The following is a 56059-nucleotide window of genomic DNA, read 5'->3' on the forward strand; positions in this document are numbered from 1 at the left end:
GGCGCAGCATTTCATATTTCTGATGCGTGAAGTCGTCCCAACGATCCTGGGCCTGAACATCAATTTCCGAGAGCTTCCATTGACGCAGTGGATCCGTTTTACGACGCTCGAATCGACGCGCTTGTTCCTCTTTCGTCACACTGAAATACAGTTTGATGAGGATAGTCCCCTGACGCACCAAGTCTTTTTCAAAACCGACCACGCCATGCATGAAGTTCTCATATTCCTCGGGCGTACAAAAACCAAAGACAGGCTCCACCATCGCGCGGTTATACCAGCTGCGATCAAATAAGACCTGCTCACCGCCAGTTGGAAACTGTTCAACATAGCGCTGGAAAAACCATTGCGAACGCTGTTGATCTGAAGGTTTACCTAAGGCCACCACCCGATAATTCTTTTCGTTCATGTAACGCGTCACACGCCGAATCGTGCCGCCTTTACCTGCTGCATCTCGGCCTTCGAATAAGATAATCATGCGCTGATTGGTCTCTTCGAGGTGCTTTTGCATACGAATCAGCTCAGCCTGGTAGGGCTTTAGGGCCTGTTCAGCACGACGCTTTAATACAGCCTGATCATCGGATTTCTTGAGCGCTTGAAGCTCGGCCTCCAAGGCTGCTTTTTCCTGCTGCCATTGATTCGATGGGTTTCTTTTCGTAACACGTTTGGCGGAGGTTTCTATTTTGCTTTCCTCTACCTTGTCGACTTTTTCAGTCACAGCTCGGCTCCCTAAAGGTGAACGATCTTAGGTTCTGTTTTCGCTGAGAAAGCCTGAGCTGTAAAGGAAAAAACCGTGCTCCTATGCCTTATATCAGGCTTATCGCAAGGCCGGGCTTTTTTTAAGCTGTCAACAACAGCTGTATGACACCAGCCAAAGCCAGAAACACGCCAAAGGGCAAAGGCTGCTCCTGACCCATGCGTCCCACCCAGCGCAGAGCCAAACCCACTACCACGCCGCTCAAAGCGGCGATTAGCAACAGTTGGGGAAGAACCTGCCAGCCCAGCCAAGCGCCCAGCATGGCGAGCATTTTGAAGTCTCCATGCCCCATGCCTGCCTTGCCAGTGAGACGCAAAAAAATGTGATAGACCGCCCAGAGGCTGAGATATCCGGCGACCGTTCCTACGACCGCGCTGGCAAGATCGGTGAATACTCCGAAGAGATTCACAACCAAACCCAACCAAAGCAGCGGCAAGGTGATCAGGTCAGGCAGCAAATAATAGCGGTAATCGATCAGCGCCAGCGTGACCAGCGTGGTCAACAAAATAACCGCAGCAAAAAAAGTAGGCGTAGCGCCCCACCAAGACAATAGAGCTAGGGTTAGTGCGATCGCCAAGCCTTCGGGCCATAGCTTGGGTAGGCGAATGGATTCCACCGCCTGCTCAGAACCGACCGCCTCAGGCTCGCCCATCAACGTTGTTAGACGAATCAGCGCCAAACGCAAACCCACACCGCTGAGCAAGCCCATCGATAAGCCAATCACCCAGAACTGCCATGAGGTCGGGCTCACGAACGCAGTCCTTTCTTCAAGCAAAGGGACTCAACGAATGGGCGTGATGGTCCGAGCATCAAACAGGAAACGTTCCTGACCTTCATCGACATAAATGGCCCTATCGGGCCAGCGCAGATCAGTGATGAAATAGCGGACACCGTGGGTAGACGCTCCGTAAGGACCACATTGCGGCTCGGGGACCTGACCATCCTCTGTGGGCGCAAATGCCTGAGGATCACAGGGCATGAACTGGTAAAACATCATGGTACGAGGCGCGGGTCGCAGAGCAATAGGTGTTAGCGCACAGTCGGTCGCATTATTGAGATAACCGGCTGCAACGAGGCGCGTAGGCAAACCAGCGAGCCCCAAAGGTTCGTGTAAAAAGAAGACCTGCACCACAATGTCTTGAGCAACGCCATCGTGCAGCATAAGGAATGCTTGCTGGGTTTCATCCCACTCTAACTCCCAGCGCCCGGTGTTGAGTTCACATACTTCGGACCACAAACCCAGCAGATCATTTTCCTGCCAAACCCAATGACACGCGGCGGCATCCGTTTGCCAATCAGGCTCTGGCGGGCCATCTTGAGAAACGGGTGTGAGTGAAGCGCAGCCGCTTAATAGCAAGCCCAACAGCACGATCAGCGCTTTCAATGCGCCCACCAGCCCTCCCATTTGAGAGTTTGACGCGCCGTCTCGTGCAAGTAACAGGCAAGAGTAGCCGGTCCACCGCCACTACCGCCAAACCATTGCGCTTGTTCATACAGGCAAGCTGCTTCGCGAAATGCCAGCCAAGAGTCATAGGTGGCTTGCAAAGTCTGTTGCAAAGAGAGAGCTGTGCCGCGCAAGTTCAGACCTTCCCCTTCCTGAGCTTTCGCCATAGCCAAACGGGCCACGTAGGCTGTCTCCAGCCGCTCATTCCAATACTCCAGCTCCGCATCCAGACATGCCATCATGCCGAGGGTCGAACCACCGCTGGGGGTCATCATACAAGCCTGCGCTGAACGGCCCACACACGCCAAAACAGCATGGTCACCCAAGTTGAGAGATTGGGCAGTGGCCTGAGCCACGCAATCTTCGGTATCTTGAGAAGAAAACGGCGGCTCTGCATCTGAGGCTGCGGCCAAGCACATACCGCTCATAGCGAGTAATGTGATGAGAAGTATCTTCATGGGCAAGGAAGCTAGCATACTTAGGTCAGCCAGACCATTGCGCCTATCCGGTGCGAGAATGGCGCGCCCGACTGGATTCGAACCAGTGACCCCTGCCTTCGGAGGGCAGTACTCTATCCAGCTGAGCTACGGGCGCTAAGGCGCGCAGTTTAACACGCGCTCAGCGCTGCCTCCAGCAAAGCAAAACCCCACAGACTGTGCTCATGACGCGCAGGGCAATGATCCGTTATGATCCTTCTCACAGTGAGACGATAACAGCGAGTGGCGAAACGGATGAATGCGGATTTGATTCAAGAAATGATTGCAGCAGGACTGCCGGATGCTGAAGTGGTGGTGACCGGCTCTGATGGCCATTTTCATGCTGAAATCATCAGCGAGTCCTTCGTCGGGCAAAGCCGAATCAAGCGTCACCAGATGGTCAATGCCACGGTGCAAGAACATATCGCCAGTGGTGCTTTGCACGCCCTATCGATGCGCACCCGAACCCCTGAGGAGGCAGCATGACCGCCACGCGGCGTCCAGAACGGGGGGAGAAGTTAAGAGCGGCAGAAAAAGTCGCGCGTATCCCGGTAAAGATTGCCCCAACCGAACAACCATTGCGCAAGCCCCACTGGATTCGGGCACGTACCCATGGCAGCCCTGAGGTACAGCGCCTCAAGCGCATCCTGCGTGAAAATCAGCTGCATACCGTCTGTGAAGAGGCGGCCTGCCCGAATCTGGGTGAGTGCTTTGGCCATGGCACAGCCACCTTCATGATCATGGGCGACATCTGTACTCGACGTTGCCCCTTTTGTGATGTCGCTCATGGGCGGCCTAACCCTCTGGATCCCCAAGAGCCGATTAATTTGGCGCGCACCATTGCTGCCATGGTCCTGAACTATGTGGTGATTACCTCAGTAGACCGAGATGATCTGCGCGATGGCGGAGCCCAACACTTTGTGGACTGCATCCGCGAAACCCGTGAGAAGAGCCCAGGGATTCGTATCGAGACCTTGGTACCGGACTTCCGCGGCCGCATGCAGGTAGCCTTGGATATTCTCGAACAGGCTCCCCCCGACGTGTTTAATCACAATTTGGAGACCGTTCCGCGGCTTTATCGCAAGGCCCGACCGGGAGCCGACTACGACTGGTCCTTGGATTTACTGCAGCAGTTCAAACAACGCCATCCTGGGGTACCCAGCAAATCTGGCATCATGCTGGGTCTGGGCGAAACCAATGACGAAGTGGTTGAAGTCTTGAAGGATTTGCGCGCCCATGATTGTGAAATGCTGACCTTGGGGCAGTATCTGCAACCGTCTCGGCATCATCTGCCAGTGGAACGTTTCGTTACTCCAGAAGAGTTTGACGAACTGGCTCGCATTGCTGAGGAACTAGGCTTCTCCCAAGTGGCCAGCGGGCCCATGGTGCGCTCGTCGTATCACGCCGATCAGCAAGCCGCCAAACTGGTCAGTTAACCGACTTTTTGGAGCAGCAAGAGGGCAAGCACCTTGGACGATGATGCGCTGCTGCGCTACAGCCGACAGATACTCCTGCCACAAGTGGGCATTGAGGGTCAGGAAAAGCTTGGTGCGAGCCACGCATTGATCCTGGGAGTGGGTGGACTGGGTAGCCCTACAGCGCTATATCTTGCTGCCGCCGGTGTGGGGCGCCTGACCCTAGTGGATTTTGATGCGGTGGAGCTGTCCAATCTGCAGCGACAAATCATTCATAGCACCGACCGCATCGGCCAGCCCAAGGTAGACTCGGGCGCTCAGGCCTTAAGGGCCATTAATCCGCTGATTGAGATACGCACGCTAGACCAACAGCTGGATCTAGCTCAGCTGCAAAATCACTTGGCGGATGTGGATATTGTGTTGGACTGCAGTGACAATTTTGCCACGCGCTTTATGGTCAATCGCGCGTGCTTTGCGACTGGCACGGCGCTGGCATCGGCCGCTGTGATTCGTTTTGAAGGACAGCTGAGTCTATTCGACCCGACGCAAGCCGACAGCCCCTGTTATCACTGCCTCTACGACGAGGGAGAGGCCGAAGCTGAGACCTGCTCCCAAACCGGCGTGCTGGCTAGCCTGCCCGGGGTCATGGGTAGCCTTCAGGCCACTGAAGCCTTGAAGTGGCTATTGGGCCTGCCGACGGTCTGTGGGCAACTGATGGTGTTGGATGCGCTGCGCATGGATTGGCGCAGCTTGCGGGTCAAAAAAGACCCGCATTGCCCGGTTTGCGCTAGCCCTGCAGTTTCTTCTTAAGCAGCTCGTTAACCTGAGCGGGATTGGCCTTACCAGCGGTCGCTTTCATGACCTGACCGACAAAAAAGCCAAACAGCTTGTCTTTACCGCTACGGTACTGCTCCAGCTGACTGGGATTGGCAGCGATCACTTCATCGATCATTTGTTCGATCGCGCCTGTATCCGTGATTTGTTTTAAACCACGCGCTTGGATAATGTCATCGGCACTGCCTTCGCCGGCCCACATGGCCTCGAATACTTCTTTGGCGATCTTGCCCGAAATGGTTTCATCATGGATGCGGCTTAAAAGCCCGCCCAAGCCAGTGGCCGACACTGGACTGGCGCCAATGTCCAAGCCGTCTTTGTTCAATGCCCCGGAGAACTCACCCATCACCCAGTTAGCCGCCAACTTGGCCTGGCCCGCCGCAGTTTTCACCACGACTTCGTAGTAATCGGCCATCTCACGGCTGGCGGTTAGCACCCCAGCATCGTAGGCGGATAAACCATAATGGGTCATGAATCGATGTTTTTTCTCATCGGGTAACTCCGGCAAGCTAGCGCGCACGGATTCTACGAAGCCCGAGTCGATATCCAAAGGCAGCAAATCTGGATCGGGGAAATAGCGATAATCATTGGCTTCTTCTTTAGAGCGCATCGAGCGCGTCTCGCCCTTGTCGGGATCATACAAACGGGTCTCTTGCACCACCGAACCGCCGCCTTCGATCACATCAATCTGGCGCTCGACTTCATACTCAATGGCTTTTTCGACAAAGCGAAAGGAATTGAGGTTTTTGATTTCGGTGCGCGTACCAAATTCAGTGGACCCCGCGCGCCGAATCGAGACATTGGCATCGCAGCGGAATGAACCCTCCTGCATATTGCCATCGCAAATCCCCAGATAACGCACCAGAGAATGCAGCTTTTTCATGTAAGCCACCGCTTCTTTGGCCGAGCGCAAATCCGGCTCAGAAACGATTTCTAACAAAGGCGTGCCGGCGCGATTCAAATCGATACCGCTCATGCCATGAAAATCTTCATGCAAGCTCTTACCGGCATCCTCTTCCAAATGCGCGCGGGTAATGCCAATACGCTTGGTCTGCCCATCTTCCAGCTCGATCTCGATCTCGCCACTGGAAACTACCGGCAACTCATACTGTGATATCTGGTAACCCTTGGGGAGGTCCGGATAAAAATAGTTCTTGCGGGCGAACACCGAGCGCGGCGCGATTTCGGCGCCTATGGCCAGGCCCAACTTAACCGCCATCTGCACCGCCTCACCATTGAGCACCGGCAACACCCCGGGCAACCCCAGATCCACGGCACAAGCCTGGGTATTGGGCGCTGCGCCGTAAGCGGTGGCAGCGGCAGAGAAAATCTTTGAGCGCGTGGCCAGCTGCGCATGGATCTCAAGGCCAATCACAGTTTCCCAGGTCATGGTGATCAAGCTCCAAAGCCCGCTGGCAGGCGCTGATGCCAGTCGGTTTGCTGTTGGTATTGGTGCGCCGCCCCTAACAGGCGCGACTCATCGAAATAGTTACCGATCAATTGCATACCCACCGGCAGCTCATCGACAAATCCAGCCGGCAACGACATCGCCGGCAGACCCGCCAGATTCACAGCGATAGTGTAGATATCCGAGAGATACATAGTGATCGGGTCATCGGTTTTCTCGCCGAGGCGAAACGCCGGGGTGGGCGTGGTCGGCGCGAAAATCAAATCCACAGACTCGAAAGCCCGGGCGAAATCATCAGCGATCAGGCGACGAATCTTTTGCGCCTTGAGGTAATAGGCATCGAAATAACCTGCGGATAACGCATAGGTCCCAATCATGATGCGACGTTTCACCTCTTCACCAAAGCCCTCGCCTCGGGAACGCGTGTACAAATCCATCAAGTCCTTGGGATCTTCGCAGCGATAGCCGTAACGCACGCCATCCAAGCGGGCCAGATTCGAGGAGCACTCAGCTGGAGCCACAACATAATACGCCGGCGCTGCCAGTCCCGAGTTCGGCAAATCCACTTCGGTAAACGTCACGCCCAAATCCCGATACACGGCCATGGCTGACTCCAAGGCAGCCGCCACCCCGGCATCCATACCCTCAGCAAAAAACTGCTTGGGCAAACCCATGCGCAGCCCTTTGAGCGAATTCCCCAGAGCACGTGTGAAATCCTCAGGGTCGCGTTGCAATGAAGTGGAGTCGCGTTGATCAAAACCACTCATGACATTGAGCAGCAACCCGCAATCCTCAGCGGTTTGCGCCATAGGGCCGCCCTGATCCAAGCTGGAAGCAAAGGCAATCATGCCCCAGCGCGACACGCGGCCATAGGTGGGTTTCAGCCCCGTGATGCCATTTAGCGCCGCAGGTTGGCGGATGGACCCACCAGTATCTGTGCCGGTGGCCGCTGGCGCCAGACGCGCTGCCACGGCAGCGGCAGATCCACCTGAGGAGCCGCCCGGGACACGCTCTACGTCCCAGGGGTTTTTCACCGAGCCATAAAAACTGGTCTCGTTGGATGAGCCCATGGCGAACTCATCCATATTGGTTTTGCCCAACATCGGGCAGCCTTCTGCCTTAAAGCGCTCAACCACGCCGGCATCGTAGGGCGAGATAAAATTATCGAGCATGCGCGAGGCGCAGGAGGAACGAACGCCCTGGGTGCAAAAGATGTCTTTCTGCGCGATCGGCACACCGGTGAGGCGACTGGCCTGGCCACGGCCACGACGCGCATCAGCCTCCTTAGCGGCCGTCATCGCCTCTTCAGCGGTCACCGTAATAAAGCTATTGAGCTGTGTGTCCAAACGCTCAATACGCTCGAGAAAATGTTCAGTCAGCTCAACACTGGAAACATCCCCAGCATTCAAAGCATCAGCCAATTGGGCAAGAGTTTTATCGTACATGCGGGCATCCAAAACGGGTCACTCAATGACCTTGGGAACCAGGTAAAGACCGGCCTCAACTGCCGGGGCATGGCGCTGAAAATCAACGCGTTGGTCTGTCTCTGTAACCTCATCGGGGCGCAAGCGCTGAGACATATCCAAGGGATGCGCCATGGGTTTGACGCCGGCGGTATCCACCGTATCCATTTGCTCCACGAAAGCCAAAATGGCGGAGAGATTCTCCGCGTAAGACTGCACATCGGCGTCTTTGATTTGCAGGCGCGCTAAATGCGCGATCTTCCTGACTTCATCAGCAGACAGGGACATTGAGCCTCCCAAGGAAAAATGACTGGCATAAGGTGCAGTAAGCTAACACACTTGAGAACTTGCCCAAAGCCCTTTGGCATTGGTAAAGTACCGGGTCATTTGGTTTTTTCCGCCCGTCTTGCAGAGCCCTTTTCCGATATGCTCAAACGCGCCCTTGGGGTTTTTTCTAACGATATCGCCATCGACCTAGGCACCGCCAATACGCTGATTTACATGCGTGGCAAAGGTATCGTGCTTAACGAACCCTCAGTGGTTGCCATCCGCCAAGATCGAGGCCCGGGCGGTCCGCGTACCGTGGAAGCCGTCGGCACAGCTGCTAAGCGCATGATCGGCCGCACACCAGAAAATATCCAGGCGATCCGCCCGATGAAAGATGGCGTGATTGCCGACTTCACCACCACAGAAAAGATGTTGCAGTACTTCATTCGCATGGTGCATCAGCACCGCTTCTTCCGGCCCAGTCCGCGCGTTTTGGTTTGCGTGCCCTGCGGCGCCACACAAGTGGAAAGACGCGCGATCCGTGAATCTGCTGCTGGCGCTGGCGCCCGTCGGGTCTATCTGGTGGAAGAACCCATGGCGGCTGCTGTAGGGTCTGGAATCCCTGTGGATGAAGCCCGTGGCTCGATGGTGTTGGATATCGGCGGGGGCACCTCAGAAGTGGCCGTGATGTCTTTAAACGGGATTGTTTATTCGGCATCCGTGCGCATCGGCGGTGACACCTTTGACGAGGCGATTTCTTCCTATGTACGCCGTAATTATGGGATTTTGATCGGCGAAGCCACTGCCGAGCGCATCAAACATGAAATTGGTTCTGCCTACCCCGGCAAAGAGCTCAAAGAAATCGAAGTTAAAGGCCGAAATTTGGCTGAAGGGATCCCCCGCGCCTTTACGCTCAACAGTAATGAAATTCTAGAAGCACTGCAGGAACCCTTGCATGGCATTGTCAGCGCAGTGCGCACCGCACTCGAGCAAACGCCACCGGAATTAGGCTCTGACGTCGCCGAGCGCGGTATCGTACTCACCGGTGGCGGCGCCCTACTGGGTGACCTAGACCGCCTGCTTATGGAAGAGACCGGCATCCCGGTGCTGGTGGCAGATGATCCGCTGACTTGCGTGGTGCGCGGTGGTGGGAAAATGCTTGAAATGTTGGATGAGCGTGGGGCTGAATTCCTGTCGCTTGAATAAGCACCTCAGGAGGACTGGCCATCAAACAGCCGCTGTTTAAACTGGGCACGCCTCCCGCGGTCAAGTTTTTGTTGCTTGCTGTTCTGTCTTTAACGCTGATGACGATGGACCATCGACATCAGCATGTGGAACAACTGCGCAGCCTCATCGCTATCGCGTTTTTTCCGGTGCAATACGCCGCTGACTCACCCTTGCGTATCTCGCACTGGACCAGTGAACAACTCGCCAGCCGACACCGCCTCATCACCCAGAACCGGGAACTACGAGCTGACATGACGCATCTGCGAGTGCGGCAGCTGAATATGGATGCCTTGGCTGCTGAGAATGAACGCTTGCGGCAACTGTTAGACTCCTCGGCCCGCCTTGAAGACCGTGTATTGATTGCACGTCTGATGGCAGTAGACCTCGACCCCTTCCGGCAGCAAGTCGTTTTGAACAAAGGGGCAGGGGATGATGTTTACCCCGGCCAGCCGCTAATTAACGCTGATGGCGTCGTTGGCCAAATTCTTGAGGTGCATCCCACTCATAGCGTGGCCTTACTGATCTCGGATCCCAGCCACGCTCTACCAGTCGAGATCAATCGCACGGGATTGCGCACTCTGGTTATCGGCACAGGACACCCAGAACGGCTAGAGCTGCGCTTTATTCCGGTAAGTGAAGACCTGGAAATTGGCGATATCGTCAGCACCTCTGGATTGGGAGGTCGCTTCCCAGCCGATTACCCTGTAGCCCGCATATCGCAGATTGAACGCCCCCTTGGTTCAGCGTTTGCACGAGTCGAAGCAGAGCCCTTGGCGCGCCTGGACCGCAGTCGTGAGGTCCTATTGCTGTGGCCAGGCGAGGCTCTTGAGCCGCCCATACCGGCCGCTACGGATGAGGACGCCTGATGGGTTTGCGTGCCATCTTGTTGGTGATTCCCGCCACTTTTGTTTTGGCGCTTATTCTCACCATCATTCCCCTGCCAGATTGGGCAGCACCTTGGCGTCCTGAATGGGTGGCCATGACCATGCTCTACTGGTCGATGGCCTTGCCGCGACGCTACAGCATTGGCACAGCTTGGCTGGCTGGACTGTTTTTGGATGTGGCTAAAGGCGCCTTGCTGGGCCAACATGCCATGGCTTTGGCCTTAATCACCCTGCTGGGCCTGCGCTTGCACCAACGCATTCGCCTGCATCCCCTGTGGCAACAGGCCATCAGCATTGGTGCTTTACTGGGCCTGTACCTCCTCGTCGTATTGTGGGTCTACGGCATTACCGGCCAACCGCCGGAAAGCTGGTTGTATTGGGCCCCTATTGCTTCCAGTATGCTGCTTTGGCCGCTGATATTTGTGACGCTCAGAGGCGTACGTCGCCGATGGTGCCTGGATCTTTGAATCAACCCGGGTTCACTGGCGCAGTCTCTCCAACTGTTCACGGAAATCATCACAGGGGTCAGTAATGCGTTGCCGGGTGGTGAATATCACGATGTCATAAAGTGCTTGTTGCAGCGCGCTGTAATCCATAGCTTCTGGCTTATCCGCATCCACCTCCACCAAGCCGATGCTTAAGACACTGGCCTGGGAGCTATGCGTCATTAAATACACAGGAACGCCCAAATCTTGGCGCACATGACCATTGCCGGCGATGAGAACCGCCGGCTGTCCCGATGCAGCCATGAGCTCGCGCGCCATGATCGCATCACGCACCCGCTGTGCCATAACCATGCCACCGGCGTGCTGTGGCGGTAGAAAGCCACAATGCGCATCGATGATTTGCTCGGTCAGCGCTTGCTCCCGATCGGAATTCCAAGACTCAGGCAGTTTCAATGCGGCGAGCTGCGCCTCACTTAACAGGGTCTCGGCGCCCTGACGGGCCACCTGCATGGCATCGGACATGGACAGATTGGCGGCGATTAGTGGCAGCTGATTATCTAAAGCCCATTGCACGGTGGCGCGAGAAAATGGCCAAGGCCAGCCACGGTCACTCATCCCCACCGCTTCTGCTACAGCATCGGCTTCAACAGGGCCGCGAGCCCGCAGCTCATCGATGACGGGCTGATCATCTAAGTCGAAGATCTCCATAGCTAGGGAAGCTCGCCTCTCATGATGGGCCAAACTGAGCAGAATAAGGCGATGCAAAGCTTGATGATCGCGGTTATCGTGAACCTCTCCCAACAGCAGATATTGCGTTTGGCTCAACTGCTCCTGCCAGAGCTCTACGTCCACCGGGCGCGCTGCAGCAGTTAACCAAACATGGCCCAGCAAAGGATGCTGCTGTCCGTGAGGCGCCTGCCAGCCGCCCTCAGGAGCCAGACGGAAATCGGCCAGCGTCGGCATCGTCATAAAAAATAGGCCGATCACGCAGCAAACCTGAGCGGACAAACGAAAATAGGGCATCATGCGCAAAGCCATTGAGAAGACCGGAGTTCATCATGCAGGAAGTGCAGTTTATTGACCAGTCAGCCGTCTTGGCTCAGATCTGTCAGGACTGGGCCAAGAAGCCTTGGCTGGCCCTGGACACTGAATTCATCCGCGAGAAGACCTATTATCCGCAGCTGTGCTTAGTGCAGATTGGCGATACCGATCAGGCGGTTTGTATCGATACTTTGGCCATTGAGGACTTGTCACCTCTTTGGGAACTGCTGGGCCAAACCCACATGCTCAAAGTGCTGCACTCTGCCAGCCAAGATCTTGAGATTTTCTGGCATCAAACCGGGCAGCTGCCATCGCCCCTATTTGATACCCAAATCGCCGCTTCGCTCATGGGTTTGGGTGATCAAATTTCCTATGCCAAATTGGTCGATAGCCTATTAAATGTCCAGCTCGATAAATCGCATACCCGTACAGATTGGGCCAAACGCCCACTGGATCAGGGCCAGTTGCGCTATGCCGCCGATGATGTGATTTATTTAGCCAGGGCCTACGAGCGTCTGCATGATCAGCTGGCTCGGGCTGGCCGCCTAGACTGGCTAAGTGAAGACTTCATTGCCCTAGCTCACGGCAAGAACTATGCCCCAGCGCCCGAGGCGGTTTGGCAACGCCTGAAAAACCTATCTCAATTAAGGAGCCGAGGTGAGTTGGCGATTGCTCAAATGCTGTCTGCTTGGCGTGAAAAAACCGCGATGCAAGCCAATCGTCCGCGGCGATGGATCCTGGCCGATGAAATCATCATCGACTGCGCCCGCCGCCCCCCAAAGAATAGCCAAGCGCTGGCGCAGATTCGCGGGCTGAAACCTGAACAAGTGGAACGCCATGGCGCAGCCATTTTAGCGGCGATTAGCGAGGCACAAGCCATGCCTGAACAGGCGCGCCCCAGACTGCCAGAACGGCGTCATTTGACGCCTGCGCAAGAATCCAAGGTGGATGTCGCCATGGCTTTACTGCGTCATCAGGCAGAGCACCATGGCATCAGTACAGCGGGCATTGCCAGTCGCAAAGACGTTGAGCAGTGGGTCTTGGGCGACGCTCAGTCGCGCCTCGGTCACGGCTGGCGCCACGCACTGGCTGGCAGCACTATCGAGCAGTGGCTCAATGGCGAGACCAGCGTGCGTTCCACTCCTACGGGTTTGTTGATCGGCTAAAACCCACGGACATAAAAAAACCCGCTTCGACAAACGCCGAAGCGGGCTTCCTCAAATTTGGAAATCAGCCGGCAACAGTGACGTTGACAGCCTGCAGTCCCTTGGGGCCCTGCTGGACTTCGTAATTGACTTTCTGGCCTTCGCCTAGGGTTTTGAAACCATCAGCAGAAATCGCAGAATAATGCACGAACACGTCGGCACCCCCATCTTCCGGGGCGATGAAACCAAAGCCCTTCGTTTCGTTAAACCACTTCACAGTACCGGTAGACATCGAACTAACCTCAATCATAATCAGGAAAATACAGCAACATGCAGAGCGTTTGTACCGACGATTAACGAAGTAACGCACACCACTACACAATTGCAGTTTATCCGCTTCACAGCTCGCTTACCATAGATAATCACTAAAAACTTGTAAATCTGACCTAATCCATGGCCTCCAATGTGGCCCAGCGCGCGTAAGCAGCCTCCAAATCTGCCTCTACCTGCGCTAATTTCGCCTGAGTCTGCGTGATTTGCTCACTCTGCTGCCGATAAAACTCGGGGTCACCCAGTTGGGTCTGCAACTGCTCCAGCCTGGCTTCCAATGCCTCAATCTCAGCAGGTAGGCTAGTCAATTCTTGCTGCTCTCGATACCCAAGCTTCATTTTTTTCGATGATTTTGCAGCGCTAGGCTTCGCTACTGGTGATGCTGCCGCGGGATCTGGTTTGGTAGAGGCTGTCTTATTGACAGTTGAGCGCTGGCGTAACCAGTCACTGTATCCCCCAACCGACTCAACAAAGCGCCCTGGGCCCTCCCAGGCGATGATACTGGTGGCGATATTATCGAGAAAATCACGGTCATGACTGACCACCAAAACGGTGCCAGGAAACTCAACAACGCGAGACTCTAAAACTTCTAGAGTCTCTACATCTAAATCATTGGTGGGCTCATCCAAAACCAGTACATTGGCGGGTCGCAAAAACAGCTTGGCCAATAACAGACGATTACGCTCACCGCCGGACAAGGCACTTACAGGCTGTCGCGCACGCGCGGGGGCGAAAAGAAAATCTTGCAAGTAAGAGAGAACATGGCGAGTCTGGCCACCTAGGCTGACACGATCCCGACCCTCGCCAACGTTGTCGGCCACGCTGGCTGTCTCATCCAAGGCCTGACGATGCTGATCGAAATAGGCAACCTCCAACTTGCTGCCAAGACGCACCTGACCTTGTTGTGGCTGCAACTGACCCAGTAAGAGCCGCAGCAAAGTGGTCTTGCCTACCCCATTAGGGCCGACAACACCCACCTTATCGCCGCGCATGATAAGCGTAGAGAAATCCTTGATTAATGGCTGCCCCGCGTAACTGAAGCCCAAATTCTCGGCTTCGATCACCAAACGTCCCGAAGGAATGGCGGCCTGTAACTGCAAGCGGGCTTTACCCATCAGGTCTCGGCGTTGCGCCCTTTCCGCGCGCAATGCCTTGAGTGCCCTGACACGACCCTCGTTGCGCGTACGGCGAGCTTTGATGCCTTGTCGTATCCAGGCTTCTTCTTCCGCCAATTTACGATCAAATAAAGCCTGTTCGCGCGCCTCGACCTCTAAAGCCTCGGCTTTACGCCGGAGGTACAGGTCATAATCACCTGGCCAATCATGCAAATGACCACGGTCTAATTCGATAATGCGGGTGGCCAGTTTGCGCAAAAAAGCCCGATCATGGGTGATGAACAGCAAAGCGCCTGGAAAAGCCGGCAGACTCGACTCCAACCACTCAATAGCTTCCACATCCAGATGGTTGGTAGGCTCATCCAATAGCAACACATCCGGCTCCACCACCAGCGCTCTGGCCAGCAACACCCGGCGCTGCCAGCCCCCGGACAAGGCAACAAAATCAGCCTCACCATCCAAACCCAAACGCGATAGCACAGTCGCTACCCGCTGCTCTAAGGACCAGCCATCGCCTGCCTCTAGAGCATGCTGTTGACGTTCCAACAACTCTAGATTTTGGGAGCTGGGATCCTCCGCCACGCGTTGGGCGGTTTCGTGATAGGCAGCAATCAGGCTACCGAGCTCACCCAGACCAGCCGCTACCACCTGATAGACCGAGCCGGTTTGCCCTTTGGGAACCGCTTGTTCAAGGCGAGCCACAACCAGATCTTGCGAGCGCATGACTCGGCCATCATCGGGTTGGATCTCACCACTGATGATTTTCAGCAGCGTCGATTTTCCCATACCGTTGCGGCCCACCAAGGCGACACGCTCACCCGACTCAAGGCTGAGTTGTATCCCATCAAGTAGCGGGACAGGCCCGTAACTGAGCTGAATATCTTGTAAGGTCAAAATCGGCATGCGCGTAGGATATGCTATACGCGCCGGCGCATTCACGTAAAATAGTGTTAAAAGACCTTAAGGATTAATCCGCTCTTGAGAATTACCGCCCATCAGTATGAACACTGGCAGCAGAAATCAATCACGCTGCTGGGCATGTCGGGCGTGGGTAAAACACGCTTGGCCCATTTGCTGCGACGCGCGCACTGGTTTCATTATTCAGGCGATTATCGCATCGGCACGCGTTATTTGGACGAGGCCATCCTCGACAACATCAAAAGCCAGGTCATGACCATCCCTTTAATGCGGGATTTGCTGCGCTCCGACTCGATTAGCATCGTCAATAATCTTTCCGTCGACAATCTGCAGCCAGTCTCCACTTTTCTCGGCAAGCTAGGCAACCCTGAATCGGGCGGCCTTTCGCTGCCTGAGTTCAAACGTCGGCAACGGCTGCATCACGACGCTGAAGTCTCCGCCATGCGCGATGTGCCGGATTTTATTCGCAAAGCCCATGAAATTTTTGGCTTTGAACATGTGATTAATGATGCCGGAGGCAGCGTCTGTGAGTTAGATGACCCTGGCGTCATGGAACTGCTGGCTGAACATACGCTGATCATTTACATCAAGGCGACCGCCGACAATGAGCTCGAACTGATCCGGCGCGCCGAGCAAAGCCCTAAGCCCATGTATTATCGTGAAGACTTTCTGGACCGCGAACTCCATGCCTACCTCACTGCCAAGCGCTTGGACTACGTCGCGCAAATTAATCCCGATGACTTTGTGCGCTGGACCTTCCCGCGACTGTTTCGTGACCGTCTGCCACGCTATGAGGCACTGGCTGAGCGCTATGGCTATACCATTACCACCGATGAACTGGCCGAGGTGAAAACCGAAGATGAGTTCAACGCGCTGATCATGACAGCCTTGAAACGCGGCTAAGGAGTTTGCATGCCACTGGTTGCCCACAGCCCTCTGCCCACCTTCAACCGCCTCAAACAAGAGGGCCAGACGGTCCTGAGCGATCGCTTCGCGCTGCAACAGGACATTCGCGCGATGCATATTGGCTTGCTCAATATGATGCCGGATAAGGCCCTGGCGGCTACCGAACGCCAATTCTTCAGACTGATTGGTGAAAGCAACCAGATCGCCCAGTTTTATGTGCATCCATTCACCCTCGATGCGCTCCCGCGGGGCGCTGAGGCTCAAGCCTATATCGAGAAATACTATGAACCTTGGGCAGCCATTCAGGATCAAGGTTTAGATGCCTTGATTATCACCGGTGCCAATGTGACTCAGCCGGATTTATCGCTGGAGGCGTTCTGGCAGCCATTGATTGAGGTGATTGATTGGGCCTATGACAATGTCACCTCAAGCTTATGTTCCTGTCTGGCCACCCATGCCGTCATGCAATTTCGCTACGGCCAAACGCGACGCGCGCTGGGCCATAAGTGCTGGGGCGTGTTTCCACACTATGTGGTGGATCGCACCCATCCGCTGGTTAATGGTGTGAACACCCGCTTTGATGTGCCGCACTCACGTTTCAACGATATATCTCGCGATCAATTCGATGCCGCAGGCGTCAAAGTCTTGGTAGAAAGTGAGGAAGCCGGCGTGCACCTAGCGGTCAGTGAAGATCAGTTTCGTCTCGTGTTTTTTCAGGGGCATCCGGAATACGACATCATCAGTCTGCTGAAAGAGTACAAACGAGAAGTGGCGCGCTTTGCTGCGGGGGAGCGTGAAGATTATCCGTCCATGGTGGCGCATTATTTCAGCCAGCGCAGCCAAGCGATACTGGAAGAATACCGCCTGGCTTTGATCGATGCCCGCGAAACTGGGCGTAGTTCACCCGCCTTTCCCGAGGAATTGATTAGTGCTGCTTTGGACAACACTTGGCATGATACCGCCGAGGCGGTGATCAACAACTGGATCGGCCACGTCTATCAGTTAACCCATGTGGATCGTAAAAAGCCTTTCCGCGAAGGTCTGGACCCGAACAATCCCCTGGGTCGCCTCAACCTCGATTAATCAGCTGCTCGATCTCAGCGAAACTTTGCACTGGACCCTCAGGGCTAATTTCAACGCCCAACTGGCGCGCAATTTGCGTCAGCGAGAACATGCCACGCACTATCTCCGCCTCACCTTCATACTCGACCACGAGCGCATGCTGGCGCTGCGCGGCACTCAACGTTTCCACAACATCACCGACGCGCGCCGTTAACACATCAGCGTAGTTAATCACGGTCATCTCCGCTTGCCGCGACATCACATGGGATACGGTTAAATCATTGTGGGCGATGCGTTCCTCGGAGACGATCTTCACCGGCTTCTCACCCATGATGTCGCGCGCCGTTACCACCCCCATAACTCGATCGTCCTGGGCGACCACCAAAAGACGAACACCGGCATGAATCATTTTCTGCAAAGCGGCATCCATGGCCATATCCGGAGTAGCGGTTTTGACCTCGACCCGACGAAAGTCGGTCATCACGTCTTCGGCCGCGTCCTCCATCGATACCATCAATGGTAGACCCTGTCGGAAGCGGTGCAGGCTAACCTGTGCTGACAACGGATGGGAACGAATCACATCGTAACGCGTGCTCATAGTCTCTCCTTTGTTGGCGGCTCTTTTTGATGTTTTCTAGGCCGTTGCGCTCAGTCTAGCACCCTGAAGGCCCTTGCCAATATGCGCGCTGCACAAAGATCCAAAAAAGGGTTTGACGTACAATCGGCGGCCATGGCTGCGACCCACACAGATGTCATCATTATCGGCGCCGGCGCGGCGGGCTTGATGTGTGCTGCCGAAGCAGGCGCTGGCGGGGCCCGTGTTCTGGTTTTGGATCACGCCAACAAAGTGGGAAAAAAAATCCTCATGTCGGGTGGAGGTCGATGTAACTTCACGCATCTGCATTCCGGCCCCGAAAATTTCATTGGCCATAATCCGCATTTTTGCAAATCCGCTCTCAGCCGCTACACACCCTATGACTTTTTGGATCTGGTTGAGCGCCACGGCATCGCCTATGAAGAAAAAACGCCCGGCCAGCTGTTTTGTCAAAACAGCGCCAAAGACATTGTGCAGATGCTGCTGGCTGAATGTCGCTCGGGCGGCGCACAAATTCGCCTACGCACTGAGATCGAGGCTATCGACTGGCAAAAGCCTTTTCACCTAAAGACCAGCTTGGGCAAACTCTCTTGTGATACTTTGGTGATTGCTACAGGTGGCTATTCCGTACCCAGCATGGGGGCCTCGGGTTTTGGTTACGAACTGGCTCGCAGGCTGGGCATCAACGTTCACACGACTCGCCCAGGGCTGGTGCCCTTCACGCTGCCGCCCAAGTTACTTGCTTCTTTGGCGACACTCTCGGGGATTTCTCTGGCCGCCTCGGTGCGTACCGCTGATGCTTTTTTTCAAGAGAATATTTTATTCACGCATCGCGGACTCAGCGGCCCTGGCGTGTTGCAAGCCTCATCCTACTGGCACGAGGACGAGGCTGTTGCCATTGATTTATGGCCGCAGGCGGATCTGCTAACGCAGCTAGCAACGCAGCGTGAGCAACGACCGCGCATGAGCCTGAAAAATTTCCTCGCCACACTCTGGCCACGGCGACTCGCAGAGCATTGGTGTACTCATTATGTACACGACAAGCCTTTAAATCAGCTTACTGTGGAAGATCTCAAACAGCTACAAAACCACTGCCAACCTTGGACCATCAAGCCAGCAGGAACCGAGGGCTATCGCACAGCCGAGGTCACCGTAGGCGGTGTCGATACCGATGCATTCTCCTCAAAGACTTTAGCCTGCAAACAGCTTCCCGGGCTTTACTTCATCGGTGAGGTGCTGGACGTGACTGGCCATTTAGGCGGCCATAATTTTCAATGGGCCTGGGCTTCGGCGGTCGCTGCCGGACAGGCAATCACAGCCTAAGCGTGCTGCGCTGAGGTGCCAAACAAGTCCTGAAGTTTTTCCCCCGGATCGGCTGCGCGCATAAAAGCCTCGCCCACCAGAAAGGCATTGACACCCGATGCCCGCATCGACGCCACATCTTCAGGCATATGAATTCCACTCTCGGTCACCACTAAGCGGTCAGCAGGAATCATCGGCAACAAATCTAAGGTGGTTTGTAGACGCGTTTCAAAACTACGCAGATTGCGGTTATTAATGCCAATCAGCACCGCATCCAAAGCCAGCGCTCGTTCCAACTCTTGCGCATCGTGGACTTCAATCAGGGCATTCATGCCCAGCTCATGGGTGACCGCCAATAAATCCTTCAGGTTCGCATCTTCCAGCGCAGCGACGATCAACAAAATACAATCCGCCCCGATCACCCGGGATTCGTAGATTTGATAGGGGTCAATCATGAAATCCTTGCGCAGTACCGGCAGCTGACAGGCACCTCTAGCCTCTTGAAGATGAGCATCACTGCCTTGGAAAAAATCCATATCGGTCAACACCGAAAGACAGCAGGCGCCGGCCCCCTCATAACTGCGGGCAATGGCTGCCGGGTCAAAATCAGCACGGATAACGCCCTGACTGGGGCTGGCTTTTTTAACTTCAGCGATCACCGCGGGCTGATCATGATGCAAGCGTTCACGCATCGCCTTGAGAAACGCTCTGGGTTTGGGACAGGCCTCTGCTGCTTCGCGCAGAGCTGGCAGACTGCTGTGGGCCTTACGTTCCCTGACTTCCTCAGCTTTGCGCTCAAGAATCCGTTTTAAAATATCCGGAGTTCCCTGCATCAACCACCCACCCTTATTCGGCCAAAGACCGAGTCAACTGAACCAACGCATCAAGACGCTCACGAGCCGCCGCAGAATCGATGGCTTTAGCAGCAGCCTGCACTCCTTGGGCCAAACTATCTGTCACACCGGACACATAAATCGCGGCGCCGGCATTGAGCAACACAATATCCCGAGCGGGCCCCTCTTGACCGTCTAAGACCGCATGGATCATCGCCAAGCTCTCTTGGGCATCGGCCACACGCAAGCTGTCCAGTGAAGCGCGCTGCAAACCAAAATCCTCAGGCGCGATCAACTGACTCGCCACCTGACCATCACGCAGCTCAGCCATGCGCGTCGGAGCACCAATGCTGATCTCATCCAAGCCATCTTCAGCATGAACCACTAAGACATGGCGACTGCCTAATTGACCCAACACCTTAGCCAAGGGCTCTAGCCAGTGATTGCTGAATACGCCCAGTACTTGATTGGGGGCGCCTGCAGGATTGGTCAGCGGTCCCAGCACATTAAATATCGTGCGTAAGCCCAATTCACGACGCGGGCCGATGGCGTGTTTCATGGCGCCATGATACTGAGGCGCGAATAAAAACCCGACACCCAATGTATTGATACAGTGCGCCACCTGATCCGCCGACAAATTGAGATTCACACCAGCAGCTTCCAGCACATCCGCGCTGCCGGACTTACTGGAGACAGAACGGTTGCCGTGTTTGGCAACGCGCGCTCCCGCAGCAGCACCCACAAACGCGCAGGCGGTGGAGATATTGAAGGTTCCGGCAGCATCTCCCCCGGTGCCACAGGTATCCACCAAATGCGTTGGCTCAACATCTACCCGCGTCGCTAACTCTCGCATGACACCGGCCGCCGCAGCGACTTCGTCCACAGTCTCACCTTTCATGCGCAGCGCCACTAAGAAACCGCCAATCTGGGCTGGCGTGGCCTCACCAGTCATGATCTGGCGCATCACTGCAGCCATCTCATCACGGCTTAAGTCCTCATGACCTGTGACTTTGGCCAGCGCCTGCTGCACATTCATAAACCACTACCTCCCAATGGCTGAGCACCACCAGCCCCCAAGGCCCCCGTTCGCTGCAAAGGAGTGCGCAAGAAGTTTTGCAGCAAGTCGTGGCCCTGATGCGTGAGAATCGACTCGGGATGAAATTGCACGCCCTCGACCGCTAGCTCGCGATGCCTCACGCCCATAATCTCGTCTAAAGTACCGTCTTCATTCTGCGTCCAAGCGGTCATTTCCAAACACTTGGGTAGGCGCGTCTTGTCGATCACGAGAGAGTGGTAACGGGTGGCTTCCAAGGGATTATCCAAGCCGCTGAAGACGCCCTGATCACGGTGGTAAACCAAGGAGGTTTTACCGTGCATGATGCTGCCGGCATGAATAATATGGCCGTCGAACACCTGGCCAATGGCTTGATGACCCAGACACACCCCCAGTATCGGCACGCGCCCCGCGAAACGCCGAATCACCTCCATGGAAATGCCCGCCTGATCGGGGGTACACGGCCCGGGGGAGATCACAATCCGTTCTGGAGCAATGGCCTCGATCTCATCTAGGGTGATGGCATCATTGCGACGCACATGCACGGCCGCCCCCAGCTCACCCAGATACTGCACCAGGTTGTAGGTGAACGAGTCATAATTGTCGATCATCAGCAGCATGGCATCTAAGTCTCGCTGGATTCACTGCGCTCTTGCAGCCTTAAACCGGCCTCAGCCATTGAGACCGCGCGAAAAATCGCCCGACCTTTATTCATGGTTTCGGCCCATTCGTTTTCAGGCGTGGAGTCATGAACAATGCCGGCACCCGCCTGAATGTGCAGGACCTGATCTTTAATAACCGCGGTGCGAATGGCAATCGCCGTATCCATATTGCCTTGCCAGGAGAGATACCCCACAGCGCCAGAATAAATCCCACGCTTCACGGGTTCTAATTCATTAATAATTTCCATGGCGCGAATTTTGGGCGCACCGCTAACGGTTCCCGCCGGAAATGTCGCGCGCAGCACATCCATGGCCTTGAGTCCACGGCGCAGGCGTCCCACCACATTGGAGACGATATGCATGACGTGGGAATAACGCTCCACCATCATTTGATCAGTCAAGCGCACGCTGCCGATCTCTGCCACCCGACCCACGTCATTACGACCCAAATCGATCAGCATGAGATGTTCTGCCAGCTCCTTGGGGTCAGCCAGAAGTTCTCTCTCCAGAGCCTCATCGCGCTCAACAGAGCGCCCGCGGGGGCGGGTGCCGGCTATTGGCCTGACCGTCACTTCATCGTCTTCCAGGCGCACTAAAATCTCTGGGGAGGCGCCGACCACCTGATGATCGCCCAAGTCCAAATAAAACATGTACGGTGAAGGGTTCATGCCACGCAACGCCCGATAAAGGTCCAAAGGACGTGCCTGAAACGGAATTGATAGCCGCTGCGACAGCACCACCTGCATGACATCGCCTTCGACGATGTATTCTTTGCAGCGCTGCACCGCCTGTTTAAACCCTTCCTCGGTAAAACCCGAGACAAAATCCGACTCTGATATCGAAAGCTGGCTGGCGAGGGGTTCTGGCCAGTGTGATGCGTGAGCCAACTCTTGCTCAATAGCATCAAGCCGTGCTTCGGCCTGCTCGCGCCCCCCGGGACTGGCATGCACAACGATATACAAGCGACCCGCTAAATTATCGTAGGCAATGACCTCATCAGAGACCATTAACAGAATATCGGGTACCTGTAGGGGGTCTGATTTCTCGGCATCGGCCAGTCGAGGCTCGATGTAGGCAATGGTTTCATAACCAAAATAGCCCACTAGACCACCGGTAAAGCGCGGTAAGTTGGGTAGGTCTGGCACGCGAAAGCGGGCCTGATAGGACTCAATCCACTCCAGGGGGTCATCTAACTCGACCGCTTCAATGACCTCGCCATCCTCCCGAACTTCAACCAAGCGACCTTGCACCCGCACTACCGTGCGTGCCGGCAGGCCAATGAAGGAATAGCGCCCCCATTTCTCGCCACCTTGCACTGACTCGAACAAGTAGGAATAAGGCTTAGCCGCCAGCTTCATGAAGACACTCAGTGGCGTGTCCAAGTCGGCCAACACCTCACGCACCAGAGGGATACGGTTGTATCCCTTTGCCACCAACGAATCAAAAATATCTGGCGTCATGAACTCATGCCGCCTTAGACAGCAGAGGCGGCAATTCAAGCAAGCTATCGATCACGGCATCAGGCTGTTGCAGACGGATGTCCTCACCGTGGTTGTATCCATAACTGACACAAACTATGGCAAAGCCCGCAGCACGCGCCGCTTTCACATCGCTGCGCGAATCGCCAATCATCAGCGAGAGGCCAGGGCTGGCCTGCAGTTGCTCGGCAGCATGCAGCAAAGGGGCTGGGTCGGGTTTTTTTACGGGCAAAGTATCGCCCGCCACCACCAGTTCGAAGTAGCCATCCAGACCCAAAGCAGACAGCAAAGGCAGCGTAAAACGCCCCGCCTTATTGGTCACACAGGCCAAACGCAAACCCATAGCGCGTAGGGCATCCAGACCCTCAAGGACACCCGGATACAAGCGACTATTGGCGGCGTTATTGGCGCCATAAACGCGGGTATAAATGTCCAAAGCGCGCACATATAACTCGGCGTCAGGCTCAGCTTCCATGTCATCGGTGAGCGCGCGTTTCACCAGCCGTTCAATGCCGTTTCCCACCCAGTTGCGCACTTTGGCCTCGCCGCGCGCCGGCATCTCAAGCTCATCCATCATCCGATCAACGGCGTAAGACAAATCCGGGACGCTATCCACCATGGTACCGTCCAGATCAATCAGTACCAACTCGGGTCTACCCAAGGCAATCATGCTTTGGCTAGCTCCGCGCGCATAGCTGCAATCACACTGTCATAGCGATGGGGATCACTGTCCTGACCAGCGCCAAAAATGGCCGAGCCAGCCACAAAGGTGTCAGCGCCGGCGGCTTTAATCTCGGCGATATTCTCGACTTTCACGCCACCATCGACTTCTAGGCGGATCTCACGACCTGAGGCATCAATACGCTGGCGTGCTTCACGCAGCTTGTCCAAGGTGGCGGGAATAAAACTTTGGCCACCAAAGCCAGGGTTTACCGACATCAACAAAATCAAATCGACTTTGTCCATCACATAATCCAGATACGACAAAGGCGTGGCAGGGTTGAATACCAGTCCGGATTTGCAGCCCTGATCACGCACTAGCTGCAACGAGCGATCGATATGCTCACTGGCTTCCGGGTGGAAGGTGATGTAATCGGCACCAGCCTTGGCAAAATCCGGGATGATACGGTCCACTGGCTTAACCATCAGATGGACGTCGATTGTGGCCGTCACACCGTGTTTGCGTAATGCCTCGCAGACCAAAGGACCAATGGTGAGGTTAGGCACATAATGGTTGTCCATCACATCAAAGTGCACCACATCGGCCCCAGCCGCGAGCACGTTATCGACTTCCTCACCCAGACGGGCGAAATCCGCAGACAGAATCGAAGGCGCAATCAGATCCGGCAAAGCCATAGGTTTAGTCTCCTCAAAATGAACTATTAAGTATCGCGGGCTTTTTGCGCCATCGCAACGGTGTAGTCCTGACCCTGCTTGACCTTATCGTAATGACCAAAGACTTCTTTGCAGGCCCGCTCAATAAAACGACGCAAGCCGGTAATGGTCACCACGTAGAGGCGACCACCGGGATGTAAGCGCGCATAAGCATCATGTAGGTAGAGATACAACATCTCTTTCCCCACCTTGGCGGGTAAGTTAGAGGTGATTAAATGAAAACGACGCTCACCCACGTGGGAAAAACCATTACTCAGAAAACTCTCGGCATTCTCAATGCCATTGATTCGCGCATTTTTAGCGGCGTAATCCACCGCCACAAAATCCTTATCCACCAAACACACTTGGCCATTTGGAGAAAGCTTGGCTAGGGTCAAGCCAATGGGCCCATAACCACAGCCAAGGTCAAGACAATCATCGCCATCAGCAACCTTGATATGCCTGAGCAATAGGCGCGTCCCCGCATCAATACCGCGTGGCGAGAATAGCCCCCAAGTGGTATGAAACTGCAGAGTCTGCTCGCAGAGCGTCTCGGTAAAAACGATGTCCTCACGCAGGCTGGCGATATAGGCAGCATCCATTAGCTGCCTGCCTGATCCCGTAGCTGCTGATACAGCTGTTCGGCTTGTCGCAGGGCCGTTGTCACATCATCTGCAAGCACTGTGAAATGGCCCATTTTACGACCCGGACGGGCCTCTTCTTTGCCGTACAAATGCAACTTCACCTGCGGGTTGGCCAACAAAAGCGACCAATCGGGCATCCCATTGGCCCACAGATCACCCAGCAAATTCACCATCACCGCGGGGCGCAACAAATCCGTTGCCCCCAAAGGCAAATCGCAGATAGCCCGCACCTGTTGTTCAAATTGCGAGGTAACACAGGCATCTAACGTGAAATGACCGCTGTTGTGAGGGCGAGGTGCCACTTCATTCACCAGTAACTGTCCGTCGCGGGTGACGAAAAACTCGACCGCCAACAAGCCCACATAGTCTAAATGCGCCGCAATTGCCGCGGCAGCCGCCTCAGCCTGTGCTTTGATATCGGCATCAATATTAGCCGGCACCACGCTCATGTGCAAAATTCCATGGCGATGGCGATTTTCCGCAATAGGAAAACAACAGGATTGCCCCGAGGCAGTGCGCGCCAGAATCACCGAGATCTCGCAGTCCAGATCGACCCGCTGTTCCAGCACACAGGGAACCTTGCCCAGGTACTCAAAAGCCTCTTGCGCCGTTTCTTGCGTTGTCACTGTGACTTGGCCTTTGCCGTCATAGCCCAGAGCTGCCCGCTTGAGGATGGCTGGCAACTGAATACTGGAGAGTGCACTGGACAAGTCCTCCAAGCCTTGAATCTCAGCATAGGGCACGGTCTCAAGCCCGGCAGCCTTGAGCATTTGTTTCTCACGAATGCGATTCTGTGTTTGCTCTAGGGCATCTGCACCCGGGCGAACCGGCCTGTGCTTGGCCAGGCGCCGCAGAGACTCGGCAGGGATGTTCTCAAATTCCGTACTCAGCACAGCACAACCCGAAGCCATTTGCTCTAAGGCCCAAGCATCGGTGTAGGCGGCATGAAGATGCTCATCAGCCATGCGGCCTGCTGGACTTCCAGTGTCGGGATCGAGCACCACAACACGGTAACCCAGGGAACGTGCAGCCACGGTAAAAAAGCGACCCAACTGGCCACCACCCAGCATCCCCAGGGTCTTGCCTGGCAAGATCATGACTGAGGGGGCAAATCCATGGCCAGCACGGTATCACGCTGGGCATGGCGAAATTCGGTCAGCCTGGCTGCCAGTTCGGGGTCTTGATGGGCCAGCAGTGAAACCGCAAACAGCCCCGCATTGGCGGCGCCGGCTTCACCAATGGCGAAGGTCGCCACGGGAATGCCCTTGGGCATTTGCACAATAGACAGCAAGGAATCTTGACCTTTTAAATGTTTGGAGGGTACGGGCACCCCCAATACTGGCAGTGTCGTCTTAGCCGCCAGCATCCCAGGCAGATGCGCCGCACCGCCAGCGCCGGCGATAATGCATTTCAGGCCTCGGGAAGCCGCTTGTTCGGCGTACTCGAATAACAGGTCTGGAGTGCGATGGGCAGAAACCACGCGCGCTTCAAAGGGAACGGCAAAGGCTTGTAATTGCTCGGCGGCGTGCTGCATGACTGGCCAATCACTTTGGCTACCCATCACCACACCAACTAGGGGGGATTCTGCGTTCATCGGCGAAGCTTAATGAAAGCCCGGCATGGGGACAAGGTTTTAGAACTCTGGCTTGGGTTCACGACCCAATAGCTCTTGCACGGCTTGCGCCGGTGGCAGCGCATCAAATAATACCCGTGAGACCTGCTCGCTGATGGGCATTTCGACGCCGTGGTGCTCAGCCATACGCAACACCACACCCGCGGTATAAACACCTTCGACAGCTTGGCCGATTTGCTCAACCGCCTGATCACGCGTTTGCCCATGCCCAAGGGCGATCCCCAAACGTCGATTACGCGACTGATCATCCGTACAGGTCAACACCAAATCACCCAAACCGGACAGGCCCATTAAGGTCTCCTGACGAGCCCCCAAGGCCTCCCCGAGACGCATCATCTCGGCCAGGCCGCGAGTGATTAATGCCGCCCGCGCATTGGCGCCAAAACCCAAGCCATCGGAAACCCCCGCGGCGATCGCCAACACATTTTTTAAGGCACCACCCAATTGCACGCCGAGCACATCATCACTGGTATAGATACGCAGCGTGCCGCCAGATAGCCAGGTACGCACCTGTTGTGCGAACTCTTTATTCCGAGAAGCCAATGTAAGTGCCGTTGGCAGCCCGCAAGCCACCTCTGCAGCAAATGAGGGCCCGGAGGCTATGGCCCAGGGCACTTGATCGCCCAAGATGGCCTGTGCGCGCTCATGCAACCAGCTGTTGTGCTCCCGATCCAACCCCTTGGTGGCCCAAACCAAGCCTCGTTCCTTCAGCCAGGGCTGAATGGCCTCTAAAGTTGCAACAAAGGCACCACTAGGCACAGCCAGCAGAATCTGCTCGGCCTGCCGCACCGCTTCAGACAAATTAGATGTGGGCGTCAGCGTCTCGGGGAAAGTGATACCCGGGAGGTAGCGTGGATTACAGCGCTGCCGCAGCATCTCCTCGATTTGCTTATGATCTCGCCCCCACAGGGCCACATGGTGACCTTGACGGGCCAAATGCATGGCCAGCGCCGTCCCCCAGGACCCGGCGCCCAGCACGCCAATATGGGCCGGAGTCAGCACGAAGCTTAATCAGTTGGCTTGCGGCTGATTGCCGGCAGCTTGGGAGTCAGCCGGCGCCGATTCCCCGGCTTTCTGCGCATTCAGCTTCTGAGCGTATAAGCTATCGAAGTTGATCGGCGCGAGCAGTAGCTGCGGGAATCCCCCACGAATCACCAAATCAGAGATGGTCTCGCGGGCGAAGGGGAATAAAATATTCGGGCAATAAGCAGACAGCAAAGGTCCAAGCTGATCTTCAGGCACACCGCGCACCAAGAACACACCGGCTTGTTTAACCTCCACCAAATAGGCGGTTTGGTCGGCTGAGCGCGTGGTCACGGTAATAGTGAGTTCGACTTCGTAAGCACCCTTTTCATCCACAGGGCGGGCTTGGGAGTTTAGCTGCACATTGGTTTCAGGCTTCCATTCCTGCAAAAAAATCTCAGGGGCGCCGGGCGCCTCAAAGGAGATATCCTTAACGTAAATCTTCTGCAGTCCAAATTCCTGCTGCGCATCCCCTTGTGCGGCAGCACTATTACCTTGAGTTTCTTGCTCGGCCATGGTGGCTCCCTGAGTCCTGAGTTAAACCACCCATGATAGGCCCGCCCGCCAAGTGGCGCAACGTGAACAGGGGTGGTTTATTCAGGCGCCAAACCCAGCAAATCGTCTAACTCGCCTGCCTCATCGAGGGCCTTAAGATCGGTATAACCACCCAGATGAGTCTCACCCACAAATACCTGCGGCACGGTGTTGCGCCCGGAACGTTGTTCCATTAGCCGGCGCTGTTCATCACTGCGCCCGACATTGATTTCTTCAAAACTGACGCCTTTACGCTTCAAAAAGCGCTTAGCCATATTGCAGTAAGGGCACCAGCGGTTGCCATACATGACGATTTGGCGTTCAGCATTCATAACAAGGCCCTATTTTTTGGACAGTGGCAGACTGGCTGAGGACCAGGCTGTGATACCGCCCTGCAAATTGACGACTTGGGAGAATCCATTTTTCACCAAGATATTACAGGCGGAAGCGGAACGGGGACCTGACTGACAATAAGCGACAACCGGCTTCTCTTTGTACTTAGCAATCTCGCTCAGCCGGTCAGCCAGCTTACCCACTGGGATATGCTTGGCGCCACTGATGCGGCCCGTCTTGCGCACCTCAGCCTCTTCCCGCACATCCAACACCAAAGCACCATCCTGGTTCATCACACGCACGGCTTCAGTGGGACCCAGCACCTTGAACTTGCGCGTCGCGCGCGACCATTCAGTGAAGAAGATAGCGCCCAGCACTACGGCCAACAAGCCGAACAGCAGAGGATGATTGGTGAGAAACTCGATGTACTGTTGCATAGCCTACTCAGGAGTAGAATCCAAAACGAGCGCGCATTCTGCCGGGTTGCATAAGGCGCGACAAGGGTCTGCGGCTAGACAGAGCGACAGAAAACGTCCTGCATCATGCCAATCAGCCTTAAGGTGCGGGCATCAGAAACACGATAATAGACACGATTGGCATCTTTGCGGCAGGCGAGAATGTCTTTTTCTCGCAAAATTGCCAAATGCTGAGAGATATTGCTTTGTGACGTTCCCACACAATCGACAATATCTTGTACGCTCACTTCACGGTTCCCCAAGACACAGAGTATCTTGAGACGCAGGGGATGGGCCATGGCCTTTAAAGATCTTGAGGCGCGCTCAATATCCTCTTCTTTTTCCATGAGCTCGCTGGCTTCAGAAATGACGGTATTCATAAGCTTTTCCACATGGCAGCGCTTTCATATTAGCTTAGCTTGATATGATTATGATGTTAATCAAAGATAATTCAATGTCCCATATCAAGACCCAGCAGTTTACTCTGGTAATGGCTTTGTTGTTGCTGTGCCTGCCCGTCACTGGCTTCAGCCAAGATGAGGCGGCACAGACTCGGGCACAACTGGAGCAACTGCAAGAACAAATAAGCCGTGAGCAGCGCCGCTTAGAGGCCTCCCAAGGACAACGCGGCCGGCAGCAAATGGCGCTGCGTGAAGCGGAACAAGCGGTAGCACGAGCTGGCCAAGAATTAAGCAGTTTGGATGCGCAACTGGCAAGGACCCAAGAGACGCTGCAAGACTTGGAGGTTCAAGCGCGGGAACAGCAACGCCACACGCAACAGCATCGAACCTTTCTTCAGCAGCAACTCAAAGCCGCTTGGCGCAATGGCCAACAAGATCGCCTCAAACTGCTATTAAATGTGGAGGAGGCGGCACAGGTGCAACGCATGATGGTGTATTACCAACACTTTGCGAGGGCCCGCGCAAGCGCGCTGGCGGAGGCGCTGGAAGCGATGGAAGCACTGCTAGAAACCCGTACACAAATCAATAGTGTGCGCATACGCCAATCACAAGCACGCGATCAGCAAGCGCGGCTTCGCGATCAACTGGAATTGCAGCGACAAGCGCGGGCTGAGGCACTGCAAGCTCTGAATCGAAGCATCAGCGATGCCGATGCCCGCCTGACCCGCCTCAGTGAAGAGGAACAGGCTCTCAGAGACTTGTTGCGCTCACTGGATGCCTTGCTTGATGACATTCCCGATGCATCTTTATTAGATGCCGATTTTGCTCAGCAACGCGGCAAGCTGCCGCCGCCAATCAACGGACGCGTGCGCCATGCCTTTGGCAGCGACCGCGGCACCGGCACAGGGCAGCGCTGGCGCGGCATGGTCATTAATGCCGAGCGCGGCATGCCGGTGCGGGCCATACACCATGGGCGAGTGGCTTTTGCCGACTGGATGCCGGGGTTTGGCATGCTCATGATTGTCGACCATGGACAACAATATTTGTCGCTGTACGGATTTAATGAGAATCTCATGAAGCGCGCCGGCGATTGGGTGCAGGCGGGTGATGTACTGGCCCACGCGGGCGATAGCGGAGGTCAAAGCTATACTGGGTTATACTTTGAAATCCGACATCAGGGACAACCAGTGAACCCTGCGCAATGGTGGGACTCTAAGCAAGCAACAGCGACTGCGCGCTGATTTTGGAGATGAATAGATGAAAACACAGGCTCGGATTGGCACAGGCGTGCTGCTGGGGATCGTGCTGGGTCTGATGCTTAGCGTCTCCCTGAGCGTGGTTGCGGATCGCCGGGACACAGCCAACGCCGTGCCCTTGGAGGAGCTGCGCGCTTTCACCGAAGTCTACATGCGGGTGAAGCGGAACTATGTTGATGAAATCTCCGATTCAGAACTGCTGGAACATGCCATACGCGGCATGCTCTCAGGACTAGACCCGCATTCCAGCTACCTGACCCCGAATGAGTTCTCGGAACTACAGATTGGCACACGCGGTGAATTTGGTGGCCTAGGCCTCGAAGTGGGTATGGAAGATGGCTTTGTCAAAGTGATCTCACCCATCGACGATACGCCTGCCAGCCGTGCTGGGATGCGCACTGGGGATTTAATTATTCGTTTGGACGATACGCCGGTAAAGGGCTTGACCTTGAACGAGGCTGTGAATTTAATGCGCGGCCCACGCGGCAGCGACATCACCCTGACCGTCGTACGTGAAGGCCGTGACGCCCCATTTGAGGTGACCATCACCCGCGATACGATTCGCGTGCAAAGCGTTCGCAGTGAAATGCTGGAACCCGGCTTTGGGTATCTGCGCATCACCACCTTTCAAGCACAAACTGCGCAGATGTTGGTCGAGCATGCACGTCAACTGCAGCGCGAAAGTGGTGGGCTCAAAGGCCTAGTGCTGGATTTACGCAACAACCCTGGCGGGGTGCTCAATGGCGCCGTTGGAGTCTCTGACGCCTTTCTTGAAGAAGGCCTGATCGTTTATACCGAAGGTCGCGCACCGGATTCCCAGCTGCGCTATACCGCCTCTCCAGGTGATGTCATCGGTGGCGCACCCTTAGTGATATTGGTTAATGCAGGCTCCGCTTCAGCCTCAGAAATTGTGGCCGGTGCATTGCAGGACCACAATCGCGCCGTGATCATGGGCACGTCGACCTTCGGCAAAGGCTCAGTGCAAACCATCCTGCCCATGGATCAAGGCAAGGCCCTAAAACTCACCACGGCGCGTTATTACACGCCATCGGGCCGATCCATCCAGGCTGAAGGCATCGAGCCCGATATCATCTTAGAGCCCTTAGTCGTGGCAGAAAACGACGATAACGCCATGCGCCCCATCACCGAGGCACAGCTCAACCGGCATTTGCGCGGCAATGGTAGCGAGGCCAATGAGGAAACGGATTCCAGACCCTCGTTGGCGCGGCGCGACTATCAGCTCTATGAAGCCCTGAATCTCTTAAAGGGGTTAGATATCTTGCAGGCCAGACGCTAAGACCGCCTTTAGCGTGAGACTCTGGTTCACGGCATTGCTGACCTTCGGGCTGTTGCTGCCGCTTATAGTCAGTGCCGATTCAAGACCTGTAGTGGCTATTGTCATTGATGACTTCGGCCATGATCCCCGAGAATCGAGGCGAGCAGCGGCTCTGCCGGCGCCTATTCACTTTGCCGTGCTACCGCATACGCCCTTTGCGCGCATGAGTAGCGAACTGGCGGTAGCTCATGGGCATGAGGTGCTACTGCACCTGCCGATGGAAGCGCAAAATGGCAGTGACCCGGGCCCTGGAGCTATCCTCGGCCGACTCAGCGAAGAAGAAACACGCCAAGCCGTGTGCGATGCGCTTGCGTCCGTACCGCATGCCAAAGGCATGAACAACCATATGGGAAGCCTACTGTCGCGCGAACATCATCATCTAGCCTGGGTGATGTCAGAATTGCGTGAGCAGCATCCAGAACTCTATGTGCTTGATAGCCGCACGCATCCTGAAAGTCAGGTCAGGCACATCGCTAGCTGGGCAGGTCTACCTGCGGCGCAGCGAAATGTCTTCCTCGATGCTGAGCCCCACAATGAGGACTTCGTGCGTCAGCAACTGACATTATTGGAGCGCATCGCGCGGCGAGATGGCATGGCCATCGGCATTGGCCATCCCTATCCTGAGACATTACAAGTACTTGAGGAAGCCTTACCCGGTCTTAAAGAGCGGGGCATAGGCCTGATCAAGTTGAGTGACTATCTGGTGGGTGTCACTCAACCGTGACGGACTTGGCTAAGTTGCGTGGCTGATCGACATCAGTGCCCTTCAAGACCGCTGTATGATAGGCCAGTAACTGTAGCGGAATCGTATGAATAATCGGCGACAGCCAATCATCAATACTGGGCACGCTTAAGACGTGCGTGTGCGCATCAGCACCGAGGGCCTCCGGGTCATCGGTGAAGACCAAAAGCTCACCCCCTCGCGCGCGCACCTCCTGAAGGTTGGACTTCAGCTTTTCCAGCAGCCGATTATTGGGGGCCACCACGATCACCGGCATATCCGCATCGACCAATGCCAGAGGGCCATGCTTAAGTTCGCCAGCTGGGTAGGCCTCAGCATGGATATAAGAGATTTCCTTAAGCTTTAGGGCGCCTTCTAAAGCGATGGGGTAATGCCCTCCGCGTCCTAAAAACAGGGCATTATGCTTGTCCGCCAAAAGAGTGGATAACTGCTCGATCGGCGCATCCAACTCCAGTGCCCGCTCCAGCATCTTCGGCAAAGCGCGCAGATGATCCACAAGGCTAGCCGCGAGGGTCGCATCTAGGCCCTGATGACGGCCCAATGACAGTGTGAACAACAACAAAGCCACCAACTGCGTGGTGAAGGCTTTGGTCGAAGCCACGCCAATTTCCGGACCGGCATGGGTCATCAGCACCAGATCAGACTCCCGTACCAGAGAGCTCTCGGGGACGTTACACACGGACACACTGCCCAAATACCCCTCAGTCTTGGCACGACGCAAGGCCGCCAAGGTATCGGCCGTTTCCCCTGACTGGGAAATCGTTACCAACAAACAGTCTGGCATCACCGCGTGGCGCCGGTATCGAAACTCGCTGGCCACCTCGACGCGACAGGGCAAGCCGAGCAAGCCCTCAATCCATAGCGAAGCCACAAGGCCCGCGTGATAACTGGTACCACAGGCCAAAATTTGCACGCTGCGCACGCGCGCCAAAAGCTCTTCAGAGCCAGGCCCCAAAATACCATCGAGCACGGCATCAGTGCCCAGTCGACCTTCGAGAGTCTCGGCGACCGCCTGCGGCTGTTCATGAATTTCTTTGAGCATGAAATGTCGAAACTGACCACGGTCGGCAGAACCTGCTGACAGCCCGGATTGATGCACCGGTCTATCAACGGGACTACCTTGTGCATCCAGAATGCGCAAAGTGTCGCCGCACACCTCTGCCAGATCCCCATTTTCTAAATAGATGAATCGCTGCGTGACGGGTAATAAAGCCTGTATATCTGAGGCGATAAAATGCTCGCTAATACCCAAACCAATCACCAGTGGGCTACCCTGTCGCACCGCAATCAGCCGGTCAGGACATGTCGGGCTGATCACCCCCAAAGCATAGGCACCTTTGAATTTGGCTGTCGCGGACCGTACCGCATCCAACAATTGGAGCCCTTGGCGCATCTCCTCCATGATTTGATGGGCGATGACCTCGGTGTCGGTGTCCGAAGCGAAGTGATAGCCCTTTTGAGTCAGCTGCTCACGCAACTCGGCGTAGTTCTCGATAATGCCGTTGTGCACTACCGCCACCCGATCTTCGCTTAAGTGTGGATGGGCATTGGCCTCGCTGGGCTTGCCATGGGTTGCCCAGCGGGTATGAGCGATTCCCAAATGGCCCGCCAGCGGCGCCTCGGCCAAACGCTGGGCCAGTTGTTCCACCTTGCCGACCGCACGCTGGCGATGTAACTCCGACCCATCAATCACCGCCAGACCAGCGGAATCATAGCCCCGGTACTCGAGACGCCTTAGCCCTTCAATCAGGATCGGTTCCACGGGTCGCTGCGCAATCGCACCAATAATGCCGCACATCGCTAGCTCTCCCTGTTCTGTTTTTTGGGGCGCACCCAAGCATCAAAGGTTTTTTGAGATGCTCGACTGAGCGTCAGCTTGCCCTCGGGTGCCGCGCGGGTAATGGTCGAACCCGCACCGATGGTGGCGTCAGCTCCCACCTCAACCGGTGCGACCAGCGCTGTATTGGAACCAATAAAGGCATGATCGCCAATCACCGTTCGGTGTTTATGAGCACCATCATAATTACAGGTGATAGTCCCAGCACCGACATTCACCTTTTCCCCAAGCTCAGCATCACCAATATAACTCAGGTGATTCACTTTCGAACCCTTGGCGATGGTGCTGTTCTTGATCTCCACAAAGTTACCCACATGGGTTTCGTCTGCAAGCCAGGCGCCAGGGCGCAAACGCGCGAAAGGACCAATGCTGGCGTTGGCACCAACCACTGCCTCTTCGATCACGCAATGTGCCTGAACCACTGTATTGGCGCCGATATGGGCATTGCGGATCACGCAGTTGGGACCAATACGCACGCCCGCTTCCAACACCACATCTCCCTCGAACACGACATTGACATCTACGGTGACATCGCTTGCCGCGCTCAGGCGCCCACGAATATCCAAGCGCTCTGGGTCCAATAAAGTCACCCCGGCTTGCAGCAGCTGTTTAGCGAGGCCGGCCTGGTAAAAGCGCTCCATTGCGGCCAGCTGCAGGCGATCATTAATACCAAAAAAGACCTGTGAATCCTCAGCACATAGCACCGCCACCGAGCTTTGTTCAGCCACCGCCAAACCCAAACAATCAGTCAAATAGTACTCACCCTGAGCGTTTTGCGGTTCGATCACCTCTAACCACCGCGTCAAAGCGGAACACTGGGCAGCAAGGAAACCCGTATTCACCTCAGTCAGCGCGCGCTGTGCGGCACTCGCATCTTTTTCTTCGATGATAGCCAACGGCTGGCCGGCATCACTGCGCAAAATACGTCCGTAGCCCTTGGGTTCGCCAAGACGCATGGACTGCAAAACCAATGAATGCTCATCGAGAGCACTAAGCAACTGGTGCAGGGCTTCATGGGGCACGCAAGGGATGTCTCCATACATCACCAGCACATCGTCTTGCTCACCAATCTCGGGCAGCGCCAGTCGCACGGCATGACCCGTACCCAATTGCTCAGGCTGCACTACCCAATGAATACGCGGATCTGGGAAATGCGCCCTAATCGCTTCAGCTCCATGGCCGATCACCACGAGGACCCGATCGGGTTCCAGCGCGAAAGCAGTATCAAGTACATGGCCTAATAGGGGTTTACCCCCGAGGGGGTGAAGCACCTTGGGCAACTGCGAACGCATCCGCGTGCCTTGGCCGGCGGCAAGAATGATGATGGATGTGGTCCTAGTCACCGAAGCCTGCACCTACCCCTTGAAACACGAGACCCGGTCGAAAACCGGGCCTGCTTTGCTGAGGACTGATTACTGATTAGCAGTTTTGCGAAGTTTTTGGATCAATCTGAGACGCGCCGCCGCCTCAATCAACTCAGATTGGGCTTTGGCATAATCAAAATCCGCTTGTCGATTAGCCAATGCATCCTCCGCTCGCCGCTTGGCCTCCATAGCTTCCGCTTCGTCCAAATCTTTGGCACGCACAGCGGTATCGGCCAAAACCGTCACACAATGCGGCTGCACTTCAAGAATACCACCGGAGATGAACACACTTTGCTGTTCTCCGCTATCGGAAACCTGGATCCGTACTTCGCCGGGCTTTAACAACGCGACATACTGAGCGTGGCGAGGCTTGATACCGACCTCACCGTGCTCCGCAGGTGCCACCAGCATATGTGCGGTGCCCGAGTAGATGGACTCCTCGGCACTCACAATATCGACATGAAATGTCATGGACATGGCCGCCCCCAATTACTTGTTGAGCTTCTCAGCTTTCTCCACGGCTTCATCGATGCTGCCCACCATGTAGAAGGCCTGCTCGGGAAGGTGGTCATACTCACCGTCAACAATGGCTCGAAAACCGGCAATCGTGTCTTTCAGTGAGACATACTTACCGGGTGCACCGGTGAAGACTTCCGCCACGAAGAAGGGCTGTGACAAGAAGCGCTGAATTTTACGAGCGCGGGCCACCACCAGTTTGTCATCTTCGGAAAGTTCGTCCATACCGAGAATGGCGATGATGTCCTTGAGCTCTTTGTAGCGCTGCAAGGTGTTCTGCACATCACGAGCGGTGTCATAGTGCTCCTGACCAATGACCAAGGGGTCAAGCTGACGGCTGGTTGAGTCCAGAGGATCCACCGCCGGGTAGATACCCAGCTCAGCGATCTGGCGTGACAGCACCACAGTCGCATCCAAATGCGCAAAGGTGGTAGCCGGTGAGGGGTCAGTCAAGTCATCCGCAGGCACGTAGACGGCCTGAATAGAGGTAATGGAACCTGTCTTGGTGGAGGTAATACGCTCCTGCAATACGCCCATTTCCTCAGCCAAAGTTGGCTGATAACCCACCGCCGAAGGCATACGACCCAATAGCGCGGACACCTCGGTACCGGCCAGTGTGTAACGATAAATGTTGTCAATGAACATCAGCACGTCACGGCCTTCATCACGGAAGTATTCCGCCATGGTCAGACCGGTGAGTGCGACACGCAGGCGGTTGCCCGGGGGCTCATTCATCTGGCCATACACCAGGGCCACCTTGTCCAACACGTTGGAGTCCTTCATTTCGTGGTAGAAGTCGTTACCTTCACGAGTACGCTCCCCCACACCGGCAAACACAGAATAACCAGAGTGCTCGATCGCGATGTTACGGATGAGCTCCATCATATTCACGGTCTTGCCCACGCCGGCGCCGCCGAACAGACCCACCTTACCGCCTTTAGCGAATGGGCAAAGCAGATCGATCACTTTAATACCGGTTTCGAGCAGGTCGGTAGAACCCGCCTGTTCTTCATAGCTAGGCGCGGAGCGGTGGATCGACCAGTGCGCTTCAGCAGCCACCTCACCGGCGTTATCCACGGGTTTGCCCAACACGTCCATGATGCGACCCAATGTCGCTTTGCCGACCGGCACACTGATCGGGCTACCGGTGTTGGTGACGTTGACGCCACGTTGCAAACCGTCCGTTCCACCCATGGCGATGGTGCGCACCACACCGTCACCCAGCTGCTGCTGTACTTCTAGGGTGAGATTGATGTCGTCCACCATGAGGGCATCGTATACCTTGGGCACGGCATCGCGGGGGAACTCTACGTCCACAACCGCGCCGATGATTTCCACGATGTTTCCAGCACTCATGTTGTCTTTCCTCTAGTCTTAAATTCCTGAACCGGGTCGGGCTTAAACAGCCGCGGCGCCACCCACAATTTCCGAGATTTCTTGGGTAATGGCAGCCTGACGCGCCTTGTTATAAACCAGCTGTAATTCGTTAATCAGATCACCTGCATTGTCGGTCGCCGACTTCATGGCCACCATTCTAGCGGCCATCTCACAGGCCACGTTTTCTACCACTGCCTGATAAATCACTGATTCGATGTAGCGGGACAAAAGCGTATCTAAAACCGGCACAGTGTCGGGCTCATAGATGTAATCCCAGTGGTACTTCAGCGAATCGTCTTTTGCGGGAGCGATCGGTAGCAAGGTAGTGGCGCGGGGCTTTTGACTCATGGTGTTGATGAACTCATTTTCCACCAACAGCAGGCGATCGATTTTACCCTCGTCATAGGCCTGCAGCATGGCTGAGATCGCCCCCAACAGGTCATTGAGCCGCGGTTTGTCGCCCAGATTGGCGGTGTTAGCGACGACATTGCCACCGAGACGGCGGAAAAAACCCAGCGCCTTGGCGCCAATGAGACACAAGTCCACTTCGACGTTTTGATCGCGGTACTCACGCATGGTCTGCACGGTCTTTTTGAACAGGTTGATGTTCAAGCCACCACACAGACCACGATCGGTGGATACCACAATGATGCCGACTCGCTTAACCTCACGCTCTTCCATATAGGGATGGCTATATTCAGCATTCGCCAACGCCACATGACCGATCACCTGGCGAATTTTCTCCGCATAGGGTCGGGTCTCCAGCATGCGATCCTGCGCTTTGCGCATTTTACTGGCGGCCACCATCTCCATAGCCTTAGTGATCTTCTGAGTACTTTTAATACTCTTGATCTGGCCTCGGATTTCTTTTGCGCCTGCCATGAGCTACTCCCGCCTTACCAGCTGTGATTGGCTTTGAAGTCTTCCAAGGCCGCCTTCATGCTGGCCTTGATTTCATCGCTGTAATCGCCGCTCTGGTCGATTTGATCCACCAAAGCTTTCTGGCTGGAACGCAGGTAGCCATGCAAAGCGTGTTCGAAGTCCACCACCTTGTTGACATCCACATCATCCAAGAAGCCTTCCTCAGCAGCGAATAGCGAGAATGCCATTTCGCCAATCGACAGCGGGGCGTATTGCTTTTGTTTCATCAATTCCATCACGCGCTGGCCGCGTTCGAGCTGCTTACGTGTGGCTTCATCGAGGTCAGAGGCGAACTGCGAGAATGCGGCTAGCTCACGATACTGAGCCAGAGCCAAACGCACACCACCGCCGAGCTTCTTAATGATCTTGGTCTGGGCTGCACCACCCACACGAGACACCGACAAACCGGCGTTGATGGCCGGACGAATACCGGCATTGAACAAGTCGGTTTCCAAGAAGATCTGACCGTCGGTAATCGAGATCACGTTGGTGGGCACGAAGGCGGAGACGTCACCGGCCTGGGTTTCAATGATGGGCAGCGCGGTCAAGGAACCGGTCTGACCCTTCACTTCACCATTAGTGAACTGTTCGACATAGTCAGCATTGACGCGTGACGCGCGCTCCAATAGACGGCTGTGCAGGTAGAACACGTCACCAGGATAGGCTTCACGACCCGGCGGACGGCGCAGCAACAAGGAGACCTGACGGTAGGCCCAAGCCTGTTTGGTTAAATCGTCATACACAATCAAGGCATCTTGGCCACGATCACGGAAGTATTCGCCCATGGCGCAGCCGGCATACGGAGCGATGTACTGCATCGCTGCAGAATCCGAAGCGGTTGCCGCGACGATAATGGTGTGATCCATGGCGCCGTGCTCTTCCAGCTTACGCACCACGTTGGCAATGGAGGAGGCTTTCTGGCCCACCGCCACGTAAATACACTTAATACCGGTGCCTTTCTGATTAATGATGGCGTCAACCGCGACCGCGGTCTTACCTGTCTGACGGTCACCGATGATCAACTCACGCTGGCCACGACCCACGGGAACCATAGCGTCAATAGCCTTCAGACCCGTCTGTACTGGCTGGTCCACTGACTTACGATCAATAACGCCCGGCGCGATTTTCTCGATAGGCGCGGTCAGCTCGGAGCTGATAACACCCTTACCATCAATCGCCATACCCAAAGAATTCACCACGCGGCCCAGCAGCGCATCGCCCACCGGCACTTCAAGGATGCGGCCCGTGCAACGCGCGGTATCGCCTTCTTTGATGTGTTTGTAATCGCCGAGAACCACGGCTCCGACTGAGTCGCGCTCCAAGTTCAACGCTAGGCCAAAGGTATCACCAGGAAACTCGATCATTTCCCCTTGCATGACATCGGCCAAGCCATGAAGCCGAACAATACCGTCAGACAAGCTGACAACAGTACCCTCGGTGCGTGCCTCAGCAGCAGCCTGATAATTCTTAATACGCTGGCTGATCAGTTCACTGATTTCAGACGGGTTGAGTTGCATGTTCACAAATCCTCTTAAGCTCTAATCCTGTTAGCGGCTCAGACTGCTGGCCAGACGCTGTAGGCGCCCACGGACCGAGCCGTCAATAACCAGATCGCCCGCTCGCACAATGGCACCGCCGATCAGGCTGTCGTCGACAACGCACTTCAGCGCCACTTCCCGGCCCAAACGTTGTTTCAGCGCGCTGGCAATCGCTTCTTGCTGTGCCGCGCTCACTTCCTGAGCTGAAACCACTTGGGCTTCTACTTTCTTCTCGGCCTCAGCCTTGAGCAGCTCGAACAAACGGCTGATCTCGGGCAACAGCCGCAGCCGTGCATTGTCCGCCAACAAGTGGACGAAATTTTGCCCATTGGCATCGACATGATCTGCACAAACCGCCAAAAAAGCCTCGGCCATGGTTTGTCGGGTCAGCCGCGGACTATCTAACACCGCCCGCATTTGAGCGTCTTCTGCCACCAGAGCCATAAAGCCCAGCTGTTGTGACCAAGTAGCCAAGGCATCGCTTTCTTTCGCGACTTGAAAAGCCGCTTTAGCGTAGGGTCGGGCGGCGGTAGTCAGTTCTGACATGGCGGCGCCCCTAGATCTGGCTAGCCAGGTCGTTAATTACCTGATCGTGAGCCTTGGCATCCACTTCCTTGCGCAAAATGGACTCGGCACCGGCAATCGCCAAAGTGCCTACCTGTTGGCGCAAAGCTTCCCGAGCGCGAACGAGCTCCTGCTCAATTTCCGCTTGGGCGGCGGTCTTGATCCGCTCACCCTCTTCACGCGCGGTGTCTTTGGATGCTTCGACGATTTCGTTGGCACGTTTTTGTGCCGTCGCCACGATCTCTGCGGCCTGCTGTTTGGCCTCGCCAATCACCTGTTTGGCGCGATCCTCAGCCAATTGCTGCTCATGCTTGCCGCGCTCGGCGGCTGCTAAGCCATCAGCAATCTGCTTTTGTCTTGCCTGCATTGCCGAGATGATGGGGGGCCACACATACTTCATGGTGACCCACACCAGCAGGGCAAAGGTGATCATCTGACCCAGCAGCGTGAGATTAATATTCACGTTGCAACCTCCACTGGAAACGGTTGAATCGGTTGGACTGCACGAGCATCACTCGCGCCTTAGCCGGTCACCGCACCGAGGAAGGGGTTCGCAAAGGTGAAGAACAGGGCCAGACCCACACCGATCATGGTCACAGCGTCAAGCAGACCTGCCACGATGAACATCTTCACCTGCAACATAGGCACCATCTCAGGCTGACGCGCTGCGCCCTCAAGAAAACGACCACCCAACAGACCAAAACCAATAGCAGTTCCCAGTGCACCCAGGCCCAGAATCAGACCCACAGCGATGGCGGTCATGCCCTGAACATTAGCGATGGCGAGTTCCATAACTTCCTCCAAAAATGTAACAAATCAAGTTCAATCAGAATAAAAATCAGTGATCTTCGTGGGCCATGCTGAGATAGACAATGGTAAGAACCATGAAGATGAATGCCTGCAGCGTAATGATCAGCAGTTTGAACAGCGACCACGGCAAGCCCAGCGACCACTGGATATACCAGGGCAGCAGAGCGATGAGGGTGAAGATCAAACCACCGGCATACATGTTGCCGAAGAGTCGCAAGGACAGTGAAACGGGCTTGGCGATTTCTTCGACGACTTTCAACACGAAGTTGAAGGGGATAAGCCATTTACCGAACGGATGCAGCAGCATCTCTTTGGCAAAGCCAACCCCACCTTTGATCTTGATGCTGTAGAAAATGATCAGCAAAAACACAGCGATAGACATGCCGAAGGTGGCATTGATATCGGAGGTGGGATTAATACGCAAATATTCAAGCCCAATCGCATGCGCAGCATACGGCAACAAATCATAGGGCAACAACTTGAGCAGATTCATCAGGAAAATCCAGACGAACAAGGTAAGCGCCAAGGGAGCAATCACATTACTGCGGCCATGGAAGGTGTCTTTCACCTGCTGGTCGACGAAGCCGACAATCATTTCCACAGCGTTTTGTAGGCCACCGGGAACACCCTCGCTCACTCGCTTGGCGGCTTGCATGAACAAAAACAAGAACAGGCCACCCATGGCCAAAGAGAAAAACATGGTATCCAGATGGATGGACCAGAACGATTCCGGGTTACCTAGAGTCAGATGCCCCAGATGGTGCTTGATGTAATCCCCTGCGGACTCGTATTCAACTGCCATGACGCTCGCTCTTTTTACTCATGCACGCCGGACAAAACCGGCAACAAGGCTAGCCAAAAGGCAAGAAGTCCTGCCATGTAGGTCAAAAACATGGGCAGAAATTCAACCTTCAGCCAGACAATCGCCACCAAAAACAAAGCGATTGTCAAAAGGATTTTCTGCATTTCCCCGGCGTAAAAACCCCTGACTATTTGTTTTGCCGGCTGACCTCGTCGTCCGGAAAACACCCTCAGCGCAAAAAACGCTGTGGCTATAAAACTGATACTTCCTCCCACAAAAGCCGAAAAAGCATTTGTGGCGCCGCCCAAAGCGAAACCGATACCAGCTCCGATTAAGGCCACCAAGATCTGTAAAACCAAGATATTGCGCGTCGACCTTTTGAATCGTATCTGGGTCAACATATCTCGAAACGCTTCCCGATCTTGCCAGCCTTGGCCGCCCTTACGGACAAACCCAACATTCTGAACGACAGCGCGAGAGTATACGGACCCGCCCCAAGACGGTCAATGCAGTGCATCAATTTTGCATGATTCAACGCAGGTGCTCGATGATGCCATCGAGCTCGTCAAGACTGTTGTAATGAATCACCAGCTTGCCGCGGCCTTTTTTGTCGTATTGGATATCAATGCGCGCACCCAAGCGCTCTGAAATATCTGATTCCAAGGCTTCTAACTCCGGACTGCGGCGCGACGACTTATCAGCGGCCGGCTTATCACCCTGACGCAGCCAATTCTTCACCAAGCGCTCAGTATCGCGCACCGACATGCCTTTATCAGCGACCTGGCGCGCTGCTTGGCGCTGTTGATCGCCGCTGAGGGCCAACAAGGCGCGAGCATGGCCCATATCCAGCGAACCCGCTTCAATAAGCTTTTTCACAGCCGAATCGAGTTCTTGTAGACGCAGCAGATTGGTGACCGCAGCTCGTGAGCGGCCCACGGCATCTGCCACCTGTTGATGGGTCATACCAAACTCATCCACCAAGCGCGCCAAAGCGTTGGCTTCTTCCAGAGCATTGAGCTGCTCGCGCTGGATATTCTCGATCAACGACATCGCGGCGGCGGCTTGATCAGGGATCTCGCGCACCACGGCTGGAATCTCGTGTAAACCGGCCAATTGGGCGGCACGCCAGCGGCGTTCACCAGCAATCAGCTCATAGCCACTCGATACGGGACGCACCAGAATCGGTTGCACTAAACCTTGAGCTTTGATGGAATCAGCCAGCTCCTGCAAGGCCTCGGGGCGAATGCTGACCCGAGGCTGATATTTCCCGCGAGAAATACTCTCAATGGGTAACTGACGCAGCTCAGCCGCATCCGCGTCCGCGGCATCTGTCATGCCCGCCCCTGAAAGCAGGACATCCAAACCCCGACCTAAGCCCGCCCGTTTTTTTGCCATTGGCTTTTTTTCCGTTATTTACGCTGCATGCGCCGATTCGCGGCGCAAAATCTCTCCCGCCAGAGCCAAATAGGCCATGGCACCCCGGGACTGCTTATCATACATAATCACAGGCAAGCCATGACTGGGCGCTTCCGCCAAACGCACATTGCGCGGGATGACCGTTTGATAGACCTGATCACCAAAATGCGCACTGAGCTGCTCAGAGACTTCTGTAGAAAGGTTATTTCTAGGGTCATACATGGTACGCAGCAAGCCATGAATCTGTAGCTGATCGTTGACCGACTCACGGATGCTGTTGATGGTTTGCACCAACGCCGACAGGCCCTCTAACGCGAAGTACTCACACTGCATAGGAATGACCACCCCATGCGAAGCCACTAAAGCATTCACCGTCAACATATTCAGCGACGGCGGACAATCAATGATAATGAAGTCATATTCGCTTTGGATCTCGGCCAAGGCATCCTGCAAACGATACTCACGGCGCAAAGCGGTCATGAGATTGACTTCCGCCACTGTCAAATCCGCGTTGGCTGGCATCACGTCATAGCCCATGCCCTCGCCGCGGGTAATCACATCACCGGCCGACTTGCGCTTCAAAAGCACGTCGCAGCTACTGCTGGAGATACGGTATTTATCGACGCCACTGCCCATGGTGGCATTGCCCTGGGGATCCAGGTCAATCAGCAGGACGCGGCGCCGAGTAGCGCCCAAAGAGGCGGCCAAATTCACCGCCGTCGTGGTTTTCCCCACGCCGCCTTTTTGATTGGCAACGGCAAGTACTTTGCCCATGAACTAGCTAATCCTTTTTAGACAGACCAAACGGCGCGCGGCGGCAAGACCTGGCACCTCGATATCCAGCGTCTGCTCAATACCCCATCCTGCTGGCAACCCCTCAGGATCATTATCCGCTTCACGGCCTTTCATGGCGAGCATGCGCCCATCTAGGGCGCAACAATGACCCGCCATCTGCACAAAATCGGCGGTGGCCGCAAAGGCGCGGCTAATTACTGTAGCAAAGGGCGGACTCAGGGGACAGGATTCAATGCGCTCTTGGATGGGCGTCACGTTAACCAGCCCCAGCTCCAACACCACCTGCCTCAAGAAGCGTATCTTTTTATTGTTGCTGTCGAGAAGCACAAACTCCCATTGCGGATACACCAGCGCCAAAGGAATACCCGGCAGACCCGGCCCGGTACCCACATCCAGAATGCGCGGACCGCGCACATGAGGAGCCACCGCTAAACTATCGAGCAAATGCCGAGTGACACTTTGCTTGGGGTCACGAATCGAGGTCAGGTTGTAAGCGCGATTCCAGCGCAACAGCAGTGCCTGATAAGCCAGCAGCGGATCTTTCAGATCTGGGCTTAAACCCAGCGCGTTCAGACCTCGCTGCAACGCCGACTCGACTGCATCAGGCACTTTGACGCAAACTCGATTCGCGTTTTTTTAGGTGCACCAACAGTAGCGATACCGCCGCAGGCGTGATGCCCGGAATACGCGATGCTTGAGCGATGCTGTGCGGCCGGTGCTCGGTGAGTTTTTGTCGCACTTCGTTGGACAGGCCATGAACTTGGGCGTAATCCAGATCCTCGGGCAACTGAGTTTTCTCTAGATGTTGCGAGCGGGCCACTTCCTCACGCTGACGATCGATATAGCCGGCGTACTTGGTCTGAATTTCCACTTGCTCGGCAACCCGAGCTTGGCACACGGGCTCACCCGCTCCTGGCACCTGCATCAGCTGCTGATAGCTCACCTCAGGACGGCGCAACAGCTCAGATAGGTGTATTTCCCGGCTTAGCGGCGCCCCCAGTAACCGCGTCATCGCTTCATGATTATCGGCATTGGGCCGCAGTAGGGTGTTATCTAAGCGCGCGCGCTCTTGCTCCAAACTGTCGTGGTACTGCTCAAAGGCAGCCCAACGCGCATCATCCACCAATCCCAGCTCGCGACCCACAGGGGTCAAACGCAAATCGGCATTGTCTTCGCGCAAAATCAATCGATACTCAGCGCGGCTGGTGAACATACGGTAGGGCTCCATGGTGCCGCGCGTGATCAAATCATCCACCATGACGCCGATGTAAGCCTGATCTCGCGAAGGACACCAAAGATCCCGCTCCAAAACCCGCTGCGCCGCGTTAATGCCCGCCAACAAACCTTGGGCAGCAGCCTCTTCATAACCCGTCGTGCCATTGATCTGACCGGCGAAAAACAAACCCGCAACACTGCGCGTCTCGAGGCTAGGCATCAGATCGCGCGGATCGAAGTAGTCGTATTCAATGGCGTAACCGGGGCGGGTGATGTGGGCGTTTTCCATGCCCTCGATTGAGCGCACGACCTCGACCTGAACATCAAACGGCAGACTGGTAGAAATCCCATTGGGGTAAACCTCACGAGCACATAAGCCTTCGGGCTCTAGGAAAATCTGGTGGCGTTCCTTGTCGGCAAAGCGCACAACCTTATCCTCAATTGAAGGACAGTAGCGCGGCCCCACCCCCTCAATCACCCCGCTGTACATGGGCGAGCGATGCAGGTTGTCGCGAATCACCTCGAGCGTGCGCGCTGTGGTCCAGGTGATATGACAATCCACCTGCTCAGGGTGCTCTTCAACTCGGCCCATGAAAGAGAAAACCGGCAACGGCATATCGCCAGGCTGGGGCTGCAGGCGCGTGTAATCAATGCTGCGGGCGTCAATCCTTGGCGGCGTACCGGTCTTTAAGCGGCCCACGCGCGGCATCAGCTCACGCAGGCGCTGCGCCAGCGTCAGGGCTGGCGGGTCGCCAGCACGACCTCCCGATTGCTGGGCTTCACCCACATGAATACGGCCCGCTAGAAACGTCCCGGCGGTGAGCACCACCGAGGGCGCAAAAAAGCGCATTCCGCCTTGGGTGACGACGCCGCGCACGATGCCACCTTCGATAATGATGTCGTCGACACCCTGCTGAAAAATCTGCAAGCCTTCTTGTGCTTCGACGCCGGCGCGCACCGCCGCCTTATAAAGCGCTCGATCGGCCTGAGCACGGGTTGCGCGTACCGCCGGTCCCTTGCGGCTATTGAGGATACGAAATTGAATACCGCCGCGGTCGGCAGCATGGGCCATCAAACCGCCCATGGCATCGATTTCTTTGACCAAATGACCTTTACCAATACCGCCAATAGCGGGGTTACAGCTCATCTGGCCGATGGTGTCGACATTGTGGGTCAGCAACAGGGTACGACAGCCCATGCGCGCCGAGGCAAGCGCAGCCTCAGTGCCGGCATGGCCGCCACCCACCACGATTACGTCATAGCTCGCCTCAAAGGCCATGGTAAAACCCCAGCAAAAATCTCAAGATCCCGCATTCTAACGCGAGACCCGCCGCGCTCAAAGCCAAGCTCCCCACACAGCCACAGGCACGGCAACCCCAAAAAGCAAAAGGGGAGCCGAAGCCCCCCTTTTCGCCACTAACGTATGACGCTATAACCAATTAGAAGTCAAAGCGAGCACCGACGGCGAAAGCACTACCACCTGCAACATTATTCGTAAAGTCTGCAAATGGCTCCAAACGCGCCTCTTTTGCGATCGCGGCACCTTCATCTTCGGAATAGTAATCAACAAACAGTGTCAGGTCAGACCGAACCTGGAAGTCATAACCCAAGTGATAAATATCGCCACCGTAGTTATCCACTTTGGCAATCATGCCTTTGAACGTGTGCTGCCCTAAATTATAACTGACAAACAAATTGGCGGCCTTGTCACCATCCGAGGCGTCATTGTTGTCTCTCATTTCATACTTGGCGCCGATGTACCAGTCGCCGATGCTGTGCATTACTGAGACGCCATAATCACGCCCTTTGGTGCTGAAACCATTCTCAGCCGCACCTAATGATAGGGTCGTGTCATTGAAACTGTAACTGGCGGTCAGTGTAATTTGGTCGTCATTTCCTGGCCCCCCGTTTTCGCTCCATGAGCCGGCAAAGGAAAAGCCATTGAAGCTCGGGCTGTAATAACTCAGGGTGTTGTCGACTCGAAAACTAGCCCATGTGGCGAAGCCACTGTAGAAGCTGCTGAACATATCGACCGGGAAGGCAATCGCGTTGTAGTAGGGCAGCCATTGCCGGCCGTAGTACAAGCCACCGAAATCGCCCGTGACGCCGACCATAGCAATGCGCACGTCTTCGCTTTGCCCGTTAGCAGGGTCCTGCACCTTGCGGTTAGCCAAATCCAGCGGCAATTCCAGCTGGCCTACGATGGCGAAGTTTTCCGCAGGCGCATATTCAGCGTTAAAGCCGATGCGCGAGTAGGCATCGCGAGTGCCGGTGTAGGAGTCAGCACCATCAGGGCTCACCGATTCGACTTGGAATCTCGCCGAACCGTAGAAATCAAAGGTGACTTCCTGGGCCATCACCTGCGCCGGCAACACCATGGCAGCAGAAACAGCGGTGACTAAAGCAGTTTTCTTCAACATCTATTTTCTTCCTCTTCGTTTTTATAACAATGGTAAAGCGTGATTAGTTTGATTGAGCCTCATCAGCAACGGCCTGATTGAGCTTGAGCAAGCTGCGTTCGTGATACAGGCCCTTGTAGAGACTTACCGTCATGAACAAGAGCACGATCACAAACGGCAGACCCGCACTCACCGAGGCAGCCTGAAGCGCCTGAAGTGCCGCGGCGCCGCCCACAGCAAGAAGTACCGCTGCGATCAGACCCTCAAACGTTGCCCAGAACAGACGCTGGGCCTGCGGGGAGTCGGTCTTGCCTCCGGAGGTGATGCTGTCAATGACCAAGGATCCGGAATCGGATGAGGTCACGAAAAACACCAGCACCAAGATGATGGCAACGGTGGCCGAGATGCTCGTCAAAGGCAATGCATCCAGCATTTGGAAGAGCGCCAGTTCAGAGGCCCCAAGACCATCGGCGAGTCCACCCACACCATCGCGCACCTGGTTCAGACCCTGACCACCCAAGGCACTCATCCACAACACCGTGACCCCTGTGGGCACCAGCAATACGGCGGTGACAAATTGGCGCACGGTACGGCCCTTTGAGACGCGGGCGATGAACATGCCGACAAACGGTGACCAGGAAATCCACCACGCCCAGAAGAAGATCGTCCAGTCGTGGTAGAAGACGCTGTCTTCGCGTCCCACGGGGTTACTTAAAGGCAGCATGTACTGCGCATAAGAGGCCAGGGTTTCACCCGTGGTATTCAAAAAGGCGATAAAACCGCCAGCCAGCATAACGAACAACAGAAACACCATGGCCATTCCCAGATTGATGTTACTGAGCACGCGTACGCCCCCGTGCAAGCCGCGGCTGATCGATATCAAGGCGACAATGGTGATACCAACGATGATGGCGAGCTGCGTGGTTAAGCCACCGTCAACGCCGAACATGAAGGACATGCCGGCCGCTGCCTGCTGGGCACCGAGGCCCAATGAGGTTGCCAGACCGAACATGGTGGCCAGCACCGCAAGCACATCAATCACGTGACCAATCGGCCCCCAAATGCGCTCTCCCAGCAAGGGATAGAATGCTGAACGTACCGTTAGAGGTAGCCCCTTGTTGTAGGTGAAAAACGCCAGTGATAGTCCGACCACGGCGTAGATAGACCAAGGGTGCAAACCCCAGTGGTACATGGTGGCACCTAGGGAAGCACCACGCGAAGCTTCAGAGCCCGCCTCAATACCCAACGGCGTCCCCCACCAATCGGTGTAGTAGGCCACAGGTTCGGCTACGGCCCAGAACATCAGGCCGATGCCCATGCCGGCGGCAAATAACATTGAGAACCAAGACAGAACACCAAAGCTAGGCTTGGCATCCTCGCCGCCGATGCGAATGCTGCCGATGGGCAGCACGATGAGCAGCAAAGCCGCCAGAACAAACAAGTTAGCCGAGGACAAGAACAGCCAATCGAAGGTTAGGCCAATCCAGGACCGCGTTGAGCCGAGAGCATTGTTGGCTGCCTCGGGCATCAGCAAAGAGCCCACTACAAACAGCAAAATCAGACCCGCACTAATGACGAAGACCGGATTATGAAGGTCTAGCCCCAGAGGGTTGATGTTCTGTTCGCCGATCTCATGATCGGTTTCGTACTCCTGTTCCAGTTCAGCAATTTTTTCTTCTAATTCATCGGTGGTCGAACTCATGTGGTTCCCTCATGATCGATACTGTCGCCGCGCAAATCGAAAAAAGACCACAAGTCGCGTCACAGACACGAGCAATGGAACCCTTTAGCGTTCGCAAGCGAACGGAATACTGCAAATCCAAGTTGTCTTATTAGGGCGCTAGCCCAAGATGCTGCGACACGCGAATGCATGCCCGAATGTCATCGGTCGAGAAACTGCAAGCGACGCTGCGTTGAAATGTTACTTGCCCCGTGGTGCTAAAGCGTTGGGACAGTGCGGCGTCATGTGATGACTTTTTTTACGCTAACACGATTGTTATTGGGATTGCCAATCCCGACTATTCCACTCTAGAACGGCCAGTCATAATCCATGATCACCGGAGCGTGATCAGAAAAATGATCATCACGGTGCACGCTGGCTTGGCGAACGCTGCTAGACAGCAGGGGAGTGGCTATCTGGTAATCCAAACGCCAACCCACATTATTAGCCCGCGCCTGGCCGCGATTAGACCACCAGGTGTATTCATCGGGATTTGGATTGACCGCGCGAAAGGTATCTACCCAGCCCACCTCGTCATATAGCCGATCCAGCCAGGCCCGCTCTTCCGGCAAAAACCCAGAGTTTTTTTGATTGCTGCGCCAATTGCGAAGATCGATGGGCTTATGGGCAATATTCCAGTCGCCACAGTAAACATACTGGCGGCCGTCAGAATGCCGTTTTTGCAGCTCTGGCATGAAAGCATCGAGAAAACGCCACTTCACTTCTTGACGATGATCGCCCGATGAGCCGGAAGGCAAATAGACGGAAATAACCGATAAACCACCGTATCTCGCCTCTAAATAGCGCCCTTCTGTGTCGAACTCCTCAATTCCCATACCCATAATGACGTGCTCAGGCGACTTCTTGGAATATAGCGCCACACCACTGTAGCCTTTCTTCTGAGCATCGAAATAAAAGCACTCATAGCCGCGAGGATGAAAGATTTCATCATCCAGTTGATGGATCTGTGCTTTCGTTTCTTGAATGCACACCACATCGGCGCTCTGATGCTCCAGCCACTCAAAAAATCCTTTTCGGGCGGCAGAGCGGATGCCATTGGCGTTGAAGTTGATAATGCGCATGCGAGGCTCTCTTGGGTCAGTTATGCTTTGAGGCTGCCCTTTTTAACACAGCGACCCGCATCGATGACCCACTTCAAAAACGAATTCCTTGAATATTGCTTGAGCCGCCAAGTTCTGCGCTTTGGCACATTTACGCTGAAATCAGGGCGTCAAAGCCCATATTTCTTTAATGCCGGACTGTTTAATACGGGGGAGGATTTGGCACGCCTGGGACAGTATTACGCTCAGACCTTGGTCGACTCAGGACTGGAGATCGATATGTTGTTTGGACCGGCTTATAAGGGCATTCCGCTGGCGGCCAGCACTGCGATGACATTGTCCACCCAGCATGGTCGCAATTATCCCTGGTGTTTCAATCGCAAAGAAGCCAAGGATCACGGTGAAGGCGGTAATCTGGTGGGCGCGCCGCTGCAGGGGCGCGTTTTAATTATCGACGACGTGATTACCGCTGGCACCGCGATTCGCGAATCGGTGGACATCATCCAAGCTGCTGGCGCCACCCCCGCCGGGGTTTTAATCGCCTTGGATCGACAAGAACGCGGCAAAGGCGACTTGTCGGCCATTCAGGAAGTGGAGCGCGATTACGGCCTGAGCGTTTTGGCGATCGCTAATCTGGCCGATCTTTCCCGCTTTCTTGAGGACATGCCGGAATTGGAGGAATACCGCAGCGCAGTCGGGGCTTACCGCCAGCAATACGGGATTGCTTAGCCGCGGATCAGCGTTCCCACACCCTTGTCGGTCAGCAACTCCAGCATCACCGCATGACTGACACGCCCATCAATAATGTGCGCAGCACGCACACCCGATTTGACCGCGTCCAGCGCACAGTGAATTTTTGGAATCATGCCGCCATGAATCGTGCCATCGGCGATCAGGTCGTCGACCTGTTGGGCAGTCAGCCCGGTCAGTAGCTGACCCTGGCCATCCAAGACACCCGGCGTATTGGTCAACAAAATCAATTTTTCCGCGCCCAACACCGAGGCCATCTTGCCGGCAACTAGGTCGGCATTGATGTTGTATGCCATACCATCCTCACCCACACCCACAGGGGCAATCACCGGTATGAAGTTACCAGAATCCAGCATATGCACCACCGAAGGGTCGATTGATGCCACCTCGCCAACATGACCTAGATCGATAATCTCTGAGGCCTCGGGATCAGTGGCCATGCGGCGATGTTCCAGGCGCCGAGCCCGGATGAGGCCACCATCCTTGCCGGTCAGACCTACAGCGCGACCGCCAAATTGGTTGATGAGATTGACGATCTCTTTGTTCACCAGTCCGCCTAGGACCATTTGCACCACGTCCATGGTTTCCCGATCGGTGACCCGCAAGCCGTCGACAAAGCGCGTCTCTTTACCCAGCTGGGCCAGCAGTTTACCGATCTGAGGACCACCGCCGTGGACGACCACAGGGTTCATACCCACCTGTTTGAGCAAGACGATATCGCGCGCAAAACCGCGTTTTAGGTCTTCATCGACCATGGCATTGCCGCCGTATTTGATAACCAAAGTCTTTTTCGAAAAACGTTGGATATAGGGCAAAGCCTCCGTCAGCACCCGGGCAACGGTTTTGGCATTATCCGGATCCATGGGGGTATTGTCGGTCATGCGCCAGTACTCCAAAGCAGTGCCCATAAAAACGCTTAGATTAGCACTCGCAGAGCGCGCAAAGCCATATTGAATAGGCCCTAGCGCTGGCCTGATGAACCAAAGCCTGCAGCGCCACGCTCACTATCGACAAAGGTATCGACCACCTCGAACTCGGGCTGAATCACCGGCACCAAGATCATCTGGGCGATACGATCTCCCGGCTGGATCTCGAAATCTTGATTGCCACGGTTCCATAGAGACACCATCAAAGGGCCTTGATAATCCGAATCGATCAGTCCGGTCAGATTTCCCAAGACGATGCCATTTTTGTGACCCAAACCGGAGCGCGGCAGCAGCAGCGCCGCCAAACCGGAATCGCCGATATACATGGCCATACCCGTGGGAATGAGCTGCGTCTCACCGGGCTTGAGACTGAGCGGCGCATCGATACAGGCGCGCAGGTCTACCCCCGCTGAGCCGGGCGTTGCCGTTGCCGGCAGGGGAAACTCACTGCCGAGTCGAGGGTCCAGAATCTTCACCTGCACTTTTTGTCGGCGCGCCAAGCTCATGAACTGCTCTCCTAGGGTTTTTATTTTTGTTTGACCCGCTCTGCCACCAGCTGCAACAAAGCCTCAGCCAGCTGATGTTTGGACTGACGCGGCAACATGTGCTCACCACCCGGCCAGAACACCTGTAGCGCATTGTCTTCTTGATCAAAGCCTTGACCCGCAGATACATCATTGGCAGCAATCATGTCGAGCTGCTTGCTCTCGAGCTTGGCTAAAGCATGCTGCTTCACTTGCTGAGTCTCAGCAGCAAAGCCCACGACGAAAGGTCGGCGCGGCAAAGCGGCCACCTCGGCGAGAATATCGGATGTGCGCGCCAATTCGAGCTGCAGATGCTCTGATTGTTTTTTGATTTTTTCGGAAGCCGGCGATTCGGGACGATAATCGGCTACGGCAGCGGTAGCGATAAACACATCCGCGGAGCTAACGCGCGACATCACGGCCGTGTGCATTTGCTGCGCAGTTTCCACCGCCACCGCTTCAATACCAGCAGGAATAGGGATAGTCACGGGCCCATGCACCAAGGTCACCTGCGCACCAGCGCGGCGCGCCGCAGCGGCTAGGGCGAAACCCATGCGTCCCGAACTGCGGTTGGACAGATAACGCACTGGATCAATGGGCTCGCGGGTGGGTCCAGCGGTTAACAAAATATGCAGACCTGCTAATGGGCCGTTGACGCCGGTTGTTTGCAGCGCTTCCAACAACTGCTGCGGTTCCCACATACGGCCCGGCCCCACGTCACCGCAAGCCTGTTCACCGCTGCTGGGTCCATAGAGCCGGTAGCCCAACGCATCCAGCAAGCGCACATTGCGCTGTGTGGCGGGCGCCGACCACATGCCTTGATTCATGGTGGGCGCCAGAGCAATCGGGGCCTGCGTTGCTAGACACACGGTGGTGAGCAAATCATCGGCTAGACCATGAGCCAAACGCGCCATCAGATCAGCGGTGGCTGGTGCAATCAGTACCTGATCAGGCCAGCGTGCCAGCTCGATATGATCCATCCCTGCCTCGGCTTGGGCATCGAATAAATCAGTGCGTACCGGATGTCCGGATAAGGCCTGAAAAGTTAGTGGCGTAACAAACTCAGTAGCACTGCGCGTCATCACCACGCGCACCTCAGCGCCCGCCTCGATCAAGCGGCGCACCAGCTCGCAGCTTTTATAGGCAGCGATACCGGCCGACACACCGAGTAAAATTTTTTGACCTGTGAGTGACATGCAGCGAGTCTACGCTAAGATGTGGGCTCGGATTAATACCAAAAGAACGAAAATCCATGCAAAACTTCGATCAGGCGCGCTTTGAGCGCACCCGCTGGACCATCTACAGCATCCTCATCGCGGCTTATATGTTGGTGTTTTTTCACCGCTTTGCGCCAGCCATGGTGTCTGCTGAGCTGGCTGAGGCTTTTGGTATCACGGCTGCCGCGCTGGGCTCGTTATCGGCGATGTACTTCTATATCTACACGGTCATGCAAATGCCCGCCGGCATTCTTGCCGACACATTAGGCTCACGTTTTGCGGTCACCATCGGCAATGTCGTGGCCGGCAGCGGCTCCATTATTTTCGGCTTAGCTGACACCTTAGCCACCGCCAGCATTGGGCGCTTTCTTGTGGGTCTTGGGGTTTCGGTGGTTTTCGTTGGGCTGATGAAAAGTAATACCGTGTGGTTTAGTAGCCGCAAATACGGGAGCATCAGCGGTCTGACCTTGCTGCTGGGGAATATGGGGGCAATCGCCGCCACCGGACCCTTGGCACTGATGCTACTGGCGGTGGACTGGCGAACCCTGTTTGTGGCTTTGGGCATTGTGGCCATTGGCTTAGCCTTATTGTCTTGGTGGCTGGTGCGCGATAAGCCTGAGCAATTGGGCTTTCCCTCGGTGGCAGAGATGGAAGGTCTACCCCCGCCTCAGCCGCGCGAGCAACACTGGCTGCGCGATCTAGGATCGGTGTTAAAAAACCGCAAGCTTTGGCCGGGCTTTGTTTATGACTTTGGCATCACCGGCAGTCTGTTCGGGATGTTGGGACTTTGGGCGGTACCGCTGCTGCGCGATGTGCATGGCCTGACCCGAGGTGAAGCTTCGGTATACACCACCCTGGCGACTGTGGCCTTTGCTCTAGGCTGTCTGATCGCAGGTAACGTATCTGATCGACTAGGGCGCCGCCGGCCTATTTTGCAGGGCGGTGCCTTGGCTTATCTGACGATTTGTTTGTCCTTCCTGTTTTTGCCGTGGGGACCGGGCGCTGGTGGCATGGCCTTATTCGTGATGTTGGGACTAAGCGCTGGATGCTTTGTGGTGGCCTATGCCCATGCCAAGGAAGTCGCGCCTGTGGCACTGTCTGGGATGGCCATCGCGCTGGTCAATACCGGCTTATTTCTGGGCACAGCCCTGTTCCAGCCTCTGTTTGGCTGGGCCATGGACCTGGGTTGGTCCGGGCAGTTGGTGGCGGGCGTACCAGTTTATGAAGCCAGCGACTATCAACGCGGTCTGTGGCTACTCACTGGCTTTGCTGCCTTGGCGATGCTGGCTTCCACACGACTGGTGGAAACCCGCTGCCGCCACATCTGATCAGTGACCCTGAATCTGCTCGGCTAGACGCCGATACTGCAGGCTGTAGAACATCTGCAGATAGCGGCGGGTTTCCGAGCGCTCAAGATCAGTGACGTATTTCCAAAAACCGTAAATACGTGACAAAGTCATCATCCGCTCAGCATAACGATCCCAGGTATAACGATCTGCCACCCGCTGCATACCGGC

At 55.4% G+C, this 56059-nt stretch carries 62 protein-coding genes and 1 tRNA gene (2 of these 63 cut by a window edge); 15 read left to right on the top strand and 48 right to left on the bottom strand.

The features are described 5' to 3' along the window. From ppk2 to CKX93_RS03810, 5 genes are all read right to left on the bottom strand, one after another. A protein-coding gene (gene ppk2 / locus CKX93_RS03790; RefSeq protein ID WP_084178651.1) for a polyphosphate kinase 2 crosses the window boundary here: on the bottom strand, positions 1 to 715 show its 5' portion. 218 nt of this gene lie to the left of the window's left edge; only the first 715 of its 933 coding nucleotides appear in the window; it begins with the start codon at positions 713 to 715; the stop codon falls past the left edge of the window. Between the two features lie 121 nt (positions 716 to 836). Next, positions 837 to 1505 carry a prepilin peptidase gene (locus tag CKX93_RS03795; RefSeq protein ID WP_076755381.1) on the bottom strand — a complete coding sequence of 223 codons (669 nt, stop codon included), beginning with the start codon at positions 1503 to 1505 and terminating at the stop codon, positions 837 to 839. 30 nt (positions 1506 to 1535) lie between these two features. After that, positions 1536 to 2147, bottom strand: coding sequence for a hypothetical protein (locus CKX93_RS03800; protein WP_076755382.1), 612 nt, complete (start codon positions 2145 to 2147; stop codon positions 1536 to 1538). Continuing rightward, the gene (locus tag CKX93_RS03805) at positions 2135 to 2656 is read right to left on the bottom strand and encodes a lysozyme inhibitor LprI family protein (protein WP_076755910.1); all 522 of its coding nucleotides are present in this window, start codon (positions 2654 to 2656) and stop codon (positions 2135 to 2137) included. Before CKX93_RS03805 ends, CKX93_RS03800 begins: the two co-directional genes overlap by 13 nt. A gap of 59 nt (positions 2657 to 2715) precedes the next feature. Continuing rightward, positions 2716 to 2792, bottom strand: a tRNA-Arg gene (locus tag CKX93_RS03810). A 137-nt stretch (positions 2793 to 2929) separates the two neighbouring features. Here CKX93_RS03810 and CKX93_RS03815 point away from each other — a divergent pair. Genes CKX93_RS03815 through CKX93_RS03825 form a run of 3 tightly spaced genes read left to right on the top strand, consistent with a single transcriptional unit; the run spans position 2930 to position 4899 of the window. After that, a complete protein-coding gene (locus tag CKX93_RS03815) occupies positions 2930 to 3160 on the top strand; it encodes a BolA family protein (RefSeq protein WP_076755383.1) in 231 nt (76 codons plus the stop codon). Next, positions 3157 to 4110 (top strand): lipoyl synthase, encoded by a 954-nt coding sequence (gene lipA, locus CKX93_RS03820; protein ID WP_076755384.1) that lies wholly within the window; start codon positions 3157 to 3159, stop codon positions 4108 to 4110. The genes CKX93_RS03815 and lipA overlap by 4 nt, the downstream gene beginning before the upstream one ends. A 33-nt stretch (positions 4111 to 4143) precedes the next feature. Then, entirely contained in the window at positions 4144 to 4899 is a 756-nt protein-coding gene (locus CKX93_RS03825; protein WP_076755385.1) for a HesA/MoeB/ThiF family protein, read from the top strand. Here the strand turns inward: CKX93_RS03825 and gatB are convergent. The 3 genes from gatB to gatC are packed head-to-tail and all read right to left on the bottom strand — an operon-like array spanning position 4877 to position 8082. Beyond that, complete coding sequence (gene gatB, locus CKX93_RS03830; protein WP_076755386.1) at positions 4877 to 6313, bottom strand: Asp-tRNA(Asn)/Glu-tRNA(Gln) amidotransferase subunit GatB; 1437 nt, start codon at positions 6311 to 6313, stop codon at positions 4877 to 4879. The genes CKX93_RS03825 and gatB overlap by 23 nt on opposite strands. Before the next feature lie 5 nt (positions 6314 to 6318). Further along, on the bottom strand, positions 6319 to 7776 hold the full coding sequence (gene gatA / locus CKX93_RS03835) for an Asp-tRNA(Asn)/Glu-tRNA(Gln) amidotransferase subunit GatA (protein ID WP_076755387.1): 1458 nt from the start codon (positions 7774 to 7776) through the stop codon (positions 6319 to 6321). A gap of 18 nt (positions 7777 to 7794) precedes the next feature. Beyond that, a complete protein-coding gene (gatC, locus tag CKX93_RS03840; RefSeq protein ID WP_076755388.1) occupies positions 7795 to 8082 on the bottom strand; it encodes an Asp-tRNA(Asn)/Glu-tRNA(Gln) amidotransferase subunit GatC in 288 nt (95 codons plus the stop codon). Between the two features lie 138 nt (positions 8083 to 8220). Between gatC and CKX93_RS03845 the strand changes: the two genes are divergently transcribed. From CKX93_RS03845 to mreD, 3 genes are read left to right on the top strand one after another with little or no spacing between them, the layout of a single operon-like run. Next, positions 8221 to 9267: a rod shape-determining protein gene (locus CKX93_RS03845; RefSeq protein WP_076755389.1), complete on the top strand. Its 1047-nt coding sequence runs from the start codon at positions 8221 to 8223 to the stop codon at positions 9265 to 9267. 41 nt (positions 9268 to 9308) lie between these two features. Further along, positions 9309 to 10154, top strand: coding sequence for a rod shape-determining protein MreC (gene mreC, locus CKX93_RS03850; protein ID WP_268753140.1), 846 nt, complete (start codon positions 9309 to 9311; stop codon positions 10152 to 10154). Continuing rightward, on the top strand, positions 10154 to 10639 hold the full coding sequence (gene mreD, locus CKX93_RS03855) for a rod shape-determining protein MreD (protein ID WP_076755391.1): 486 nt from the start codon (positions 10154 to 10156) through the stop codon (positions 10637 to 10639). The genes mreC and mreD overlap by 1 nt, the downstream gene beginning before the upstream one ends. A 12-nt stretch (positions 10640 to 10651) precedes the next feature. On the opposite strand, the gene CKX93_RS03860 is transcribed toward mreD, so the two are convergent. Further along, positions 10652 to 11644: a ChaN family lipoprotein gene (locus tag CKX93_RS03860; protein ID WP_159435522.1), complete on the bottom strand. Its 993-nt coding sequence runs from the start codon at positions 11642 to 11644 to the stop codon at positions 10652 to 10654. A 32-nt stretch (positions 11645 to 11676) separates the two neighbouring features. Between CKX93_RS03860 and rnd the strand changes: the two genes are divergently transcribed. Further along, positions 11677 to 12825 carry a ribonuclease D gene (gene rnd / locus CKX93_RS03865; protein WP_076755393.1) on the top strand — a complete coding sequence of 383 codons (1149 nt, stop codon included), beginning with the start codon at positions 11677 to 11679 and terminating at the stop codon, positions 12823 to 12825. A gap of 64 nt (positions 12826 to 12889) precedes the next feature. Here the strand turns inward: rnd and cspE are convergent, their stop codons facing one another. Together cspE and uup are read right to left on the bottom strand one after the other, a co-directional pair. Then, a complete protein-coding gene (cspE, locus tag CKX93_RS03870) occupies positions 12890 to 13096 on the bottom strand; it encodes a transcription antiterminator/RNA stability regulator CspE (protein ID WP_076755394.1) in 207 nt (68 codons plus the stop codon). 154 nt (positions 13097 to 13250) lie between these two features. Next, positions 13251 to 15152 carry an ATP-binding cassette ATPase Uup gene (gene uup / locus CKX93_RS03875; RefSeq protein ID WP_076755395.1) on the bottom strand — a complete coding sequence of 634 codons (1902 nt, stop codon included), beginning with the start codon at positions 15150 to 15152 and terminating at the stop codon, positions 13251 to 13253. A 75-nt stretch (positions 15153 to 15227) separates the two neighbouring features. Here uup and CKX93_RS03880 point away from each other — a divergent pair, with 75 nt between their 5' ends. Together CKX93_RS03880 and metA are read left to right on the top strand one after the other, a co-directional pair. Then, a complete protein-coding gene (locus CKX93_RS03880; protein WP_076755396.1) occupies positions 15228 to 16070 on the top strand; it encodes an ATPase in 843 nt (280 codons plus the stop codon). A 9-nt stretch (positions 16071 to 16079) separates the two neighbouring features. Further along, positions 16080 to 17156 (top strand): homoserine O-succinyltransferase MetA, encoded by a 1077-nt coding sequence (gene metA, locus CKX93_RS03885; RefSeq protein ID WP_076755397.1) that lies wholly within the window; start codon positions 16080 to 16082, stop codon positions 17154 to 17156. On the opposite strand, the gene CKX93_RS03890 is transcribed toward metA, so the two are convergent. Next, the gene (locus CKX93_RS03890) at positions 17143 to 17733 is read right to left on the bottom strand and encodes a CBS domain-containing protein (protein WP_076755398.1); all 591 of its coding nucleotides are present in this window, start codon (positions 17731 to 17733) and stop codon (positions 17143 to 17145) included. The genes metA and CKX93_RS03890 overlap by 14 nt on opposite strands. A gap of 132 nt (positions 17734 to 17865) precedes the next feature. On the opposite strand from CKX93_RS03890, the gene CKX93_RS03895 reads away from it, so the two are divergent. Then, entirely contained in the window at positions 17866 to 19053 is a 1188-nt protein-coding gene (locus CKX93_RS03895) for a BaiN/RdsA family NAD(P)/FAD-dependent oxidoreductase (RefSeq protein WP_076755911.1), read from the top strand. Here the strand turns inward: CKX93_RS03895 and trpC are convergent. From trpC to CKX93_RS03965, 14 genes are all read right to left on the bottom strand, one after another. Continuing rightward, positions 19050 to 19865 carry an indole-3-glycerol phosphate synthase TrpC gene (gene trpC, locus CKX93_RS03900; protein ID WP_076755399.1) on the bottom strand — a complete coding sequence of 272 codons (816 nt, stop codon included), beginning with the start codon at positions 19863 to 19865 and terminating at the stop codon, positions 19050 to 19052. The genes CKX93_RS03895 and trpC overlap by 4 nt on opposite strands. Positions 19866 to 19878: 13 nt before the next feature. Then, positions 19879 to 20901, bottom strand: a complete 1023-nt coding sequence (gene trpD / locus CKX93_RS03905; protein WP_076755400.1) for an anthranilate phosphoribosyltransferase — start codon at positions 20899 to 20901, stop codon at positions 19879 to 19881. Then, entirely contained in the window at positions 20898 to 21539 is a 642-nt protein-coding gene (locus CKX93_RS03910) for an aminodeoxychorismate/anthranilate synthase component II (protein ID WP_076755401.1), read from the bottom strand. The genes trpD and CKX93_RS03910 overlap by 4 nt, the downstream gene beginning before the upstream one ends. 5 nt (positions 21540 to 21544) lie before the next feature. Further along, positions 21545 to 23041: an anthranilate synthase component I gene (trpE, locus tag CKX93_RS03915; protein WP_076755402.1), complete on the bottom strand. Its 1497-nt coding sequence runs from the start codon at positions 23039 to 23041 to the stop codon at positions 21545 to 21547. A 4-nt stretch (positions 23042 to 23045) separates the two neighbouring features. Further along, the gene (locus tag CKX93_RS03920) at positions 23046 to 23729 is read right to left on the bottom strand and encodes a phosphoglycolate phosphatase (RefSeq protein WP_200799816.1); all 684 of its coding nucleotides are present in this window, start codon (positions 23727 to 23729) and stop codon (positions 23046 to 23048) included. Further along, positions 23726 to 24415: a ribulose-phosphate 3-epimerase gene (gene rpe, locus CKX93_RS03925; RefSeq protein WP_076755403.1), complete on the bottom strand. Its 690-nt coding sequence runs from the start codon at positions 24413 to 24415 to the stop codon at positions 23726 to 23728. The genes CKX93_RS03920 and rpe overlap by 4 nt, the downstream gene beginning before the upstream one ends. A 26-nt stretch (positions 24416 to 24441) precedes the next feature. Further along, positions 24442 to 25035 carry a class I SAM-dependent methyltransferase gene (locus CKX93_RS03930; RefSeq protein WP_076755404.1) on the bottom strand — a complete coding sequence of 198 codons (594 nt, stop codon included), beginning with the start codon at positions 25033 to 25035 and terminating at the stop codon, positions 24442 to 24444. After that, positions 25035 to 26174, bottom strand: coding sequence for a 5-(carboxyamino)imidazole ribonucleotide synthase (locus tag CKX93_RS03935; protein WP_076755405.1), 1140 nt, complete (start codon positions 26172 to 26174; stop codon positions 25035 to 25037). The genes CKX93_RS03930 and CKX93_RS03935 overlap by 1 nt, the downstream gene beginning before the upstream one ends. Continuing rightward, positions 26171 to 26671 (bottom strand): 5-(carboxyamino)imidazole ribonucleotide mutase, encoded by a 501-nt coding sequence (gene purE, locus CKX93_RS03940; protein ID WP_076755406.1) that lies wholly within the window; start codon positions 26669 to 26671, stop codon positions 26171 to 26173. Before purE ends, CKX93_RS03935 begins: the two co-directional genes overlap by 4 nt. A 39-nt stretch (positions 26672 to 26710) precedes the next feature. Further along, on the bottom strand, positions 26711 to 27712 hold the full coding sequence (locus CKX93_RS03945) for an NAD(P)H-dependent glycerol-3-phosphate dehydrogenase (protein WP_338065993.1): 1002 nt from the start codon (positions 27710 to 27712) through the stop codon (positions 26711 to 26713). A gap of 9 nt (positions 27713 to 27721) precedes the next feature. Further along, the gene (gene secB / locus CKX93_RS03950; protein ID WP_076755407.1) at positions 27722 to 28249 is read right to left on the bottom strand and encodes a protein-export chaperone SecB; all 528 of its coding nucleotides are present in this window, start codon (positions 28247 to 28249) and stop codon (positions 27722 to 27724) included. A gap of 77 nt (positions 28250 to 28326) precedes the next feature. Further along, positions 28327 to 28599, bottom strand: coding sequence for a glutaredoxin 3 (grxC, locus tag CKX93_RS03955; RefSeq protein ID WP_076755408.1), 273 nt, complete (start codon positions 28597 to 28599; stop codon positions 28327 to 28329). 9 nt (positions 28600 to 28608) lie between these two features. Then, the gene (locus CKX93_RS03960; protein ID WP_076755409.1) at positions 28609 to 29037 is read right to left on the bottom strand and encodes a rhodanese-like domain-containing protein; all 429 of its coding nucleotides are present in this window, start codon (positions 29035 to 29037) and stop codon (positions 28609 to 28611) included. Positions 29038 to 29111: 74 nt separating this feature from the next. Continuing rightward, positions 29112 to 29435 (bottom strand): ArsR/SmtB family transcription factor, encoded by a 324-nt coding sequence (locus CKX93_RS03965; RefSeq protein ID WP_076755410.1) that lies wholly within the window; start codon positions 29433 to 29435, stop codon positions 29112 to 29114. Between the two features lie 74 nt (positions 29436 to 29509). Here CKX93_RS03965 and CKX93_RS03970 point away from each other — a divergent pair, with 74 nt between their 5' ends. From CKX93_RS03970 to CKX93_RS03980, 3 genes are read left to right on the top strand one after another with little or no spacing between them, the layout of a single operon-like run. Next, positions 29510 to 30697: a murein hydrolase activator EnvC family protein gene (locus CKX93_RS03970; RefSeq protein WP_159435523.1), complete on the top strand. Its 1188-nt coding sequence runs from the start codon at positions 29510 to 29512 to the stop codon at positions 30695 to 30697. Positions 30698 to 30713: 16 nt separating this feature from the next. Further along, positions 30714 to 32009, top strand: coding sequence for a S41 family peptidase (locus CKX93_RS03975; RefSeq protein WP_076755411.1), 1296 nt, complete (start codon positions 30714 to 30716; stop codon positions 32007 to 32009). 13 nt (positions 32010 to 32022) lie between these two features. Next, entirely contained in the window at positions 32023 to 32772 is a 750-nt protein-coding gene (locus CKX93_RS03980) for a divergent polysaccharide deacetylase family protein (RefSeq protein WP_159435524.1), read from the top strand. Here CKX93_RS03980 and glmS read toward each other — a convergent pair. The 18 genes from glmS to CKX93_RS04070 form a co-directional block, all read right to left on the bottom strand. After that, a complete protein-coding gene (glmS, locus tag CKX93_RS03985) occupies positions 32759 to 34588 on the bottom strand; it encodes a glutamine--fructose-6-phosphate transaminase (isomerizing) (RefSeq protein ID WP_076755413.1) in 1830 nt (609 codons plus the stop codon). The two genes, CKX93_RS03980 and glmS, sit on opposite strands and share 14 nt — an antisense overlap. A 2-nt stretch (positions 34589 to 34590) precedes the next feature. Beyond that, complete coding sequence (glmU, locus tag CKX93_RS03990) at positions 34591 to 35970, bottom strand: bifunctional UDP-N-acetylglucosamine diphosphorylase/glucosamine-1-phosphate N-acetyltransferase GlmU (protein ID WP_076755915.1); 1380 nt, start codon at positions 35968 to 35970, stop codon at positions 34591 to 34593. Positions 35971 to 36039: 69 nt separating this feature from the next. Continuing rightward, positions 36040 to 36468 (bottom strand): F0F1 ATP synthase subunit epsilon, encoded by a 429-nt coding sequence (locus tag CKX93_RS03995; RefSeq protein WP_076755414.1) that lies wholly within the window; start codon positions 36466 to 36468, stop codon positions 36040 to 36042. Between the two features lie 12 nt (positions 36469 to 36480). Next, on the bottom strand, positions 36481 to 37863 hold the full coding sequence (gene atpD, locus CKX93_RS04000) for a F0F1 ATP synthase subunit beta (RefSeq protein ID WP_076755415.1): 1383 nt from the start codon (positions 37861 to 37863) through the stop codon (positions 36481 to 36483). A gap of 42 nt (positions 37864 to 37905) precedes the next feature. Continuing rightward, positions 37906 to 38766, bottom strand: a complete 861-nt coding sequence (atpG, locus tag CKX93_RS04005) for a F0F1 ATP synthase subunit gamma (protein WP_076755416.1) — start codon at positions 38764 to 38766, stop codon at positions 37906 to 37908. Between the two features lie 14 nt (positions 38767 to 38780). Beyond that, positions 38781 to 40322: a F0F1 ATP synthase subunit alpha gene (gene atpA, locus CKX93_RS04010; protein WP_076755417.1), complete on the bottom strand. Its 1542-nt coding sequence runs from the start codon at positions 40320 to 40322 to the stop codon at positions 38781 to 38783. A 30-nt stretch (positions 40323 to 40352) separates the two neighbouring features. Continuing rightward, a complete protein-coding gene (locus CKX93_RS04015) occupies positions 40353 to 40889 on the bottom strand; it encodes a F0F1 ATP synthase subunit delta (RefSeq protein WP_076755418.1) in 537 nt (178 codons plus the stop codon). Positions 40890 to 40899: 10 nt separating this feature from the next. After that, positions 40900 to 41370 carry a F0F1 ATP synthase subunit B gene (locus tag CKX93_RS04020; protein WP_076755419.1) on the bottom strand — a complete coding sequence of 157 codons (471 nt, stop codon included), beginning with the start codon at positions 41368 to 41370 and terminating at the stop codon, positions 40900 to 40902. Positions 41371 to 41429: 59 nt separating this feature from the next. Continuing rightward, on the bottom strand, positions 41430 to 41699 hold the full coding sequence (gene atpE / locus CKX93_RS04025; RefSeq protein ID WP_025283074.1) for a F0F1 ATP synthase subunit C: 270 nt from the start codon (positions 41697 to 41699) through the stop codon (positions 41430 to 41432). Positions 41700 to 41745: 46 nt separating this feature from the next. Then, complete coding sequence (atpB, locus tag CKX93_RS04030) at positions 41746 to 42519, bottom strand: F0F1 ATP synthase subunit A (RefSeq protein ID WP_076755420.1); 774 nt, start codon at positions 42517 to 42519, stop codon at positions 41746 to 41748. A gap of 14 nt (positions 42520 to 42533) precedes the next feature. After that, the gene (locus CKX93_RS04035) at positions 42534 to 42920 is read right to left on the bottom strand and encodes an ATP synthase subunit I (protein WP_076755421.1); all 387 of its coding nucleotides are present in this window, start codon (positions 42918 to 42920) and stop codon (positions 42534 to 42536) included. Positions 42921 to 43050: 130 nt separating this feature from the next. After that, positions 43051 to 43914, bottom strand: a complete 864-nt coding sequence (locus CKX93_RS04040) for a ParB/RepB/Spo0J family partition protein (RefSeq protein ID WP_076755422.1) — start codon at positions 43912 to 43914, stop codon at positions 43051 to 43053. Positions 43915 to 43932: 18 nt separating this feature from the next. Continuing rightward, positions 43933 to 44709: a ParA family protein gene (locus tag CKX93_RS04045; RefSeq protein WP_076755423.1), complete on the bottom strand. Its 777-nt coding sequence runs from the start codon at positions 44707 to 44709 to the stop codon at positions 43933 to 43935. 3 nt (positions 44710 to 44712) lie between these two features. Continuing rightward, complete coding sequence (rsmG, locus tag CKX93_RS04050; RefSeq protein ID WP_076755424.1) at positions 44713 to 45339, bottom strand: 16S rRNA (guanine(527)-N(7))-methyltransferase RsmG; 627 nt, start codon at positions 45337 to 45339, stop codon at positions 44713 to 44715. Continuing rightward, a complete protein-coding gene (gene mnmG / locus CKX93_RS04055; protein WP_076755425.1) occupies positions 45332 to 47224 on the bottom strand; it encodes a tRNA uridine-5-carboxymethylaminomethyl(34) synthesis enzyme MnmG in 1893 nt (630 codons plus the stop codon). Before mnmG ends, rsmG begins: the two co-directional genes overlap by 8 nt. 160 nt (positions 47225 to 47384) lie before the next feature. Continuing rightward, positions 47385 to 48365: a porin gene (locus tag CKX93_RS04060; RefSeq protein ID WP_076755426.1), complete on the bottom strand. Its 981-nt coding sequence runs from the start codon at positions 48363 to 48365 to the stop codon at positions 47385 to 47387. 43 nt (positions 48366 to 48408) lie between these two features. After that, positions 48409 to 50046 carry a BCCT family transporter gene (locus CKX93_RS04065; RefSeq protein ID WP_076755427.1) on the bottom strand — a complete coding sequence of 546 codons (1638 nt, stop codon included), beginning with the start codon at positions 50044 to 50046 and terminating at the stop codon, positions 48409 to 48411. A gap of 326 nt (positions 50047 to 50372) precedes the next feature. After that, positions 50373 to 51146: an exodeoxyribonuclease III gene (locus CKX93_RS04070; RefSeq protein ID WP_076755428.1), complete on the bottom strand. Its 774-nt coding sequence runs from the start codon at positions 51144 to 51146 to the stop codon at positions 50373 to 50375. A gap of 63 nt (positions 51147 to 51209) precedes the next feature. Between CKX93_RS04070 and pyrE the strand changes: the two genes are divergently transcribed. Next, complete coding sequence (gene pyrE / locus CKX93_RS04075) at positions 51210 to 51854, top strand: orotate phosphoribosyltransferase (RefSeq protein WP_076755429.1); 645 nt, start codon at positions 51210 to 51212, stop codon at positions 51852 to 51854. Here the strand turns inward: pyrE and argB are convergent. From argB to coaBC, 3 genes are all read right to left on the bottom strand, one after another. After that, the gene (gene argB / locus CKX93_RS04080) at positions 51851 to 52756 is read right to left on the bottom strand and encodes an acetylglutamate kinase (protein ID WP_420828609.1); all 906 of its coding nucleotides are present in this window, start codon (positions 52754 to 52756) and stop codon (positions 51851 to 51853) included. The two genes, pyrE and argB, sit on opposite strands and share 4 nt — an antisense overlap. An 80-nt stretch (positions 52757 to 52836) precedes the next feature. Next, positions 52837 to 53307: a dUTP diphosphatase gene (gene dut, locus CKX93_RS04085; protein WP_076755430.1), complete on the bottom strand. Its 471-nt coding sequence runs from the start codon at positions 53305 to 53307 to the stop codon at positions 52837 to 52839. Positions 53308 to 53327: 20 nt separating this feature from the next. Then, positions 53328 to 54521: a bifunctional phosphopantothenoylcysteine decarboxylase/phosphopantothenate--cysteine ligase CoaBC gene (gene coaBC, locus CKX93_RS04090; RefSeq protein WP_076755431.1), complete on the bottom strand. Its 1194-nt coding sequence runs from the start codon at positions 54519 to 54521 to the stop codon at positions 53328 to 53330. A gap of 56 nt (positions 54522 to 54577) precedes the next feature. Between coaBC and CKX93_RS04095 the strand changes: the two genes are divergently transcribed. Beyond that, complete coding sequence (locus tag CKX93_RS04095; RefSeq protein ID WP_076755432.1) at positions 54578 to 55870, top strand: MFS transporter; 1293 nt, start codon at positions 54578 to 54580, stop codon at positions 55868 to 55870. On the opposite strand, the gene CKX93_RS04100 is transcribed toward CKX93_RS04095, so the two are convergent. Then, positions 55871 to 56059 carry the end of a sucrose synthase gene (locus CKX93_RS04100; protein ID WP_076755433.1) on the bottom strand. Its footprint extends 2199 nt past the window's final position, so the window shows 189 of its 2388 coding nt (coding positions 2200–2388); the start codon falls outside the window, past its right edge; its stop codon occupies positions 55871 to 55873.

The sequence above is a fragment of the Ectothiorhodosinus mongolicus genome, from assembly GCF_022406875.1.
GTDB lineage: Bacteria > Pseudomonadota > Gammaproteobacteria > Ectothiorhodospirales > Ectothiorhodospiraceae > Ectothiorhodospira > Ectothiorhodospira mongolica.

Bases quoted from the DNA above. Each gene is read 5' to 3' on its own strand.
- gatC (WP_076755388.1), bottom strand. From the start codon at position 8,082: ATGTCCCTGTCTGCTGATGAAGTCAGGAAGATCGCGCATTTAGCGCGC.
- pyrE (WP_076755429.1), top strand. From the start codon at position 51,210: ATGACCCACTTCAAAAACGAATTCCTTGAATATTGCTTGAGCCGCCAA.
- trpE (WP_076755402.1), bottom strand. From the start codon at position 23,041: ATGACGCCAGATATTTTTGATTCGTTGGTGGCAAAGGGATACAACCGT.
- mreD (WP_076755391.1), top strand. From the start codon at position 10,154: ATGGGTTTGCGTGCCATCTTGTTGGTGATTCCCGCCACTTTTGTTTTG.
- trpD (WP_076755400.1), bottom strand. From the start codon at position 20,901: ATGAATGTGCAGCAGGCGCTGGCCAAAGTCACAGGTCATGAGGACTTA.
- secB (WP_076755407.1), bottom strand. From the start codon at position 28,249: ATGGCCGAGCAAGAAACTCAAGGTAATAGTGCTGCCGCACAAGGGGAT.
- atpG (WP_076755416.1), bottom strand. From the start codon at position 38,766: ATGGCAGGCGCAAAAGAAATCCGAGGCCAGATCAAGAGTATTAAAAGT.
- CKX93_RS03895 (WP_076755911.1), top strand. From the start codon at position 17,866: ATGGCTGCGACCCACACAGATGTCATCATTATCGGCGCCGGCGCGGCG.
- gatA (WP_076755387.1), bottom strand. From the start codon at position 7,776: ATGTACGATAAAACTCTTGCCCAATTGGCTGATGCTTTGAATGCTGGG.
- CKX93_RS03845 (WP_076755389.1), top strand. From the start codon at position 8,221: ATGCTCAAACGCGCCCTTGGGGTTTTTTCTAACGATATCGCCATCGAC.
- mnmG (WP_076755425.1), bottom strand. From the start codon at position 47,224: ATGGCCTTTGAGGCGAGCTATGACGTAATCGTGGTGGGTGGCGGCCAT.
- CKX93_RS03995 (WP_076755414.1), bottom strand. From the start codon at position 36,468: ATGTCCATGACATTTCATGTCGATATTGTGAGTGCCGAGGAGTCCATC.
- purE (WP_076755406.1), bottom strand. From the start codon at position 26,671: ATGAACGCAGAATCCCCCCTAGTTGGTGTGGTGATGGGTAGCCAAAGT.
- CKX93_RS03970 (WP_159435523.1), top strand. From the start codon at position 29,510: ATGTCCCATATCAAGACCCAGCAGTTTACTCTGGTAATGGCTTTGTTG.
- CKX93_RS03805 (WP_076755910.1), bottom strand. From the start codon at position 2,656: ATGAAGATACTTCTCATCACATTACTCGCTATGAGCGGTATGTGCTTG.
- rpe (WP_076755403.1), bottom strand. From the start codon at position 24,415: ATGGCTTTGCCGGATCTGATTGCGCCTTCGATTCTGTCTGCGGATTTC.
- lipA (WP_076755384.1), top strand. From the start codon at position 3,157: ATGACCGCCACGCGGCGTCCAGAACGGGGGGAGAAGTTAAGAGCGGCA.
- CKX93_RS04095 (WP_076755432.1), top strand. From the start codon at position 54,578: ATGCAAAACTTCGATCAGGCGCGCTTTGAGCGCACCCGCTGGACCATC.
- atpB (WP_076755420.1), bottom strand. From the start codon at position 42,519: ATGGCAGTTGAATACGAGTCCGCAGGGGATTACATCAAGCACCATCTG.
- argB (WP_420828609.1), bottom strand. From the start codon at position 52,756: ATGACCGACAATACCCCCATGGATCCGGATAATGCCAAAACCGTTGCC.
- atpA (WP_076755417.1), bottom strand. From the start codon at position 40,322: ATGCAACTCAACCCGTCTGAAATCAGTGAACTGATCAGCCAGCGTATT.
- metA (WP_076755397.1), top strand. From the start codon at position 16,080: ATGCCACTGGTTGCCCACAGCCCTCTGCCCACCTTCAACCGCCTCAAA.
- coaBC (WP_076755431.1), bottom strand. From the start codon at position 54,521: ATGTCACTCACAGGTCAAAAAATTTTACTCGGTGTGTCGGCCGGTATC.
- atpD (WP_076755415.1), bottom strand. From the start codon at position 37,863: ATGAGTGCTGGAAACATCGTGGAAATCATCGGCGCGGTTGTGGACGTA.
- CKX93_RS04065 (WP_076755427.1), bottom strand. From the start codon at position 50,046: ATGAGTTCGACCACCGATGAATTAGAAGAAAAAATTGCTGAACTGGAA.
- CKX93_RS03815 (WP_076755383.1), top strand. From the start codon at position 2,930: ATGAATGCGGATTTGATTCAAGAAATGATTGCAGCAGGACTGCCGGAT.
- CKX93_RS03965 (WP_076755410.1), bottom strand. From the start codon at position 29,435: ATGAATACCGTCATTTCTGAAGCCAGCGAGCTCATGGAAAAAGAAGAG.
- CKX93_RS04060 (WP_076755426.1), bottom strand. From the start codon at position 48,365: ATGTTGAAGAAAACTGCTTTAGTCACCGCTGTTTCTGCTGCCATGGTG.
- gatB (WP_076755386.1), bottom strand. From the start codon at position 6,313: ATGACCTGGGAAACTGTGATTGGCCTTGAGATCCATGCGCAGCTGGCC.
- CKX93_RS03935 (WP_076755405.1), bottom strand. From the start codon at position 26,174: ATGATCTTGCCAGGCAAGACCCTGGGGATGCTGGGTGGTGGCCAGTTG.
- CKX93_RS04045 (WP_076755423.1), bottom strand. From the start codon at position 44,709: ATGGGCAAAGTACTTGCCGTTGCCAATCAAAAAGGCGGCGTGGGGAAA.
- cspE (WP_076755394.1), bottom strand. From the start codon at position 13,096: ATGTCTACCGGTACTGTGAAGTGGTTTAACGAAACGAAGGGCTTTGGT.
- CKX93_RS03860 (WP_159435522.1), bottom strand. From the start codon at position 11,644: ATGATGCCCTATTTTCGTTTGTCCGCTCAGGTTTGCTGCGTGATCGGC.
- dut (WP_076755430.1), bottom strand. From the start codon at position 53,307: ATGAGCTTGGCGCGCCGACAAAAAGTGCAGGTGAAGATTCTGGACCCT.
- rnd (WP_076755393.1), top strand. From the start codon at position 11,677: ATGCAGGAAGTGCAGTTTATTGACCAGTCAGCCGTCTTGGCTCAGATC.
- glmS (WP_076755413.1), bottom strand. From the start codon at position 34,588: ATGTGCGGCATTATTGGTGCGATTGCGCAGCGACCCGTGGAACCGATC.
- uup (WP_076755395.1), bottom strand. From the start codon at position 15,152: ATGCCGATTTTGACCTTACAAGATATTCAGCTCAGTTACGGGCCTGTC.
- CKX93_RS03920 (WP_200799816.1), bottom strand. From the start codon at position 23,729: ATGATTGCCTTGGGTAGACCCGAGTTGGTACTGATTGATCTGGACGGT.
- CKX93_RS03930 (WP_076755404.1), bottom strand. From the start codon at position 25,035: ATGGATGCTGCCTATATCGCCAGCCTGCGTGAGGACATCGTTTTTACC.
- CKX93_RS03975 (WP_076755411.1), top strand. From the start codon at position 30,714: ATGAAAACACAGGCTCGGATTGGCACAGGCGTGCTGCTGGGGATCGTG.
- atpE (WP_025283074.1), bottom strand. From the start codon at position 41,699: ATGGAACTCGCCATCGCTAATGTTCAGGGCATGACCGCCATCGCTGTG.
- CKX93_RS04035 (WP_076755421.1), bottom strand. From the start codon at position 42,920: ATGTTGACCCAGATACGATTCAAAAGGTCGACGCGCAATATCTTGGTT.
- trpC (WP_076755399.1), bottom strand. From the start codon at position 19,865: ATGCAGGGAACTCCGGATATTTTAAAACGGATTCTTGAGCGCAAAGCT.
- grxC (WP_076755408.1), bottom strand. From the start codon at position 28,599: ATGAATGCTGAACGCCAAATCGTCATGTATGGCAACCGCTGGTGCCCT.
- CKX93_RS03890 (WP_076755398.1), bottom strand. From the start codon at position 17,733: ATGAGCACGCGTTACGATGTGATTCGTTCCCATCCGTTGTCAGCACAG.
- CKX93_RS03910 (WP_076755401.1), bottom strand. From the start codon at position 21,539: ATGCTGCTGATGATCGACAATTATGACTCGTTCACCTACAACCTGGTG.
- CKX93_RS04015 (WP_076755418.1), bottom strand. From the start codon at position 40,889: ATGTCAGAACTGACTACCGCCGCCCGACCCTACGCTAAAGCGGCTTTT.
- CKX93_RS04040 (WP_076755422.1), bottom strand. From the start codon at position 43,914: ATGGCAAAAAAACGGGCGGGCTTAGGTCGGGGTTTGGATGTCCTGCTT.
- CKX93_RS04070 (WP_076755428.1), bottom strand. From the start codon at position 51,146: ATGCGCATTATCAACTTCAACGCCAATGGCATCCGCTCTGCCGCCCGA.
- CKX93_RS03960 (WP_076755409.1), bottom strand. From the start codon at position 29,037: ATGCAACAGTACATCGAGTTTCTCACCAATCATCCTCTGCTGTTCGGC.